This is a genomic window from Paenibacillus sp. FSL R5-0470, from assembly GCF_037975205.1.
Lineage (GTDB): Bacteria > Bacillota > Bacilli > Paenibacillales > Paenibacillaceae > Paenibacillus_AQ.
Genome location: NZ_CP150238.1, coordinates 2306853 through 2364523, shown reverse-complemented (window position 1 = coordinate 2364523; position 57671 = coordinate 2306853). Strand labels below are relative to the sequence as shown.

The window sequence follows — 57671 nt, the reverse complement described above, 5'->3', positions numbered from 1 at the left end:
TGCTACAGCAGAAGCAAATGACTCACAAAGCATGCTACACGCAGATCCTCAGCCGGATGCGCCAAAAGTAAAAGGCATCTATGTTACCGCATACAGTGCCGGTGGAGAACGAATGGAAAAGCTTCTTTCTTTACTTGATCAGACGGAACTAAATTCTATGGTCATCGACATTAAGGATGATGCAGGTTACATCACGTACAAAACCGATAATCCTGAACTTCAGAAACTCGGTAATCCGCAGCCATTTATTGGCGACATTAACAAACTGATGGAAAGATTGAATAAACATGATGTATATCCTATCGCTCGAATTGTTGTCTTTAAGGACTCTATACTTGCCAAAAAGAACCCGCAATTATCCTTTGTTAATGCAGACGGCACAGTATGGAAGAATAAAGGCGGCGATAGCTTTGTTAATCCTTATAATGAAGATGTCTGGAAGTACAATGTCGATATCGCCAAAGAAGCTGTCAAACTCGGCTTTAAAGAAATTCAATTCGACTATGTGCGCTTTCCTGAAGGATTCGAAAAACGTGCAGACACACTTAAATACACCAAAACTAGCGATTCTCGCGTAGATATCATTTCTAATTTTGTAAAATACGCAAAAGCAGAGCTTGCTCCACTTGGTGTTCGTGTATCCGTAGATATTTTTGGATATGCCGCATCTGCTCCTGCTGAGGGCATAGGACAAGACTTTGTTAAAATATCCAAGAATGTGGATGTCATCAGCCCGATGATTTATCCGAGTCATTATTCAACAGGATGGTTTGGAGTGAAAGAGCCTGACTTAGATCCGTATGCTACCATTAAAGGCTCCATGGTTGATACCCATAAGAAGCTTGATCCTCTAGGCAGCTACAAACCTGTTATTCGTCCTTGGATTCAAGATTTTACAGCAAGCTGGCTCGGTAAAGGTCATTATATTAAATACGGTAAAAAACAGGTGGAGGATCAAATCCGCGCTTTAAAAGATGAAAATGTAGAGGAGTTTCTGCTCTGGAACGCCAATAACCGATATACCTCCGATGTCGATTATGAGAAATGATGTAATAGCCCTTATTATGTATAATTGAAATCAGGTATGATATATAAAGATAAAGACCCGGCATTTGCCGGGTCTTTTAATGGAGAAAAAGGGAACTTTTACTGTAATCAATAAAAACCAACAAAGAATGAGGCAAAGAACGATGATACAAACCACCTCTTTAAAACAAAAAGCAATACAATTCTTTCATATTTTATTTCCAATTCTGGTTACACAGATTGCTTTGTCAGCGATAACCTTCTTTGATACAAACATGTCAGGTAAGTTTAGTACAGCCGATCTGGCAGGTGTGGCGATAGGAACCAGTCTCTGGATTCCAATTCAAACGGGCTTAAGTGGAATCCTTATGGGGATTACCCCCATCGTCTCTCAGCTCATCGGAAGCAAAAAAGAAAAGGAAGTAGCCTATCAAGTCACACAGGGAATCTGGTTATCACTGATCGTCTCTGTAATTGTCTTACTAATCGGGAGCTTCGCCTTGTTACCTATCCTTAATTTTATGAATCTGGAGCCGACTGTAAGAGATGTTGCATTTCGTTTCCTAAGTGCGATCTCCTTCGGAATTATCCCGCTGTTTGGATATACAGTTCTCCGTAGTTGTATAGACGCTCTGGGACAAACACGAGTGTCCATGTTGATCACACTCATAGCCCTACCCGTGAATGTTGGTTTGAACTACTTACTAATCTTCGGAAAATTCGGGTTTCCTCGACTTGGTGGTGTTGGAGCTGGAGTGGCATCAGCTATCACCTACTGGGTAATTTTTTCGGTTGCCCTGCTGTTCATTTATCGAGTAGAACCCTTTGCAAGCCTTAGAATCTTCCGAAAGTTCTACTTTATATCGCTAAAAAGCTTCAAAGATCTACTGAAGATCGGTGTACCTATTGGCTTCTCGATTTTTTTTGAAACTGCAGTCTTCTCCGCTGTAACCTTGTTGATGAGTCGGTTCGATACTGTAACGATTGCAGCTCATCAAGCAGCCATTAATTTTGCAACTACGTTATATATGATTCCGCTCAGTATCTGTATGAGCCTTACCATTCTCGTCGGCTTCGAGACTGGATCCGGCAGGCAAAAGGATGCCCGTCAATATGCCATTATGGGAATTGGACTTGCGGCTATCCTCTCCCTGGCAACTGCACTCCTGCTCTTATTTGCCGGCCATCATGTAGCTGGTTTATACACTGATGAACCTGATGTCATTTCATTAATTCAGCATTTCTTAATCTATGCGATCTTTTTCCAGATTTCCGATGCGATTGCAACACCTACACAAGGAGCACTTCGTGGCTATAAGGATGTTAATCCAGCCTTCATTATTTGCTTTATAGCTTATTGGGTTATAGGGCTTCCTACAGGCTATGTACTTGCTACTTATACGGATCTAGGAGCTTATGGTTATTGGATCGGCTTGATCACCGGCCTTGCGATTGGGGCTACATTGCTCTTGACTCGGCTTGTTAAAGTTCAACGCCGTTATGCCATACAATATACAGACGCTCAAGCACATCACTAATAATCAAAAGAATACAAAAAAGGAACAGTGCGAAATTCGCAGCTGTTCCTTTTTTGTGTGTTAATTATTGTGAAAGACGGGATGCAAGCTCGTACAACTCCACGTCAAAGTCTTTCTTCGTATTCACTACAAGATCGATATCTGTAAGGGTTAGTTCTCCCTTGATGATACCGCAACCTTTATCAGACTCACCTTCAATTAGTTTACGAACGGCAAAGTCACCAAGACGGCTAGCAAGGTTCCGGTCTCCAGGTGTTGGTGTTCCTCCCCGCTGAATATGTCCAAGTACAGTAACCCGTGCATCCAGAGAAGCATGACGATCTTTCAACGCTTGGGCCACATCTTCGCCTTTACCCACACCTTCTGCAACGATGACGATACTGTGACGTTTACCTCTGACAAAGTTGTCGCGCATACGATCCGCAACTTCATTCAAGTCATATGGCATTTCTGGCACGAGAATTGTTTCTGCTCCAGAAGCCAGACCTGCATGTAGTGCGATATCTCCACAATGACGTCCCATAACTTCTACAATGGAAGAACGCTCATGGGAGGACATCGTGTCACGCAGCTTGTTAATAGCATCTACAACGACACCAACTGCTGTATCAAACCCGATGGTGTAATCCGTGTAGGAAATATCATTATCAATAGTTCCCGGTAATGCCATCGTCTTGATACCGAGTTTACTTAGTTTATTAGCACCTTTATAAGAACCATCTCCACCTATAACTACTAGGCCATCGATGCCCATTTCATTAAGAATATCTGCACCCTTTTGCTGACCTTCTGGTTTTGTGAACTCCAGACATCTTGCAGATTGCAGAATGGTTCCCCCACGTTGAATAATGTCACCAACACTGCGAAGATCCATAGGAAAGATATCGCGATTCAGAAGACCTTGATATCCACGTTGAACTCCAAAAACTTCAATGCCATAATAAAGTGCGCTTCTTACAACCGCACGAACAGCGGCGTTCATACCTTGTGAATCTCCACCACTAGTCAGTACTGCAATTTTTTTGATTTTTGACATTCTGTTGTTCCTCCTTAAAGTTGTACAATGCCCCATCCGTTGTATAGATGAAGCTTCGCAGCCTTGTTACAAAAAACGATTGCGTATCCAGCGGCTATTAGCGAAGAAGAACAGCCTTGTAAGCGGACTTCCTCTCATCAGGCTTTTAGACACAGTGCGAACTTCCCGCTGTTCGCTAACTTTCGGATCAGATAAATAAAGTGCCAGCAATCCCTCGATCACCATACGATGCATAGATGATTCCGGAAGTTCACGTACATCCTTACGGGCCCACTCAACCATGGAAGCGATCCGACTTAACATGGTATCCGTGTCGTCATAATAATTGCAGAAATTAAGATCGCCGCCTGCTCGGTCCTCTTCCTGATCAATCAAATAATCCAGCATAATGTGCAATCCACAAACATGTGGAAAATATGCAGCTCGAATCGATTCCGAAGAAGACTTACTTAGCTTCGGATCACATGCAGATAGAAAAAGCATGAATACGCCTAAAGTAGAGCCCGTTGCAGCTGCAAACTCGTTCCAATGCAGATGCGGAGCACGGCTACCCTGCTGCTCCCACCATTCCTTCAGGGCTGTTTCCCTGAGTTCCGGGCGGATATGCTTATATACCTGCAAATCTGTATACAGCACAGCCAAATCACGAATCTCCGCTGCAGCAGCGGAATAACCTGGCAGCAAAGAGATCATCTCCTGGCATTTTCGAACTAGCCTATACAAGTACCCGCCGTCATTCTGTTCATCGCGAAGCGCATAATAATTGACAGGTTCAGCGTTTGGATCAATGGCATCCAGCATAGATTGATGCAGCAGCCTGAAATCTGCAGGATCAAGCGAAGTACTGCGATCACATAAGTTATCTAGATAATCACTGATAGTTTGATAAGCAACAATAAGCGGAATAAGTATATGTCTCATCGATAAATTGCCGGCGGCATAAATACCTCCACCTATGCAGTGAAACTCCTTTGTTTCAATGCTGGCAAGTGCTTGCTTCCGGAGCTCGGGATCGGGAATCCCATTCGCATCTTGGCGCCAGAAGTCCAGACTTTCTCTCACTTCTGGCAGCACGTACTTATAGACCCTGTTCATAAGCCCAATAGGGCCACGCGGGCTAAGGTAACGGCCTTGCTCTAATTCACTCAATGATAGTGCCTCCACATTGTTGTCTCCTTATCCAAATCACCACTTATTATAATATGATCAGACGTATTTGTACAAACAACAAAATCACTTTCGTAAAATTATGAAAGATTCAGAAATAACGCAATTCAAGAATAAAACACATAACCCTTCATTGCTTTATGCTATACTAGCCATATTTCAATCTCAGAGGAGTGCACTTTCATGTTTTCAAAACGGACCGGAAGCCCTTACAGCGATCAGAATTGGCTTCGTTCCTTTCTTTTTACGATTTATGGCACTAGCGTTCTTGTAGTATCCTACTTTCCTTTATTCTACACACATTTAGGGTTTAGCAGTTCTCAGGTGGGCTACTTGTATTCTCTCGGTCCCCTCATCTCCATCCTATCCAATCTCTTCTGGAGTATGATGAGCGATAAGCTAGGTACCATTCGAAAAATCATGTTTATTTTACTCGCGGGGCAATTAGTAACCGGACTTCTATTAGCCAGAGCGACCGAATTTTCTTCCGTTATGCTTATTTTGTCCTTTTTCTACTTCTTCTATTACCCAGTTTTTCCGCTTGCTGATACAATGGCCATCAAAATTGCGGAGCGACACGGACGAAACTTCATTACAATTCGTGTATTTGGCTCATTAGGCTATTCTTTCTTTGCTTTAACCGTCGGGTATGCGCTTAGAGCTTTAGGTGCTACTTGGAGTCTTACCTTATGTATTATTATCATTATAATCGCACTTCTAATTACAATTGGCCTAAAGGATGTCAAAAAAACTGTTCCAGAGCTCCCCAATCAGAAGGCTGTTACTACCAAACCAGGCAAGAAAGAGCATGGGCTTAAAGATATCCTTTTGCGAAAAGAAGTGCTGTGGTTCTTCGGATGTGTCTTTGTACTCGCACTGGGCCATAGAATGAACGAAGCTTTTCTCACCATCAGTTTAAAGAACCTGGGCGCTGGTGAGGAAGTGATCGGCTGGGCATTACTTGCCTCAGCACTAAGTGAAATCCCTGTATTATTTATACTCGGCAAATACGGCGACAAATTTAAAGAACTGCCCTTATTAATTTTAGCCAGTCTCATGTATGCCCTTCGCTTTCTACTAATGGCGCTCGCCGATCACCCAGGCTCTATAATCGCGATTCAAGCCTTGCATAGCCTGACATTTGGCGTCTTTTTTGTAACATGTGTCCGTTATATCACTCGGATTATTCCTGATCGTCTCCGAGCAACCGGTCTTGCAATCTACACAGTTGTTTGGTCAAGTGCAGCTGGACTTCTAAGTGGTACATTTGGTGGAATGATCTATCAGGAAGCTGGACGCTTCACCTTCTATATGGTAGCTGTTGGCTTCAGCCTTCTTGCTTTTGTAGGCTTTTTAGGACAGCATTTATTGGATACCCATCGAGATTCAATGCGCTATTTCAAGAATAAGAACAAAAAAGCTTCCCTATAATAGAACACTTCTGATACTCAAAAATATTAAAAGGTTTTTGCTATCCCTTCGCTTGGGAATGCAAAGACCTTTCATCTAAATTGATGTCTATTAGACGTAAAAAAACACAGTTCCCGAAAGAACTGTGTTCTATAGTTGGTAACCACTCTTGCAAGGGCTTGCCAAGTAAATTATATATTTATAGCAGACAGCTTAACTGTCTTTGCCGTTTCTTATAATTTTACTACGTTTTCAGCTTGCGGTCCACGATTACCATCAGTGATATCGAATTCTACTTCTTGACCTTCGTCCAAAGTTTTGAATCCTTCACCTTGAATTGCTGAGAAGTGTACGAATACATCTTCGCCGCCTTCTACTTGAAGAAAACCATAACCTTTTTCTGCGTTAAACCATTTTACTGTACCTTTCAATTGAACAACCTCCTAAAAATAACCGCCATATATGGCGTATAACTATATTATACTGCAATCTTTTACTCAAATCAATCTATCTGGATCTTTAAATATGTGATTTAATTTGCTTTTCCCTTCTCCAGTGCGTTATCATTGAGCCAAAAGCCAAAAATCGCCAGGGTGGTAATGATAATGATCAAAAAACATGAAATATACAAAACAGACAAATGGAATATGATGACGGTAGAAGTTCAAGGACGTTATATCGTACTTCGTGAAATCTCCGATCAATGGGGAGAAGAAACACATACTTTCCTTAGTCGTCCAGCTATGATGCAGTGGGTGAACAACCGATTCAACAAAGAATCTTATAAAGATAATGAAGAAGAATACAAGAATATCATCGCAGCTTTCAAACAGGTATAACAGAATATGAACACAGAAAATATCGCGATTTATGTTGTCCTAGTCTTATGTCTAGGCGCAGTTCTAATTATGACCAAGGATCGTGTCCCGCCGCAGTTTAAGCGGGGCATGGCCTTAACTGCAGTCATTATGATTCTGTTCGCCTTCATCTTTGTTATTTATAGCTTATTGGCATAACTTATACTTTCATATATTTAAAGAAGACTAAATATTAATAATCAGGACTTAATAGGGCATAATAAGCCGACTCTACTTTCAAGAGGAGGATGTTATGCCTATTTCACCCAAGTCCATCCCTCTTCTACTTGTGCTCAGCTTGCTACCGGGTGATTTATCATCTACAGTATTGCCGAGGGAGATTATGCCTACTACATCTCATCATTCTAGGAGGGTTTCTATGGAAAAATTATTGAAAAGAAGCGAAGTACCTGCTGAGAATCGTTGGAAGCTTGAAGATGTGTTTGCTTCTCAGAAGGATTGGGATGCAGAATTTGCTGAAGCTAAATCCTTAATCAAAAAAGCTGCGGATTTTCAGGGTACACTAGATTCCGCGGATGCTCTAAAAAAATGTTTTGAAATGGATGACAAGCTGTCCATCCTAACTGAACGACTCTTCGTGTATGCACATATGCGTCAAGATGAAGACACAGCTAATCCTGACTCTCAGGCTTTGTCCTCCAAAGCGAAAAAGCTTGGTATTGAAGCAGGTGAAGCCTTATCTTTTGTAACCCCAGAAATTCTGGCGTTGCCAGTTGAGAAGCTCGACCAATTCATCGCTGATCCGAACCTATCCGCTTATAAATTCACCTTAACTGAAATGAAACGTGAAAAAGCCCATGTGCTTTCTAAGGCTGAAGAAGCACTGCTAGCTCAGGTCGGAAATTTAGCTCAAGCACCTCAGAATATTTTCAGTATGCTGAACAATGCGGATCTGAAATTCCCTAAGATCAAAGATGAGGATGGCAAAGAAGTTGAGCTGACTCATGGCAACTATATCAAGTTTCTCGAAAGTAACGACCGTGAGGTTCGCCGAAATGCTTTTAAGGCAGTCTACGATACCTACCGGAAGCAGAAGAACACTATCGCAGCAACGCTTAGCGCCAATGTGAATAAAAATGTGTTCTACTCACGAATTCGCAAATATCCTTCTGTAATGGAAATGTCACTCTATGGTGATAACATTCCTAAAGAGGTTTACACCAACTTGATTGATACGATTCACGAAAGCCTTCCATTGATGCACCGTTATATGAAGCTGCGTCAGAAGCTGCTGGGTGTCGATGAGTTACATATGTATGATCTGTTTGCACCGCTTGTTGATGAATATAAATTAGATATCACCTATGAAGAAGCCAAGAAAATCACTAAAGAAGGTCTCAAACCGCTCGGTGAAGATTATCTGAATGTGCTGCAAAAAGGCTACGACAACGGATGGATCGATGTGTATGAGAACGAGAATAAACGGTCCGGGGCTTACAGCTGGGGACCATACGGTACGCATCCTTTCGTACTGCTGAACCATAATGATAATTTAAACAGTATGTTTACACTGGCACATGAGATGGGCCATGCGTTACACTCGTATTTTTCGGATAACGCTCTGAATTATCGGGATGCGCAATATACGATTTTCCTAGCAGAGGTTGCTTCTACTACTAACGAGGCGCTGCTAATGGATTATTTACTCAAAAAGTCTACAGATCCTAAAGAAAAAATGTATTTGCTCACCTACTATGCTGATCAGTTCCGGACAACGATTTTCCGGCAGACGATGTTCGCTGAGTTCGAGAAAATCATTCATCAGCGTGTTGAAGAAGGTGAATCGCTTACTCCACAAGATCTTTCGAGCATCTACTATGACCTGAATGTTAAGTACTATGGTAAAGAAATGGTTGTAGATCAGGATATCGAGATGGAATGGGCGCGGATTCCGCATTTCTATAACAGCTTCTATGTTTATAAATACGCAACCGGCTTCTCAGCAGCGACTAGCTTTGCCAAACAAATTCTTGAAGAAGGCAAACCTGCGGTGGATCGTTACCTCGGCTTCCTGAAGAGTGGCGGCAGTGACTACTCCATTAATATTCTGTCTAAAGCTGGTGTTGATATGTCTTCTCCTGAGCCGATTCGCGAAGCGATGAGTGTCTTCGAAGATGTTATCGCTCAAATGGAACAGTTGACCAAATAAGGCAGAGAGCTTAGTATTGCATTAATCCCTTGCCCTATTTGGGCAAGGGATTTTATTCTGTTATATCCCCTGAGGAGGAAGAATTCAATGAGAATTCAATGGTCTTTAATTGCAGGTCTAATCTTTGCGCTGCTAACAGCCATATTTGCAGTCATCAACGTGGATCCCGTTCAAGTCAATTTCGGTTTTGATGTAGTTAATATACCGCTGATCCTAGTTATTCTGGGCTGCGCGTTAATTGGTGGAATCATCGTGGGTTCTTACGGTATTTTTCGCCAGTACAAACTACAAAAACAAATTAAAAGCTTAAATGCTGAGCTAACCAAACTTCGTGATGCCGACACTTCTTTAGATTCTTTTAACACAGATAATGATGGCCTAACAGGAGGACTTAACTAATGATTACTATTCAACCAAACGAAGATTACATACTCTCAATCCTAAAAAAATTGCTTGATACACCGAGCCCCAGCGGCTTCACAGCACAAGTAATGAACCTTGTTGCCGAAGAAGCGGCAGCATTAAATGTACCGCTAAGCTGGAATGAAAAAGGCGGCGTAATTCTAACCGTCCCAGGCCTAGATCCTTCCCGTACTATCGGCATCAGCGCTCACGTGGATACACTTGGAGGCATGGTTCGCTCTATTAAATCTGATGGTACACTGCGACTGACCTCTGTTGGTGGCTTCACTATGCACAGCATCGAGAATGAATACTGTGTAATCCATACCCGCAGCGGCAGAACCTATACTGGAACCATCTTAACCAGCCATCCATCTGTTCACGTATATCCAGATGCTCGTGATTTCAAACGTTCAGAGGAGAACATGGAAGTACGGATTGATGAGCTAGTATCTAACAAAGATGATGTACTTAAGCTAGGCATCTCCGTTGGTGATTTCATTTCCTTCGATGCACGTGCGGTGATTACACCTAGCGGGTATATTAAATCCCGACATCTGGATGACAAAGCGAGCGTTGCTGCCCTTCTTGGCCTACTGGAAAGCATGAAGCGCGAAGGCTGGAAACCGCTCCACAACCTTTCTTTCCTCATCTCCAACTATGAGGAAGTGGGACATGGCACAGCTTGGATTCCTGGCGAGATTAATGAAATGATCGCAGTCGATATGGGCGCCATGGGCGACGATCTTAGCTGTAAAGAAACCGATGTGTCCATCTGTGCAAAAGATTCTTCCGGCCCTTATGATTATGTTATGACTGGCCGTTTGATTGAGCTGGCAGAAGCACTTGCTATTCCTTATGCCGTTGATATCTATCCAATGTACGGCTCCGATGCTTCCGCTGCCCTTCGAGGCGGCAATAATATTCGTGCCGCACTGATCGGCCCAGGCGTACACGCCTCCCACTCTATGGAACGTACACATAAGCAAGCTGTAGTAAACACTGCTAAGCTTCTCGCTGCTTATGTGGGCACTAACTGAGGCAAGTACTGGCAAGTTAAAGCAGCTCTGGAGACGTAGACAATGGCTGATAGTCTCACTTCTACTGCTCATGATAGCAGTATCAGCAATCTCGATGTTCCTGTTTTCCAGAAGCCACAAGGAAAATCCCTTTGATGGTCTTCAACACGCTTACACTTATTTAGAGACCGTGAGTCCAGAAAATGTTCAACTCTATATGATGTCACTTTCACCCGAAGATATTAAACTCAGAGCCGCTGGTGCACCCCTTCAGCAGGTGATTGCTTATGGGATTAATGGAGGCTTCTTCTATGGAGATGCACTTCTATCCATTGCTATCATGAATGATATCCCCACTAACGGTGTTAAAAAGGCGTATGGATCCGGCTGGTTTAACGCTAAATATGCGCGCGGAACCCTGGTCTGGGATGGTGCCAGTCGTAGCTTTTCCGTACAGGTCGTCTCATCGGGAGAAGAATTGAACGTTACGGATCGCCAGCATTATTTTGCGCAAGGCGGTATTAGTATGAATCTGCAGGATGAGGATCTCTGGGAAGATGTGATAGCGAAAGAACATCTTCCTTATTCGGATGAGAAACGAATGCGCTCAGGCATGCTGTATGACGATAATGGCAAGCTGTGGCTGATTGTTACGCCAACACTCTCGACGGCGGCAGAGTTCCGTTCAGCCATCCTACAGAGCGTGCCTGCTGAAGGTCTCGAAGGTATTTTTCTAGATGGTGATGGCTCCTCACAGATGAATGCTGATGAAATCATCTTACCTGGCGACTCTCGTGCCGTGGTGCAAATGATCGCGGTGGACGGAACGAAATAAAGCAAAAAGAAGCGATCTCTAATAGCAGAGATCGCTTCTTTTTGTGATTTTATTCAATCCCAGACTTGCTCCAGCTTATCTGAGTAATATGAAATGGCCTTACTATAACTTCTTATTCCTTCATCCGCTGAGGTTTCAGCCAGCAATTTAAGTAACATCCCCATAGCCAGAATATGATCTCCGAGATTGTGCAAGGTCATTGCAAGGAACACCGGAAATTCCTTATTCTCTGGGTACTCTTGAATGGCCTGCTCCAATATTGCTTTGGAATTCTCATATTCTCCGAGTGTTCGGTAGGTGCTGCCCAGTCCCAATAGAGCGCCGACTCTCTGCTCCGTAGATAAGCCTAGTGTTAAGCTTTTCTCATAATAGGGTACTGCCTCGCGTTCCAGACCGAGCACATCATGCGTCCACGCTAATTGATACAGAAGTTCTGCATCATTACTATTCTGCTCATATAGCTCTAACAGCATCACTCTGGCTTCTTCAGCTTTACCTTCGTTTCGCAGGGCTACAGCTTCCACAAGTTGATTCTCCAAACTGAGCCCTCCCTTATTGTCACACATGGACAATCCGTTTTATGCTTTACCAGCGATTTTCTCTGCAAGCTCATTCAGATAGGTCCAGCGCTCCATTAGACGCTCCAGCTCGGCTTCGGCAAGCCGCTGCTCTTCCACTAGCTCCTGCAGTCTCCCAGAGTCAGCAAACGCTGCTTCCATCTCCGCACTAATATCAGTCAAGCGCTGTTCTGCAAGCTCGATCTGCTCGTCAATTCCTTCATATTCACGCTGTTCCTTAAAACTGAATTTGAGTTTGGTCTTGGAAGCTGATGATGCCGCTGTGTTACTGACTGTTTCTGTAGTCTCTTTACCCTTTGCATTACCGTCATCTTTGTTCGATTCTGCATTGCGTGAAGGAACATTTTTGGCCAGCCATTCTTCATATTCCGTATAATCGCCAACATGAAGCCGAATTTCTCCATTTTCAAAGGCAATCAGCTTGTCTATAGTCCGATCCAGGAAATAACGGTCATGGGATACGGTAAAGACGACGCCCGGGAATTCATCCAGATAGTCTTCTAACACAGCCAACGTGCCAATATCCAAGTCGTTCGTAGGCTCATCCAACAGCAATACGTTTGGTGCTCCCATCAATACACGAAGCAGATATAGGCGTCTTTTTTCGCCACCTGACAGTTTGGAGATCGGTGTCCACTGCATGGCAGGAGGGAACAAGAACCGTTCGAGCATTTGGCCTGCCGTAATGACACTACCATCAGCCGTACGTATGACTTCCGCTTCTTCCTTCACATATTCAATAGCTCGCATGCTGTCATCCATATCCTGATGTTCTTGCGTAAAATAACCCAACTTAACCGTCGCGCCAAGCTGAACCTCTCCCTTATCCGGCTGCAGCTTACCTGCAATCAGATTCAGAAGTGTTGATTTACCGCTACCATTTGGACCTACAATACCTACGCGATCTTGTGGTACAGCAATATAGGTCAGATCTTTAATCAACTGACGACCATCCAGCGATTTCGACAGTTCATTGATTTCAATGATTTTGCGACCCAAACGTGTGGATGCCACCGAAATATCCAGCGAACCGTTCGAACTGCTTCCTGTACTTTCTTTCAGCTTCTCAAAACGGTCGATTCTTGCCTTTTGTTTCGTTGATCGAGCTTTAGCTCCACGACGAATCCAAGCAAGCTCCGTACGAAGCAGGTTCTTACGCTTTTGCTCCGCAGAGGCTTCACGCTCTTCACGGTCGGCTTTTAGCTCTAGAAAACGGGAATAGTTGGCCTCATAACGGTATAACTGTCCTCCGTCCAGCTCTAGCATGACACTTGCGACACGCTCCAGGAAGTAACGATCATGCGTTACCATTAAGAGAGCGCCGCGCCGTTTCTGTAAATATTGCTCTAGCCAAGCCACGGAGTCCGTATCAATATGGTTCGTAGGCTCATCCAGAATAAGAAGCTCAGATGGCGTAATCAGGGCAGCCGCAAGTGCTACACGTTTCCGTTGACCACCAGACAGCGTATCCATCAGCGCATCGAATTTCACTATACCCAGCTTAGTAAGTACGCTCTTAGCTTCACTCTCCAAATGCCAAGTACCTGCTGCATCGATAGCCTGCCCAATCCGCACCAGTTTGCCTTCCAGTTCTGCATTACCTGGCTCTTTTTCAAGGCGAGACATGATCTCCATATACTCACGCATGGTAGCAAGATCTGGATCATCTCCGGCGAAGACCTGTTGCAGTACCGTATTTGTCGGCTCATAAGGAGGGTTCTGTGCTAAGTACTGCACTCGAACATTATTTCCGATCGCAATTTGCCCACCATCCGGGGTATCCAGACCGGCAATAATACGTAAAAACGTTGATTTACCCGTTCCATTCACACCGATCAAACCAATTTTATCCCGATCGTCCATTCCAAATGAAGCATCACTAAAAAGTACTTTCTCTCCATAACTTTTGGAAAGATGTTCCACGGTCATAATATTCATGCTATTTCCTCGCTTGCCTTATATTTTCATAAAACCGGTCGCAGCATGAAGCTGCTATTCCACCGGTCTATCATCCTGACCTAAATTCAAGTAATCCATAGCCCCTTTAATAAAAAGACCCGCAGCGAAACCAGCGCGTTTATACGCATCTTCTTCCTTAAAAGATGGATCGAACAAAATATCCATCTTCAGTCGATCCAACATCCCTATGTAGGACTGCGCCATAAGCTCAGGCTCAGACACTCCGCCCTCCAGCAATACCTTCACCACTGCCTGCATATATTCTTCCATAAAAAGCGTCATATACGCCACAAGCTCTGGGTTATTGTTCGGTGCGCGGAAAAAGAGCTTCGTGTGTCGCTTACGCTCATAATAATAGTAAAGATGATGTTTGGCGATAATTGACAGTTTACCTGCCAAAGTATCACTAGCCTTCAGCTTTTCCTGTAATTGCTGAAGGAATCCCTCACAATCCCGGCGCGTTACCGCCATGAACAATTCTTCTTTACTCTTGAAGTATAAATAAACGGTGCCCTTAGCAATTCCGGCCTGAACCGCAATGTCCGACATCTTCGTTTCGTAAAACCCACCTGAACCGAAGAGCTCGTATGCGGCATCCAGAATGGCAGTATGTTTATGATTGGACGTGCTGCTCATCGGTTCCTCCTTTAAAACATCATCCCACACAATAAGGCAATAGCCCCTCCGACGATAGAGCTAATAGCATTGACTGCATCATTAGTCATCCACTTCCAGCCACGTGCGTATTCAACCTTTTTACCGCAGTGATGTGTACTTTCCACTTCGCGTCCGCAAACGGTGCAACGATTCATCAGCTGAACGGTTGCCCCTAGAATAGAATCCGTGAACGCACCCGCAAGTCCGCCTGTGAGTCCTGCCAATGTAAGCAACAAGAAGGATTGATCTGGCATGCCAGATATCATCCGTAGCAGCCATGAAGATGCACCGATAAGTGCACCTCCTGCGGCGGCGGCCAGCGTACCCAGGCTGGATACGCCACCCGAGGCACCGGCCGGAAGTATTTTACCTGTCAGGACAGACCGAGGCGGCTTCTTGCTGAGTGTACCAATCTCCGTAGCCCATGTATCAGAGGTTACCGTTGCCATAACGCCGATAAATAAAAATTCCCAATGTTCCATCGGAACAATCGCATTCAATAGAACGAAAACCATCCCAAGCCCACCATTAGCAAAGACCTGCCCAGCATCTCGGCGACCTGTCTTGGCATAAGTCAGCTCAAGCTCTGCCTTATTATCATGATGAAGCTTAGACAACAGGCTTGAAGAGATGAAAAAAACCAACAATATTCCAAACCAAAAGGCATTTCCAGCACCAAAATAAATGGTCCCCATGGCTACCGCGGCAAGCATGCCGGAAAGGCTTAAGGATTGTTTCCTATAAGCCGCCCCCGCAACTAACAAAGCGCCAAGGGCGCCGATAATCCATAACATAGATTCATCTCCAACAGATGTTTTTAGCCGATCAGGCAAGTCCCCATCAGCTTGTCACCCCAGTACAATTCAAACGAATCTCCTGATACGGTAGAGCCTACACCTTCTGGTGTTCCTGTGAATATCACATCATCTTTACCCAGCCCGTAACGCGCAGCGATAAAATCGACAATTTTTTGGAGCGAAAAAATCATATTTTTAACATTACCTCGCTGAACTTCAACACCATTTTTTAAAACCGTGAAATCCGTTCCTTCCAGCTCTTCCTTGTCAGGAAACGCAATGTAAGGTGTGAGTGGAGCAGCGTTCTTAAAGCCTTTAGCCGGAGTCCAAGGCAGACCTTTCTTCTGCAGATCATTATGCACATCACGCAGTGTGAAATCCAGTCCCAAAGCCATAACATCCACCAAATCCTCCACGCTCATACCCGGTACATAATCACGCGCGATCCGTAGCACAAGTTCTCCTTCATAATGAACCTGACCTGAATCCTTTGGAAGCTGAATGACTGCTTTATCGAGGGAAACCGCCGCATGTGAGGGCTTCAAAAAAATGAGTGGCTCTACGGGGACATTATTTCCTAATTCCTCCGCATGTAGCTTGTAGTTCCGTCCAACACAATACAAATTATTAACAGCAGCGCACACAGACAATCAGCTCTCTTTCCCATCGAATTGGATTATTTATACTTTTAGAAATGTATCGCCCCAGATATCCGGACGGTTTGTACAAATCATTATATCAGAATGCATATCTGCTAAGCGACGCATCTCTTTTCCTTTGTTCACTGTCCAAGCCATAATCTTCACACCTTGCTCCGTCAAAACCTTAGCCAATCTAGGATTTAAACGCGAAAAGCTAATCGACAAAAGAGAACACTCCAGTTCATGCAGCCTTCGAGCAGGATTACCAAACCTTGAATCAAAAATTAAGCCTGTACGAAAGCGGGGGTCTATTTCCTTGATTTTTTTCAACACATCTGTGTCAAAAGAGGTCAAAATCACGTCGTCCCGCATGCCTTTAGAGGAAATAAGATCCGTCACCTTCTGTTCGATGCCAGGATACATATTGCCCACTGTTTTCAGTTCAATATTGAGACGAAGTCTACCGGAGGCTAATGAGAGCACCTCTTCCAAGGAAGGCACCCGCTCTCCCCGAAAAGAACGCCCTTTCCAGCTACCCGCATCGAGACGCCGGATATGTTCCCAATCCATATTCTTCACCTTACCATGACCATTGGTTGTACGGTCCAGTGTAAAGTCATGAATGACAACAGGAACACCGTCCTTCGAGAGCTGGACATCCAATTCCATCCAGTGTACAAAAGGCATGGCAATGGCCATCCGGATCGCTGCTAATGTATTCTCCGGAGCTTTACCGGAAAATCCCCGATGGGCAACACATAAATTGTTCATCATAAGGACCTCCCAGGAACCCTATTTTGTAACTTGAGTCACTTTGCCGTCACTGTTGATCTTAACTCGACCAGCAGATAAAGACTCTATTTTTTTCAGCAAAAGCTGTCCGTTCACCTGATTCATGGGCACGGGCTGAGCTAGCTCAGCAGTCATAGGCTTCAGCTGTAATGAACATTGACCTTTTTTACTACATTCCGCCTGAAATACAGCAGTTTCCCAAGTGGCAGGTACCGTTGATCTCGTAAAAATAAAATTACCAGTGCTGTAGGCGATCCACTTTCCTTTGTACGGCTCCACACCTTGCAATACATGCGGGTGACCACCAATGACAAGATCAGCTCCCGCATCGACAAAGCTACGTCCAAGGGTCTGCTGTGTATTATCGAACTGCTCTACCCGTTCTTTACCCCAATGGACAACTACGACAACCAAATCAGCTTTTTGTTTAGCTGCAGCAATCGCTTTAAGTCCTTCTCTACTATCATATACTGAAGCAAGCCCGGGTTTATTTTTTCCCGCCATCCAATCAGATGCAGGAATCACCCGTGTGAACCCCAGCAAGGCGATCTTAATCCCTTTACGCTCAAAATATTGCGCTGAGAATGCTTCTTTACTATTGAGTCCAGCACCAACATAAGGAATGCCTCTTTCCGAGAGATGACTCAGCGTGTCTCGCAGGCCTTCCTCCCCTTGATCAAGCGTGTGATTGTTCGCCATATTTACTGCATCCACTCCGGCTGCTTTAAGAGCATCTAGTGCTTTGGGCGAGCCTTTGAATACGTATTGCTTATTAGCGGCGCCAACCCCACCCGTGGTCACAGGAGTCTCCAGATTCACAATCGTAAGATCATCCTTCTTGAACATTCCATCGAGCGCGGCATACGAATAGTCGTAACCTTTCTTTTCGAGCAATTCCCCGGCTTTCCCCGAAAAAATAACATCTCCACCAAAATTCAAGGTCACTGTATTGCCAGAAGCCTGGTCATCTGATGGAAGTCCAGACACAGAACCACCATCTGCGACTTGGGAGCTACCTTCCTCTGGCGAAGGGGTCTCAGTTGGTACAGGCGCCTGTGTTTCAACATTTTCTTCTCTCTTTGGCTCTGGTGTAGGTGTAGCTTCCGGGGTTACCGTTGGAGAAGGGATGGGAGACTCCGTGGCTTCAGGCGTTGCAGTCACTATAGGTGCTGTCTCCTGAGCAGTACTATCCGGAGTAGGCGAAGCCGTCATTTGCGCCACTGGAGGTGGCTCAGAACTTCCCTTGAATCTGTCATCCATAAAACTATAGCTGAGCGCCACAATAATCAACAGAAGTAGACCTGCATTTACCCACATCCAGGCCGTTCTGCGCTTACGTTTGCTCTTATGTTTGTTCTTCTGTCTAGAACGCGATCGCGGCGGATACATTGTTTCTATGATCTCCTCTACTCTCAAATTGGTTCTATTATAGCATACCTAGCACCTGTCCCTCCAAATACGAGAGTCCATTAAAATAGTATAATCTAATTTTCAAACAAAAACGGTGAAGCAAAAAAATCTTCGCTTCACCGTTCATTATATAATTCTAACTCTCCCGTAAATGAACAATTAATTCGATATACGCTTTGCAGCGCTTTGTGCTGTAAGCTTAGCCTGCTTAACACAATCGGGCATTGCCACTCCATCATATCCAGCTCCAAAGACATATATCCCAGGAAGTGTGGTCTCAAGTTCCCTATGGAATTTAGAAAGATTGTCAAGATGTCCAACAGGATACTGTGGCATCGAATGTTCCGAACGAGTAATTTCCGTGAATATAGGTTTCGCTGTAATGCCCATGATCTCTCGTAAATCCTTACTCACTAGCTCCGTAAGAGCCTCATCTGGAAGTTGAACATTCTGCTCATCTCCGGAACGGCCTACATGACAGCGCATAAGTACTTTATCATCTGGACTCGTATGCGGCCACTTCGTTGACGTCCATGTACAGGCAGTAATATTGCGCCCTTCCTTACGTGGCACAAGAAAACCTGCTCCAGCATCATCAATTTCGATATCCTTCTTGTCGAAGGCCATGACTAAGTTCGCAACCGATACATAATTTACCGCATCGAGTGCTGAAACATCCACATGTGGACGCAAAAGTTCGGCAGCAAAAGAATTTGGTGTGGTGATATATATTTCATCCGCAAGCAGCCGTTCGCCACTTTCCAGTTCTAGCTCATAACGAGAAGCATTAGTTCCTGTAGCATGTATAGAGACCACCGCAGCTTCAGTTCGCTGTTCTACATCATGCAGTTCATGAATCAAGCCATGCACGAGACTTTGTAGTCCTTTTCGAAATGTCAGAAAAGTGCTGTTCTTTGTGCTCGTATTTGTCTTGGAGGAATTCTGTTCTTTAATGATTCCACGAATAAGACCACCATACTGCCGCTCTACTTCTCCAAATTGCGGAAAGGTAGCCTGTAGGCTGACTTTGCGTAAATCCCCAGCATAAATACCGGCTAATAGCGGTTCGGTCAAATTCTCCATCACTTCAGTACCTAAACGTCGCTCAATCAGCTGTCCGAGGGATTCATCGTCATTACTCCGCTTAGGAGGAAGGATCAAGTCCATCAGCGCGCGTATTTTGCCACCGAATGAAACCAGAGCACTTGATAGAAATGGCTTTAATTCAGTAGGAATTCCAAGCACAAGATCGGAAGGCATAGGATGAAGCTTGTCACGCTGTAGTATATAGGTCTTCTCTACCTTTGGATTTGTGTTCACCAGCTCGTGATCTAGCTCTAATTCCTTAGCCAGTTCAATCATCTCTGTTTTGCTAGCTAAAAAAGAATCCGGACCTTTCTCAATCACAAATCCATCCCGGTGCAATGTTTCGATCTTCCCACCAAGAGTCTTGTCTTTCTCTAGCAGTACAATATCAGGTTTCACACCAGCTTCTTTGTAAAACTTACGAATGTAAAAGGCGGCGCTGAGTCCACTCAGCCCACCGCCTATGATAACAATTCGCCTAGAGGGACCAGTCATGACTGACCGGCCGACATTTGATTCAGTCTTGTACGAACAACATCGCTCAATACGGACATGTACGCAGGATCGCTGTTTAATGATTCAATCCGCATAAGACGCATATCCAGCTCTGAAGCTACGGCTGTTGCCTCGATATCAAGGTCATACAGCACTTCTAAATGATCGGATACGAACCCGATCGGTGCCACTAGAACATACTCTACCTGTTCCTTGCTAAGCTGCTGAAGTGTATCCAGAATATCTGGTCCAAGCCATGGTTCAGCAGTCCGTCCTGCACTTTGCCACGTAAACTGCCAATTGGTTATCCCAGCTTGATCTGCAATAGCCTTTGAGGTCTCCAATAGTTGATCTTTATAAGGATCCCCCATAGCTAGAATACGCTCTGGAAGACTATGCGCGCTAAATAATACCCTTATCTCATCGCGAGTAGCGCCTGCTTCGATATATTGATCTATTTTCGCAGTTACTCTCCGGCTTAGAACATCGATCAATACTGGGTGCATATGGTAGCTATCCACAAAACCCATGTTGATTTTACATGCATCAGCCTTTTCCTGAGCACGTTTAATGTAGCCACCCACGCTCATGCTTGAATAGTGAGGGGCAAGCACAACACCAACCGCTTGGGTAATGCCGTCCTTCGCCATAGCCTCGACGCCGTCCTCAATAAACGGATAGGCATGCTTCAAACCCTGATAGCAGACAAATTCAACATCCGCTCCAGCTTTATCCGCGTTTAGTGCTGACTGTAATGCAGCTACTTGACGGTCTGTGTTCTCCCGCAGCGGGAATACACCCCCGACGATCGCTTCATAGCGATCTGTTAATTCTTTAAGCTGCTCCGCTGTCGGCGGATTACCTCGCCGAATATGAGTGTAATATGCTTCAACGTCTTCTAAGCTTTTAGGAGTGCCATACGACATGACGAGAACACCTATTTTTGCTGTCACGGATTCCATCCCCTTATAGATTTAATAGGCTATTTTTAAGAACGCAGTTTGGCTGATTCTTTCAATACTTCCTGTGAATATTCGTGAATATATTCCGTTAATTCTCTAAGCTTCTCTAAAGAAGCCTCCGGGAATAAACCATGACCCAGATTGAAGATATATCCTGGCTCTTGTACCCCTTCATCAATTAACGCTTTCGCGTGCTCCTTCAAGACGTCCATCGGCGCTGTAAGTAAATACGGGTCCAGGTTTCCTTGAATTGCAAACTTCCCACCTGTTCTCCGTCGACCTTCGGACAAGCTCACACGCCAGTCCACCCCGATTACATCCGCTTGAAGCTTCGTAAGACTCGGTAGCAATTCGCCAGAGCTTACGCCAGGAAAGTATATTTTCGGTACATCAAGATCGGATAATTCGGAAAAAATACGAGAAACCGTCGGTAACACATACTTTTCAAAATCGCGTGGCGCAAGGGCACCGACCCAGCTGTCGAACAATTGAAACGCTTTTCCACCACTACGCACGTGACTGCGGAGGTAAGCGATAATCATATCGCCGAGCTTGTCCATCAGCATTTCCCAGACACGGGGTTCACTGTACATTAGCTCTTTAGTCCGAATATATCCTTTGGAAGGTCTGCCTTCGATCAGATAGCTGGCAATTGTAAACGGTGCGCCTGCGAAAGTAATCAAGGGCACGTCCAGCTCCTTATCCAGAATAGCAATCGTCTCCAAAATATGTCCGAGATCGCCTTCAACATCAATGGGCTTCAGTCTCTCGACATCTGCTGCAGAGCGAATCGGATTCTCGATCACAGGGCCAATATCTTTGACGATATCAAATTTCACACCGATAGAAGCGACCGGATTCATAATGTCTGAATACAAAATGGCCGCGTCCACACCTAGCTTACGCACAGGCATCAAGGTTACTTCAGCCGCCAACTCAGGCTGTTTGCAGATTTCAAGCAATGAGTACTTTTCCTTGATTTTACGGTACTCGGGATCATAACGGCCGGCCTGCCGCATGTACCATACGGGAACGTGCTCCGTATCCTGCTTTCTGCAGGCGCGGATAAAAGTGTCGTTGTAGGTCATGATAAGATCTCCATTTATATTTTATAAGATTTTTTAAAATAAACGCTTACCGTCCTAATAAGGACGCCGATGGCGTTTATGCTTGATCGGCATACTTACTATTATGCCCTTTTTAAAAGGTTGTAACAAGCAAAACGAAGATCGCGGAATGACAATCCTATGACATTACTATGACATGTATTGCACTTTTGAAGCTAAAAAAATGATATACTGATAAAATGTCTATTTTTCTGTGAATCATGTATTTTCTGAAATTCTTTGAAAGGAAGTGAAAGCACTTTGAAGAAATGGGAGACATGGAAGGTCAACCTCTTAGTGCTTTGGTTCGGACAATTCTTGGTAAATGCCGGAATGACGATGATTACACCGTTCCTGACCTTGTATCTTGCTAAGGATCTTGGAGTTCAGGGTGAGCATGAAATTGGAATTTGGGCGGGCCTTATTTTTGCCGCAAACTTTTTAACTTCTTTCATTTTCCAGCCACTATGGGGAAAACTTGCTGACAAATATGGACGTAAAATCATGCTCCTGCGCTCCAGCTTTGGCATGGCTATCGTTATGGTGTTGATGGGCTTCGCACAATCCCCTATGCAGCTGCTTTTACTGCGACTGCTAAACGGTACAATCTCCGGCTTCAATCCCGCTTCCATCGCACTCGTTTCGGGTACTACTCCGAAAGCACGTATGGGATTTTCGATGGGGCTGATGCAGTCGGGTTCTGTTGCAGGTACCATTCTTGGACCACTTATTGGTGGTTTTCTTGCTGATTTAATCGGATTTCGTCCGATCTTTTATGTCGTTGGCGCCTTGCTCTTCATCGCCTCTCTGCTGGCACTGTTTCTCGTTAAAGAGAAATTCGATCGTGCAGAAGCGGCACAAGAGCCACAGGTGTCAGTCATGGAGGGCTTGAAGGAATTGATCAAGATCCCTCAGCTCCCAGCGCTGTTTGGTGTAACCTTTTTGCTGCAATTTGCAATGATCAGCCCCATGGCCTTGCTGCCACTTTATGTTGAAAAGTTAAATGGGCCTGCTGAGAATATAGCCTTTTTAGCCGGAATGGTCAGCGCAGTTACAGGGATCTCCAACATGCTAGCTTCCCCCTTGCTCGGCAAGCTGAGTGATAAAGTCGGCGCACACCGCATTCTGACCTACGCGTTAATCGGGGCTTCGCTATTCCTGATTCCGCAAGCATTCGTTACTAGCGTGTGGCAGCTAATTATTGTCCGTTTTCTCATGGGAATTTTTATGGGCGGCCTATTGCCCAGCGTTAATGCGCTTATCCGGTCATATACCCCTGACGGGAAAGAAAGCCGCGCATTCGGCTTCAACGGCAGCACATTGTCACTGGGCAATATGCTGGGAGCTATCATAGGCGGCTTTCTATCTGGTTATATTGGTATTGAGGGACTGTTTATCATCTCCGGAAGCTTGTTGCTGTTAAACACCGTATGGGTCCGGGTTAAGCTATACAAAGCTACTCCGCCACGGCTATTTCGCTAATCTTCTGCTATTTCACCATTGCCAACGCCAGTCCATCATAGGCTGGCAGACAAGTGCTGATCAGACGGTCATCGGTGGCGATCATTTCATTGAAATGCCGTACAGCCAGAATGGCAGGTCCATTTCGATCTGTATTTAGCGTCCGTCCGCGGAGAAAGATATTATCACCAGCAATAATCGCGCCTGGATTAGCCATCTTGATGGCATATTCCAAGTAATTGGTATAGTTAATCTTGTCTGCGTCGATAAAGAAGAAATCGAACTTAGCACCCTCTGCTTCAAGTGCCTTCAGGCTGTCCATTGCAGGACCGATTCTATATTCCGTAGAATCGCCGAATCCGGCCAGTTCTAAATTACGGCGAGCAAGCTCGGCATAATCGGCCCTCAGCTCTAGCGAAGTCAGCGTGCCACCTTCAGTGAAGCCGCGAGATAAGCAAATCCCGCTGTAGCCGCCAAGTGCGCCAATCTCCAAAATACGCGTGGAGCGAGACAGTCTAACAAGCATAGTGAGCAGTCTTCCGTACCCCGGCTCGACAGACACCTCCGGCATACCCGCTTGGACGATAGCTTCTTTTACCTGAAGTAGGATTTCGTCCTCGGTATAAAGTTGTTCACTGTATTCTTCTTGGGTAAGCATAAAGATTCTCCTTTGATGATCCCCCGTTTTCTCGAATGAAGGGATGACGGGGAAGATTTTATGGTTTATGGAATGTCGGGCATTGTGAAGTGTCCCGCATTCCCCTATACTTGTATGGATGCTTTTCTTATTGTACTGGCTTTTTGTATTTATCTACAAGTTAAACGGAGTTGAGAGTATTTGAGCAAATTACAATTAATCGCTACTGCCCCTATGGGATTAGAAGCTGTAGTAGCGCGCGAATTAAACGAACTGGGTTATGAGACCACGGTCGAGAACGGTCGTGTATTGTTCAGTGGTGATTATATCGACATCTGTCGCTGTAATTTATGGCTGCGTACATCCGACCGCGTATTAGTAAAAATGGGTCAATTCCCCGCTAAAACCTTCGATGAGTTATTTGAGGGTGTTAAAGCGCTGCCTTGGGAAGACTGGATTCCCGAGAATGGAGAATTTCCTGTTGAAGGACGATCCCATAAATCACAACTAACGAGTGTACCCGCTTCCCAAGGGATTGTCAAAAAAGCTATCGTCGAGAAGCTGAAGCTCTCCTATCATACGGACTGGTTCCCAGAGAACGGACCTCGATATGTGATCGAAGTGATTCTGTTAAACGATATCGCGCTTATTACGCTAGACACCACCGGACCTGCTCTTCACAAACGCGGATACCGCAGACAGGCTACAGAAGCGCCACTGAAGGAAACGATGGCAGCCGCTTTAATCCAGCTTAGCCGCTGGAATGGCCACCGTCCGCTATATGATCCATGTTGTGGTTCGGGAACATTGTTGATAGAAGCCGCGATGATCGCTTGGAATATCGCACCGGGACTACGGCGTTCCTTCCCTTCAGAACATTGGCCAGTCATTCCTAAGCATCTGTGGGAAGAAGCTCGCGAAGAAGCTTTCGATGCCGTACGAGACGATTATCCATTGCAGCTAACCGGCACGGATATAGATCCTGCTGCTATAGAAATTGCTGAAGCCGCTGCTAAAAGCGCCGGCCTGTCCGGAGAAATAACCTTCACCGTGATGGCTGCCGCCAAAGCAAGACCCCAAGGCGAATACGGCTGTATCATTACCAACCCGCCATATGGTGAACGGATCAGTAATGATAAAGAGGTGGAGAAGCTGACTCGCCAGTTTGGTGAAATGATGCTGTATCTACCGACTTGGTCATTCTTTGCAATTAGTCCTTATAAGGAATTCGAACAATATTACGGACGTAAAGCGGACAAACGTCGCAAGTTGTATAACGGACGTATTGAGTGTCAATATTATCAATACTTGGGTCCACTTCCACCTAGAAATCCGAAATAATTCGGAAGACAATTACGCCAAGCATGAACGGCTTCGGCGTCCTTAAAAGGACGGTAAGCGTTTATGCGGGAAATATAAGAACGGACATCTACCTCGATTGAGGACGGTGTCCGTTTCTTCTTACATACTCAACTTCTGCGCTAGGAGGCTTTAACGTGTCACGAGATCCATTTAGTAGGAGCAGCTCATCCATAACGGATAGAATGATCACTATTGTCCGCTCCCGTTATATTGGTTACATCCTTTTTCTTGTCCTTATGCTCGCTAAGCTAATGTTTCTTCACAGCGGCCTGCATGCCCCTAATATTGATATGAACCGTCTCGACAAGCTCATTGCTCTCGGTTCAGTTATGCTCTTATCCTTTTGGGTGTTATGGCTCCCCCGACGTGGACAAACCATAGCCCTGATAATCATAAACGTGCTCCTGACATTACTTATTTATTCTGATATCGTCTACTATCGCTACTTTCAGGATTTCATCACCGTTCCCGTTCTTTTTCAAGCCGGACAGATGGATGCACTTGGCGGAAGTATCTTTGCACTACTCCGTCCCTCTGATCTCTACTTGTTCGCGGATTGGCTGATATTTCTGGTTTACACCATTTGGGTAGTGTTATTCCGTCGGAACACGCCTGCCTATAATAATGGACAGCCTTCCTATTATGCTCGCACAAGTCATTTTCGTCCCTCTTCACGCTTAATGAGAGGACTAAGACGGAGCGTTAACGGGGTCGTTGCATTGGTATTAGGCTGTATTCTGACCTTTGGCCCTATCCACTCTTACGCCACTACGTGGGCCAAGGGTTTATTCACTGGTAACTGGTGGAGCTTGGCGATGTATAACGTTACTGGACTCATTGGATTTCACGGTTATGATATTTACTTGTATGCCAAAGATCATTTAGGCCCGCAGCCTGAGCTTTCACAAAAGGAAGCCAGCTCCATGAAGCTCTGGTTCAATGAACACAATGCTGAGCAAAGTGTTCTTAACGACAGCTTTGGAAAATACAGCGGAAGCAACATCGTTGTTATTCAGGCCGAAGCTTTTATGAATTTTGTAGTGGGACGATCGATCAATGGACAAGAGGTCACACCTAATTTGAACGCTCTAATCAAAGAGAATACCTACTTCAGTAATTACTATCATCAGACCTCACAAGGACGAACCTCCGATGCGGATTTCGCCTCGAATGGTTCACTGTATCCGCTGGTCTCCGGCTCAGTATTTGTCCGTTACCCGGATCATCAATTTGACACGTTACCTGCCATTTTGAAGTCCAAGGGCTATAGCACCAATGCCTTCCATGCGTATGAAGGAAGCTTCTGGAATCGGCAGATTATGTATAAGGCGATGGGGTATGACCATTTTTATAGCAAAAAAGACTTTAAGATCGACGAGCCCCTAGGCTGGTCATTGGGAGATAAATCTTTCCTGCGGCAGTCCCTAAATATTATGGATTCTGTAGAATCGATCCAGAAGCCCTTTTACTCTTTTTTGACTACACTATCTAGTCATCACCCATATTCTCTCCCTACGGCTAAGCAAGGGCTTGATACCGGGGAGTTTAAAGGTACCATCTTCGGAGATTATTTGCAGGCTGTTCATTATACAGATGAAGCTCTAGGTGAATTGGTGAGTGATATGAAGCAGCGTGGGTTGTGGGATAACACGATCCTTGCCTTTTATGGAGATCATGATAACTCGATCCAAGAAACCTCTTATTACGAACAATTTCTTGGTAAAAGCTTAAATAAGCTCGACATGCATCAAATCATGCATCAAGTTCCATTACTCATTCATCTGCCGGGTAATAACACCTCGGTGATTGATTCTAATCCGGCTGGTCAATTGGATCTCACACCTTCCTTACTCCATCTGCTTGGGATCTCACAAGATCCTTATTATCTCATGGGTAATAATCTGTTCAGTGGCAAAGAGCGACTTGTGACACTGCGAACCGGTGCCTTTGCCGATGCGAAGCGCTCCTATCTTCCAAGTGAAAATGGACAATTCAACAGTGGCACCTGTTATAGCCTCGACAGCCGCGAAGCCATTGACGTTGCGGGGTGCAGCACCGGGTTCGAGACAAGTAAGCAACGACTGCAAATCTCAGACGATATCATGAAATACGATGGCATCAAGATGCTCCGAAAGGAAGAATCTGCACCATAAAAATTTCATTTTATAAAAAAAAAGCCCTAAACTCCGTCATCAACACGGGTTTAGGGCTTTTAAACTTGATGGATAAGACCTCTGCATTATTTCTGAACGGCCGGTTGCTTGATAAAAGCTTCTACCTTCTTCAACACTTCTTCCTCTGTTGGAGCACTCACATAACGACCATTAACATATACAAAGGCCCGTTTGCCACATGGACCACAGTACGACTTACAGCCGACCTTGATCTCTGCATCAGGCGCCATCTTTTGCAGTTTGGGTATGATACTCTTCAATTTCATAAAATTACATTCATCGCACACTTGTATATCGTTAGCCATGGAGCAACCCTTCTTTATGTCCCAAATTTAAGGCGAAACGTTTAGTGATCGCCGTGATTACCTTTAGACGGATTAGTAATAACAAAACCTTCTTCAGGAAGATATAAATAATCAACGACCACACCATCAAGGAGCGGTTGATTCGGATCAAGAATAACATCGATTTCTTTATCTGTCGAGACTACAACATCATTCTCATTAGGCGTGTCCAAATCCAGTCCGTAGTGAGCATGATCACCGTGAGCATGCGTAATCGCTACGCGAAGCTTCAACTCGCTGTTTCCTTCAAGTTCCATTTGTTTCTTTATCACTTTAGCCGCATTGCGGGTAATTTTGACCTTCATCTATCATCCATCTCCTAGTACTTAAATTAAATACTCAATTACCTATTTTAAAGGTAAATGATATCTAAAAGCAACTATATTAACAAATTAGATACACAATCCGAGGTAGATCCTCACTTCACTGCCTCATTTTCCGGCCTGAAGTGCCGGGTATTTCCGTCCCATCCGTGACACGAACCAGCCCATAAGAAGCATCGTCACACCAATATCATCGATCGGTAAAAAAGGCATAAAATCCGGCAACACCCAATAGAGCAGTACTGGGATTGTGAATAAAAGCTTGTCCCCTATTGCGACTTTAGGGGAGATCACATATCGCCAGGAACTACTGAAGATAGTAGACCATTGTTTCAGTGACAGCAGTTTTTTCAGTTTCATAGTGACCCTCCTCCCAAGTAAAAAGGATACAGCCGCGGATAACGTGTAGTGACGACAGCGGCCATACCCTATGGTTTATGTTACGCAAGTTTACTGTAATTGTTTCATAATTATTTCACATTGGATAGTATCGTTCCCAAAATTAGACCCGTTTCTAGCGCCATATCCTCAAAATCTGCCAATGGCAACGGATTTTTACCAATCCCCAGCTCTACTGTAAATCCTGGTTTACGAAAGGTCTGGATGAACCAATCCTTATACCCGGCATCGCTGCCAGTTAATTCGACTGCACGATAGCTGCTCGCAGCGGCCAACCGTGTTGCTAATTCGCGGCTTTCGGGAGGTTCATATCCCCGGTAATTCCAGTAGATCTCTCCCCCTTGGCTATGCAAAGACACTGCAGCTTCTCCGGGCGCGTTCTCAGCAAGTACCGCTAGAGCGGCTGCCTCAGGTTCACTTAGCGCCTCAGGACCACTGTAATCACGCGGAGAGGGCAGGATTACACCACGGCGTTCCCGTTCCTCTTCCCAATGAGCAGGGAACTGATCCCCGAGATCCACACCGCGTATATTGGCCTTCCAATGGCGAAAACTCCGCCGTCCCCCGTTCCATTTCATAAGGTCCTCATAATAAGGGTGGCCTGGTAAAACGCCCTCCTGCACTAACTCCACGCCGTCAGGGTTAGCCATGGGTACAGCCCATAGGGTCCAATTATTGTACCATTCCTCTGGACGATGACCATTCCATGCCAAACCTTTAGCATAAGCTGCTGCATACTCTTCTATGAACGACATCAGGCAAGGCGAGGTCAGCCATTCATTAGCATGTAGAGCCGCATTAACATGCAAATGGCGGGTTCCATTGCCTATTTTAAGCACAGGAATTGGCTTGCCGAGCACACTGTTGCCAATTGAATGTGCTTGTATAAAAGGATATTGTGCAATCAGGCTGCTGATGTCGTTCTCAACATCAACCGGACCGTACTCTCCACGTAAGAATACCACTCGCTCTGGAATCGGAGGCGGAATGACGAGGACTTTTCCCGGTGTACAGAAGCGCCCTGAGGACACACCTGGATTAAGCTTCTCCAAATCATCTAAACTCACATTGAATAATGAGGTTATGCGTTCAAGATCGTCCCCTTCCTGCACCGCATACCTTTTACGCGGCGAAGACGGTAGGAATAAAACCTGACCCGGATATAAATAAGACTGTCTCCCAACCCATGGATTGCCTTGAATGACATGCTCAGGGGTTAATCCATGCAGGGCGGCAATTCGGCTTACGGTATCTCCCCTGCTTGCAATATATTGTCGCATTAGGTCTCATCCTCTCGGCCTTAAATTGCTGATACGGTGGATACAAAAATAGCAGCAAACAGCACTTAATTCTATTGTATGCAAGAGCCACTACCCTGCATGAAGGAGAAATGAATCACAAGAAAATAGGCTGGGAATTATGCTTCCCAGCCTATTTTATCTTACACTCCGTAGAGTTTGTCCCTATTCAATTCAACATTGCTCTGCTTATAACGTGGATACTTGCCATACTACTGGGGTACGTTTAATTTGTTCTCCAAGCCAGTCTCGGGCAATTCGCTGAAACATTTCAGCATCACCACTGCAGAAGAACTGATGAATTGGACTTTCATCCCCGATGGACAGCTTGCCTTTATCGTATAAAATCGTGCTGATCTCACGAGCTGTCTCATCTGCGGAACTGATCAGTTTGACTCCCGGTCCCATGGTCTCTCCAATAGGCTCAACAAGAAATGGATAATGAGTGCATCCTAAAATTAAAGTATCGATGTTATTATCTTTAATGCCTTCCAATGCCTGCTCTACAATTTCATAACTTATCTCAGAGCGGAACATGCCTTGCTCAACGAGTGGGACAAGTGCTGGGCAGGCTTGACTTACAACCTCAACAAAAGGAGACAGCTGCTTTAGTGCGTTAGTATAAGCCCCGCTGCCGATGGTTCCTATTGTACCGATCACGCCGACATGTCCGCTTTTGGTCGCGCTAATTGCAGCACGGGCTCCGGGATGAATCACCCCAATAACAGGGATAGAGACCTTGGCTGAGATATAATCGAGTGCCGCTGCTGTTGCGGTATTACAAGCGATAACAATCATTTTAGGATTAAACTGGATCAAATAATCTACAATTTGTTCTGTAAACAGTGTTACTTCCTCGGTCGAACGGGGTCCGTACGGAGCTCGGGCCGTATCTCCGAAATAAATGATTTTCTCCCGCGGGAGCTGCCTCATCACTTCTTTGACAACTGTTAGCCCTCCCACACCTGAGTCTAATATTGCAATAGCTTGCTGCACGAACACACCGCTTCCTTCTACTTGTTTTGTGTAGCTTATGTAAGCCGAAAACAAAATGTACCTGACTTTCAGCCCCAATTGCAGATATTACTCCTTTTGGACTCTTAGTTCAAGCCAAGACTTTTGCCATCATTTAACAGGTCTATAAGAATGAAATAAAAAAGCCACCTTCCGCCCAATGCGAAAAAGCGGCTCTATTAAAAGAGAATAAGTACTTTTTGACCGTAAAACCAAACACTCCATCCACTGTTTCATTATGCGATTTCGTTATTATCCTTGTCATCTGGCTGAGCTTCTTCAAGACTGGCTTCTTCACTGCTTACTTCTTCATTTACAGGCGATACCTCTAACTCCGTTACCTCTTCCAAAGTGGCCGCTGCCTCTTGAATCGTTTCTTCCGTAACAGTTCCACTTACTGCTACAGTAGCAGTATCTTCTTCTACAGCATTCGAACATGATTTGCTCCATTCGCGAACCTCATGGACTACATGACCTATAGAATCCTTAGCTTTGTCATACAGCTCAACGCTCTTGTCTCCAGCCTGCACGGCAATTCCCTGTACCTTTTCAATGCCAGCAGCTGTTCCTTCCGCAATATCCTTGCGCAGCTCTTTACCTGGCTTAGGCGCGAACAGAAGTGCTGTCACTGATCCAACCACACTTCCGACTAAAGCTCCCCATAACAAACCTTTTGTGTCCTTTTTCATCGTTTCATCTCTCCTTTAAATTCATTGCTCCCCGCTCTACCGGGCTAATGCCTATATCTGCTATATCATAAGCAGCAGGAGTTTGTCTTGTGACTAATTATTACGACTTTTCAGAAGTTTTGTCTGTTACATTTTTGGGTGCAATTGCGTATCGGCAGCATTGTCCGCCTTCTGCCATACATTCACTTCGTGTAACCTTAGCATCCAGCAATTCCTCAAATAGGCTATGCTCGCATTGACAAGCTTTACGATACTGAGTAGCCACCTGGCGAATCGGGCAGTTGTATTCTTTTATGACATACGAACCATCCTCTTCTCGGTTCCACTCCGCCATATATCCACCAGCGTTTTGGATCGACGATAACTCAGCTACTCGCTCTTCCAAATTCCGGCGTTCCATCATCGGTGCATACTGGGTGAGCATCCGGCGACGGCGTCCCTCAAACAATGTATTAACAGCTTCCAATCCACTGCCATAATCCAATTCACGCAAAAGCTCCAAAGCCAGGTTATGATAGCTTTTTGGAAAATACTCTTCGGACTTCTCCGTTAAAGAATACATATGTAAAGGCCGCCCCATCGCTTGCCGAACCACTTTTGTCTTAGCAAGTCCCTCCTGCTCCAGCTGAAGCACATGACGGCGGACACCCATCTCTGTAATTCCCAATTCTTCTGCCAGCGCGCCGATGGTCAGTGGTCCTTTCGTCTTCAGGAGCGTCATAATCAAGTGCCTTGTCGATCCATTTTCCTGCCCCATCTTCATCATAAAGGAACCCCCTCTCTTTCACGGCTACCGCCTATTTTATATGATTCTATCTTATGCTATTATAGCGTTACACCGGACCCAAGTTCCTGATCCAAATAATTCCCTACTTCAACAGCAAACTTCTCTAGCACCTCTGAAAGGATTGGTGTGAGCGGGTGTAGTGCTTCTCTTTCCCAGGCAAAATAATCCTGCACGAGCGGCTTACGAAGTGCGACAAGCTCTATCAATCGCTCGTAGATCTCACTTTTACCTAGTACTTTTTCTTCATGTATAATTGAAATGATATCCTCATAACTTCCGGCATCACGCATAATAAAACCGTCAATCAGACAACTACCAACGTCCGTAACCACCTCTATCGCCAGATGAAGGCAGCGTTCTTGTATTAGTCCGGTTAAAGTATTGCCATCCCATGCAGCTGTTACAGTCCGAAGACCTGTAGTTATATCTGGGATTTGAGCAAGAATGGTTTCGATTTGTTTGCGGTTGACATAATACACAGCAATACCCCCATGTCAAAAATAGTTAGAGAAATCTGCATTATCCCTACTTACCGCGTTTGCCGCGGCGTTTCAGCCAAAAGAACATAATGAAACATGCCGCAAGAAAAACGACCAAATAAGTTAACGCTTCCATCGGATACTCGAGCTCACGCATTCCTGTCACCGCTTCCGGTATAAAATGATGATGCTTGTTAATCAGTAGATCGCTTAAATTACGTAATCCACAGCAATTGAAAGTTCTTTAACTTCATTAATATGAGCTATAACTTCCTTATGCGCCGGATGAACCTGATAAGCCTGTAAATCATCTAGAGAAGCTACCACCGTAACTAAAGCAATATCAAAGGATCGATCAGAATGAATGATATCAGCACCCACTTCAATCGAAAGGAGCTGCGGGATTTTACCTTCCATATTTCGCAGTACGGCTACCGTTGCCGCAACGCTTTCTTCGGACCGGTCCTTCAATTTAAAAAACACAATATGCTTGATCATTCTATCTCGCTCCCTGTTGTAATATTGTAATTAGATATTAAAAATATATCATAAGCGTACGCGTTCTGGAAGAAACTTAAAAAGTGATGTCAGAAATAGCAGCATTAACCATTGCCGATGTATATGAAAGTGTTGTAGTATATTTTTAAAAAATCGGAGGAATTATGCCTAGTAACCAACAAGAAACTCATAATATCCAGGCGTGGTCTCTGATCAACCGCAAATATCTTGGACAAGGCGTTCGTGTAAAAAGATTCCGCCGTCCAAAGCGCAGCCAGATTAGAAACCGTGTGTTACTTGCTGTATTGATGGCTAAGGATATCAAACTTTCACGACTCGCAGAAGATCTTGGTATATCCTCTCGCAGCGTAAGCGCCTGGGTATACGAAGGTCGTATCCCTTCCAACAATAACATTGACAAGACCTGCCGCCTACTCGGGTACCCGCCCCACATTTTGTTCAATGAAGCACTGATTCGTCAGAGTCCAATTGTATGTCAACCAACTCCTTCACGATTTATGAAAAGAAGTATTACCAGTTCGCCCCGCAGCAATGTGATTCTAACCGGCCTCTGTATGGTTTACGATTTTTCCGTAACCGATGTAAGTATTTGGATAGGTGTTCATCCCGGGACGTTTCGAAAATGGTTGCACAGCAGCCATCTGCCTACCCCTGCTCTGCAGGAAAAAGCCGAAACCTTCTTCCGAATTCCACGACATATTCTATTTGCAGACTGCGGAACGCTCTAATGTGATCCTATCGCTTAATAAGTTCAAGGCCAGCCCTTCTTCCTTAATTAGGAGAAGGGTTTTTTGCCATATTTTTTTCTTAAAAAAGGGTCATACTACTGTTTAGGTACATTGTTCAGTACTAAAGAACGGAACAGGAGGCGTAAGATGAGACTTGACGGAATACTATCTGAAGGCTACACCGATACTTGGGACGTGGCCCCCGGTGTCATCGGACTACGAACCATGTTCGTAAATTGCGCATTCATCGGCCAGCCCAATTCGGACTGGATCATTGTAGATACGGGACTTAGCTCTTACACAAACAGAATTATAGATTATGCTAAGGAGAAGTATGAGAAGCCACCGGTGGCAATTATCCTGACTCATGGGCATTTTGACCATATCGGAGGTGTGAAAAAGCTTATTGAGGAATGGAATGTACCCGTGTATGCTCACCCACTAGAGCTTCCTTATCTAACAGGTAAAGCGGATTATCCTCCAGCCGATCCGGCCGTAGGCGGCGGGCTGATGAGTATGGTGTCCTCATTATTTTCACATCATGGTATCGACCTTGGATCAGCTATACATCCATTACCCGAAGACAGAACCGTCCCCGGAGCAAAGGGCTGGAAATGGATCCATACACCTGGACATAGTCCCGGACATATTTCACTATTCAGACCAGAAGATAAGGTACTGATTGCTGGTGACACCTTTCTTACAGTCAAACAAGAGTCCGTATTCGCAGTAGCTACCCAGCATCAGGTGGTGCACGGCCCACCCTCTTATTTCACGACGGACTGGGAAGACGCGGAAAAGTCGGTCCGCACACTTGCGTTGCTAGATCCTCATATCGTTCTCTCTGGACATGGGGTGCCTATGGAGGGTGAAAAATTATCTACTCAGCTTGCTCATTTATGCAAGAATTTCAAGGAAATGGCGTTGCCGGGTCAAGGGAAGTTCGTTTGATCGTTTGATTTCCTTGCTAATATAGACCTTAGGACGTATTGATGGGCAGATCCCTGAGGATCTCTAAGTATCTCCATATGGGTACCAGTCTTTATAATTTCCGTGTGCTCAAAATGCTGTTTTAAATCAGCTTCACTAAAAAAATGAGCATACTTTCCTGCTTTATATTCATAGGTCGCAGGTTCCAAACATGCTCCACAGCCGTAATTCGGATCCTCATCTGAAAAAGAAGTAAAATAAAGCAGACCTCCGGGATGGAGCTGTTCCAGACAATTTGTTAGCAACCTACGACGATCCTCAATAAGAAATAGATGTAACAAGTCATAGCAGTAGATAGCATCAACCTTTGTCTCGAGACTGCAGTCTAACACGGAACCGGAAATAAAAAAGCATGCGGAGTCCCACTCGGCCGCAATCGTAAGTGCGGCTCCGCTTAATTCAATACCAGTAGTCTCAAATTCACTGGAGAATACCTTCGTATTCCGTCCATAACCTGCTCCTGGCACCAGTACAGACTTCACATTATGCTTACGAAAGAGCTCCTTTGCCTCCAAAGCCGTAAGGCTTGGATCAGTTCCCCAGACCATTCCTTCCTGAGCGAACCGCCGGTTCCAGTAATCGGACATTCATCATCGCCTCACTTCGCTTTAATTGCCCACCACTCTATACCAATATTGATATATCTCCTTAAATCCGAGCTTGTCATACAAAGCCGAAGCACCAGCATTCGCTTGTACAACCTGCAAAAAAGCGGTTGTTGCTCCCTGCGTCTTTCCCCAGTGTAGCAATGCAAGGAGCAATTGTTCCGCCATACCTTGTCTACGCTGATCGGTAGCAGTGATAATATCAAAGAGACCTATGTATCCGTTCTGAATAATGCCCAGACCACAAGCGGTAGGAACACCGTCATTAAACAAAAGAATATAACCCTGCTGAAAAAGAGAAGCGGATAACATTCTAGTTAAGGTGCTCTGATTCACAACAGACAGCTCAGCAAGCTCAGTGAAGGCATTAAGCCACTCTTCCGTCAAGTTCTCCTGAATCTGTACGTGAAATCGAAGTTCAGGAGCAGCTAATCCCTCCAGGTCTAGTATCCTTACAGATGATGGCTCGACAACTGTGTAACCACGCTCTGCTAGCGCCTCATCCAGGTTCGCAGGCTGGATATACGGCGTTATTTTAAATACTGGCTTTAGTCCAGCATCCTTATAGTACTGCTCAGCAAGCTTAATTTGGTTTGTAAGATCCGCAAGAGAGCTTCCTTCTCCGTATAACGGATTGACCGAATTAGCTCTTTTCGTATATCCAGCTGCTGTGCGCAGAACCCAGCCATTCAGGAGAACACTCTGCTCCGCTGGCCAAGTATTAAGTGTGATTTCTTCAATTGCTTTATACAAGTTATCTCCTCCTTATTAGCCATGTTCCCGCTTATTACGCATCGCTGGCAGCAGCTTCACTGCTTCATCAGCATACGAAATATAATAGTCATATTCGGGAGACTCCTTACCATAAATGGCTATTTTCCCCTCATGGTTGTAGTGTACACCCCAGCCGAATCGCTTCGGAAGTAGAGAGGCTCGCAGGCATGGATGGTTTCTAGAGAATAGCTCCTTCCATATTTCTTCCCTACGGGTCACACGATCTTCTAGCGGAATTTGTTTATGGCGTACATGAACCTCAAACAGAAGCTCTTCATGATTGTATTTGTAAGGCTCATTAATAAGCAGCTCATATTGAATCACATGCGCAGGCGGGAGTGTACGGCAAGACATCGGCGGGATTCCCGTTTCCTCAGGACAATCCTCTGCTACACGTATGAAAGTGTTTGTATAACTCATGGGCATCACCTCTATTTTTAATTGAAATATATTCCTTCTATGATAATTCATAGTCACTATAATTGCACAGCAAAAATCCGGAACCTCAACCTCCTGGATTCCGGATTTCCATCTGAATTTCTATTCCTCAGCCACTGCCGCAAGGAGTTCTTCAACAGGCCACGGAAGTGGATTATTAAACGTTGTCCAATCCTGCTTCAACTCATCTTTCGTCAACAAACATCGATCCAATCTCGCTTCGATTTGTGCTGAGTCCATACTAACACCGATAAACACGATTTCATTCATTCGATCGCCCCACAGCTCGTCCCACTTGGCTTTCATTTCAGGTTCGCTTTCCAATACCTCCTGCTGCTGATCCTCAGGCATTGTAGCTAGCCAGTAGCCGGCAGGTCCGAACTGAATCGAGGGTCCAGCCTGGCTGATACTCGCTGCAAGATCACCCTCTGCGGCAACCCATACAATCCCTTTCGCTCTGACAACTTCCTCCGGCCAATGACTAAAGAAAAAACTTAACCTTTGCGGATGAAAGGGTGTTCTCCTGCGATAGACAAAAGAAGATATTCCGTATTCCTCCGTCTCAGGCGTATGTGTCTCCTTGTTAAGCTCCGTAATCCAACCGGAGGACAAGCTTGTTTTTTCAAAATCAAACAATCCAGTATTAAGAATCTCCTTCGGATCTACCACTCCGTTAACCGTACGGATCAGCTTGGCTGTCGGCTGAAGTTTGCGAAGCACAGCTTCAAGCTTGTTAAGCTCTTCTTCTTCTAGCAGATCACACTTATTAAGCAATAACACATCACAAGTCTCGATCTGATCAATGAGCAAATCCACAATATCGCGATAATCGTCTTCACCAGCCGTTTGATTACGATCGATCAGACTATCACCAGAAGAGAAGTCATGCCAGAATCGGCCAGCATCCACAACGGTCACCATCGTGTCCAATTGTGCGAGTGAAGTCAAATCAATATCCAGTTCTGGGTTCGCATAAGTAAAAGTCTGTGCCACCGGAACAGGCTCGCTAATGCCAGATGATTCGATCAGGATGTAATCAAACCGCCCTTCTACAGCCAGCTTTTGCACTTCAACAATCAAATCATCACGGAGTGTACAGCAGATACAACCATTGGACATTTCAACTAATTTCTCTTCCGTTCTGGAAAGTACATTACCAGACTTCACCAGATTGGCGTCTACATTCACTTCACTCATGTCATTTACAATAACGGCTACTTTGAGCCCGTCACGATTGTGCAAAACATGATTCAACAGCGTTGTTTTTCCGGATCCTAAGTATCCACTTAGTACGGTAACGGGAATCTTTTTCATAAACCACACTCCTAAATTTGTTAAAGCTCAAAATTTTAATACTACGGTTCTTACCGTGTTTCGCGATGTAATGTAACTTTTTTAAGACGTGGACAATATTTCTTCATTTCCATACGACCCGGATGATTTCGTTTATTCTTGGTAGTGGTATAGTTGCGATCCCCAGTCTCCGTACATGCCAAAGTAATGATCACTCTCATCGTTTCATCTCCTTTTTTAAATCGTAATAATTACGATTAACATATCGTACACGTTTTATTCACAATCTGTCAACTATGATCTTGTAAAAATTCCAACTCTCTTAATTTTGTGGTCTTTCTTGCGGACAAATCACGTATAGATGGAAATATAAAAATATGATTCTTGTAATTCCAAGAGAATCAGGCAGGAGTGGAGATCATGAAGATACCAGTAATTATTTTGAGCGGGTTTCTGGGGAGCGGGAAGACAACTCTGCTGTTGTCCCTGCTGAAGGAGAGCAAGGTAAGAGGTCTGAATCCTGGCGTAGTCATGAATGAGTTGGGTAAGAGAGATGTAGACGGGTATATTCTGCAAGAGCATACGGGTACAACCGTTACTAAGCTGCTGGATGGATGCGTATGCTGTAGCCGTAAAGAGGATCTGGCAGATAGCCTGCTTGTACTGCTGAGAGCGCGCCCCGATGCTATTTATATCGAGCTTACTGGCGTCGCGAACCCAGAAGAAATCGCCAAAACACTTCAAGAAACCGCTCTACATGAAAAGGTCGAATTGCATTTTACGATTACCTTATTGGATGCAGAAAACGCCTTGGAATATAACAGCAGACTCTCCTCTGACAAACAACTGGTTCGAACACTTCGCAAGCAGTTGTCCACCGCCGATCTCATTGTCGTTAATAAGAGCGATCTTGTGGAACCCGAAACCTTATGGCGAATTGAAAAGGGAGTCCGAAAGCAAAATTCAGAGGCTGAAATCGTATATACCCATTACAGCGAGATCAACCTTTCTCCGATATTATCAGGAATCATCCCACGTAAAATCATCGCTTCTGCGCCACAACGAGCACCTCAAACCTTTAAAGGCGCAACACTTAAGCAAATGAATTCAGAACAGGGAGCTACAGCTGTAAAAGAACGGCAAGAGGAGCCTCATGCTTCTTTTTCCCAAGTGACCGCCATCACGTTAACCATCCCGCAAGCAGGGACTGTAATGCCTTCCAAAGAGCGGATAGAGGCTTTCTTTCAAGAATGGGGTGACAACCTGCTCCGTGCCAAAGGGCATATCCTTTTGTCCGAACAGGAACCGGTTCAACTTGTCCAATATGCGGGAATGCGTACAAGCTGGGAGGCATCACGTTACCCCGGAATGCCTTATGTGGTATTCATCGGGATAAATTTAGATGAGGAACTGCTGGCAGATCGGTGGTCCACCTTATTCGAACCTTGACTACCCTTTCCCCTTTAAAACTACTGCCGCTGCTTCTACCGATCTCATTCCTGATTATCATTGGTTTTATATGGGTGCCAAATCACCTGGAGCTACTAGACAACGCGTACATCGACACGTTCAAAACCGGCTTTATCGGGATTTTGCTAGAAGCCTTGCCGTTTGTGTTAGCAGGAGCTTTATTATCCTCGCTGCTTCGCGTCTTTATCCCAGATGAAATGATCTCCCGCTGGATTCCACGGCAGGCGCTTCCGGCCATTTTATTCGCTTGCCTGCTCGGAATTATTTTTCCAGTATGCGAATGTGGAATGATTCCTCTCGTCCGCCGACTAATCCATAAGGGGATGCCTGTCTACGTGGCGATCGTGTTTATTTTATCCGGACCCATCCTAAATCCAGTCGTCTATGGAGCAACACTGACGGCATTTCGCAACCACTCAGAACTGGCCTATGCCCGGATGGGTCTAGCTTTTGTAGTCGCCTGTATTATAGGCTTGATTATCTATGCAACGGTGAAAAAGTCCCCGATACGCCTTAGCGTTCAGCGCGAAACCGATAACACACATCATAATAATTCTCGTGGAGGAAAGTTAGCCGCCGTCTTCGTGCATACCTCGGATGAGTTTTTCGAGATGGGAAAATACTTAATCATTGGCTGCCTATTGACCGCTGGCATTCAGACGTTTATGGTTCAAGACAGTTTGGCTGCGATCGGAGATAAGCCGCTCGGGTCTTATTTTTTCATGATGGGACTGGCATTTGTGCTTTCGCTCTGTTCCACCTCAGATGCCTTTGTAGCTTCCACCTTTGTACATTCTTTTCCAGCAGGAGCACTGCTCGCTTTTATGGTATTTGGGCCGATGTTAGATTTCAAAAATTCATTGATGTTACTCTCGCTGTTTAAGACCAAATTCGCTCTTTATTTGTTCTTTCTTATCTTTTCGAGCGTATTTATCGGAGCCGTACTCATGTCCTTATGGCTGTAATCATAGAGGTGGCAAGCAGATGCTTACCCCATTGTTAGGAGGAAGCGCATGAATGACTCTCGAAGCATCCGATTTCACTATTTGTTAAGGGCGGTCATTCTGCTCGCCTTTGCTCTCTATATTGGGCATTTAGTGCAGCAGGACGCTTTGCATTATTATGTAGCGCCTAAGCTAGCACGCTGGGTTCAGTTATGTCCGATTCCTCTGACACTAATGGCGCTCAGCTTGGCCATTCAAGCCTTATTTGGTAAGGGAAGCGTACTATGTGACTGCGAGCATCGTCTTCCACATTCCATATTTAAAAGCACAGCGCTCTATGGATTATTCCTCTTTCCACTACTGCTTGGATTTGCTCTTCCTGATCGTGCCTTGGGAAGTATGGCCGCTAGTAAAAAGGGGATTTCGTTCTCCTCTTTACCATCAGAGACTACCAACGCTGTTAGATTCGAATCGATTGATCCTTATCATGAGGAGCTAACCGAGCTAGCTAAGATCTTATATGGGCAGCCTACTATCCCTGTGTATTCTGATATTTTTTCTGAAACACTAGGCGCTATTGACATGTATAAACAACAATTTGAAGGCAAAGAAATTTCCGTTTCCGGTTTTCTATACCGCGATGACAGTGAAACGCCAGAGAATGTTTTTGCCATTGGCAGATTTCTGGTTCAGTGCTGTACCGCCGATGCTACTCCGTTTGGGATGTTGGTTGATTCCGGCAAATTAAAAAGCTTGCCCACTGATACCTGGATAGAGGTTCGGGGCAAGCTTCAAATTGTGCAATACAAAGGCCAAGAAATGATGCAAATACGCGCAGAAGCAATTACACCTATCGCGCAACCAACAACACCCTACATTTACACGAGTGCTGACTCCATAACCGCATGGAAAGCTTTGACGAATACGGCCAACCCTACTAAATAATTGCGTCCAGCTCATCCTCATCATTCACAGATCGGTTAGGGTTAAATACTTCAACCATAATACGGGCGGGTATACAGATGATTTGCTGCTTTGGCTTAGAAATAAACCCCATTTCCAAAGCGATTCGCAAAGGAGCGTCAGAATATGTCATTTGGATCCCGTAATCAAATACCTTTAAGGTATTGTGACCAAACTTCGATTGAATATCTATAATTTGCTCTTCTTTAGTCAAAGAAACGGTCTTGTATTCCTTACCATCAACCGTAATTATAGCTTTCAAATCGCCTTGTTGATACTGTTCATTATGGGTGTCCCACCACTTGATTCCGTAAATCAAACCTGCTGCGAATAGAGCTAAAAAAATGATTACAAAATCACCACGCTTCATCTTTAACAAGGTATGGATCCTTTCATTGACAATATATTCGTAATAATTACGATTACAAATATATTAATCTTACGCCCTTTTGTCAATGACACTCCTCATCCTTAACGAATCCGAGTAGACCAATCTTTTAATACCCTGTCAAGCTCCTTTATGGAGATAGGCTTGGAGATGAAATCCTGCATTCCTGCACTCAGGCACATGTCTTTATCTTCATTTCTGGCAAAAGCTGTGGCCGCAATAATAATGGGAGACAGCCCGAGCTTCTCACGTATGATTCCTGTTGCTTCTATCCCATCCATAATAGGCATCTGAATATCCATAAAGACGAGATCATAATCCTTGGACAGCACAGCTCGAACTGCTTCCTCGCCATTTGATGCAATGTCAGGGAAGTATCCCCTCTTCTTCATATAAGCCAGCATCAGTTGCTGATTCACAGGATGATCTTCAGCGATGAGAATAGACATCGGTCCATATTCTCCCGTATCAGATGCTCTGGCGTTAGGTTTATTGCTTTTGTCTGTATCCACTGAAGGGTGGAGCGTAACCTTCTGATTCCATTCCTCTTTTGGCAAAGAGACCTCCACGGTGAAAAAGAACTCTGAGCCATGTTCCTCACAGCTCCTCACACCAATCGCTCCTCCGAGCAGCTCCACCAGCTTTTTGCTAATCGCCAGTCCAAGTCCTGTTCCGCCATATTTTCGATTAATGGAAGGATGCAATTGCGAGAACGATTGAAACAATAACCCTTGACTGGCAACCGGGATCCCCAAGCCCGTATCTTTAACCATGAATTTAACGATAATATTTCCTGACTTTTGAGAAGCTACCAGGCTGGCAGAAATACTAATTTCACCTGTCTCCGTAAATTTCACCGCATTTCCCACTAAGTTCACGAGAATTTGGCGCAATCTTGCCTCATCCGTCACAATGACAAATGGAAGATCAGGTGCAATATTGATAGTTAATAACAACCCTTTTTCTTTGACCTTCGGATAGAATAGCTCACTAACGTTCTGTATCACTTCACGCAAGTCCACCATTTGCAGTTCAAGTGTCATCATGCCTGCTTCAATTTTGCTGAAATCCAGCACTTCATTCAAAATATGAAGCAATGCTTCTCCGCTACTTGTAATGATTTGTGTGTAGTAGCTCTGCTCTTCATTTAACTCTGTCCCTGAGAGCAAGTCTGCCATTCCTATAATACCGTTCATAGGCGTACGCAGCTCATGGCTCATGATCGCTAGAAACTCCGATTTCGCCCGATCCGCTTCCTCTGCAGACTCCTTCGCTCGCACAATCTCCTTCTCTTCTGTGATATCTCGGAAAACCACTACAGCCCCGATCCGCTCTTCTCCATCAAAAAGAGGAGTCATGTGATATCTGACCAAAAAGCTGGAACCATCTTGCCTCCAAAACACACCCTCTTTCTCATCAAAAGAGCGATTATTGAAGTGCGAGGGAATCAGCGTCTTCTGAATGCCCAAGAATGGCTCATTATCCAGCCAAGTCTGATGAATCGTATGGAATTTGCTGTTCAACCATTCCGTTGGATCGTATCCTAGCATAGTAATCGCCGCTGGATTGATGAACATCGTATCCCCTTCAAGATTCATACCAAATATGCCTTCAGATACCGAATTCAATATTAGAGCATGCTCGTTACTTAACTTCTCTATTTCTTCAAAATGCCGCGCCCGTTCCGCAATGTCCCGGGTTACACACACAAGCTCCCGTCCTCCAAAGGTCTCCGAGTAAATATAGCGAAGTGTTGTTTCCGTCCAAATGTACGTTCCATCTTTGCATAGAAACCGAAAGGTCACAGGGTCGAGCTTCTTCCCTTCCATACAGTTGCTAAGATAGGACACCACTTTCTCCTTGTCTTCAGGATGTATGTAATCAATACCTCTCGTTTCGTACATTTCTTCCGGTGTATAGCCGAACATCGTCTGGCAAATGGGTGATGCATATAGATAGATGAGGTCTCCGTCCGCTGTATTACGTGAAATGAAATCCATTGAATTTTCCGACAGGAGTCGGTAATTCTGCTCACTATCACGCATCTGTTCCTCCATTTGATGTCGTTCAGTCACATCCTGGGCAATCCCGCTGATCTGTAGCACTCTTCCTTCCTCATCTTTAGTCACTTCCCAGTGTGCATCCAGAAACTTCAATTTTCCATCCGCACTTTTAATTCTAACCATAACTTCGCCATTCGTCCCATTCGCTAAAGACTGGTGAACCAGCTTTTGAAGTCTAGTAAAATCATCTGGATCAATACAGGAAAGCACTCGTTTGTAATCAAAATAGGAATGATTGCTGTCGTCCAACGAAAAGCCAAAAATGTTACGCATCTCTCTAGAAACCGTCAACCGCGTTTTCGTCGCATCCCATTCCCACGATCCCATTTTCGCAAGATATTGGGCTTGCGCCAGCATATCCTCATATTTCTTACGCTGGGTAATATCGCGGCCGATCGTTAATATCTGCTTGATTTCCCCCTGATCATCGCGTACCACCTGTGAGCTGCTCTCAATCCACAAATAATGTCCGTCTTTATGCCGGGCCCTGCGTGTATACACATCCGTATCAGAATAGAGCTTTCCGTGTTTTGTCATTTCAAGGGCATCTTCTGCGTGATAATACTCAGGTCTTTTCGTACCGATCATTTCATCTGGAGGATATCCTAGCAACAACTCCACTGAAGGAGAAACGTAGTGCAGTGTACCGTCTGGTCCGCCAAAAGAAATCATATCCGGCGTATTTTGTGTGATCAAATTATATAAATGCTGATCTTCCTGAATCTTATCTTCCGCAAGCCTTCGGTCTGTGATATCCGTAAGTTCTGAGATCAAGACAAGGGGTTCACTAGAGTTCTCCTGAAGAATCAGAAATATATGTTGAGCTACCCAGATTATCTCGCCACCCTTACATAAGAACCGTCTTTCTAACTCTATTGCGGTCCCAGGATCTGCTAAGAGATTGTTCAGGATAACGTAATGATCATCATCAGCTACATCGTCTGGATAAATAAGATCTAGATAGCCCATATTTAAAAGCTCTTCTTCAGAGTAACCAAGCATATGGCAAAGTGCTGGATTGGATTGAATCAAGGTCCCTTCCTTGGGAGAGACTACAGCAACCCCTATAGAAGACCGTAAGTATAGTTGCTTAAAAAGAAATTCAGACACCTGTGCAGCCTCCTCTTTTGGTATGGGGACAAACTTTATTACAATTTCGTAATCTATTCCAGTATACCTTTTTTTCGGTAATTAAGCTTGATAGTTGAGTCCTAAATGATAGGCCGGTGAAAAGCAATGAGATTGCGCGTTATCGTCATAGACAAAAAAATAAACAACAAGTCCCGAGTAATCAGGAAAACTGCTGTTTATACATATCACAAGAATAAGGACTATTCTCTTATTAAATTCTCTTGCTGAAGCTTTTTAATTTTCTTACGGATAGGTGCGCCAGCTCTAAAAAAAACAAGTCCTAAAAGAATTAAAAGCCCGCCTAGAATAACATTTACCAAACTAATGCTGTTGGATGAAGTGAAATAATTCGTTAGCCCAATGAGAATGTTGGCTAAACCAACAATGAACTCTAACCACATGACAGAATTCCATAGTGTGTTGATTCGCTTAAAGTGTTTTATTTTGGATTCCAGATCTGTGTAAATATCAAACGCACCTTCGGATGACTTCTTTCTAAGATAAATCCAGCGAACATAGCTGCTAACACACTCTACTCCATTTTCTTCTAAAAACTTGAGGTATGCCATGCTTTCCGGATGAGTAGGCACATTATCTAAAAGCTCAATTCTATACGTATACTCATTCTTAGGCGAGTCAGTAAACACATATTTACACCAGGAGTAGCTTGAAAGGGCTAACCCTTTGGTAGACATTTCATTAAGCCACTGTTCTTCCTTCTCAAAATCCCAAAACAGCTTGCGAATCACATGTTTCATTTGGACTCACCTCCAGCTATTCTCTTCCCATTGGCAATCAGTTCTTCCAACCGGATAAGCTCCCCCTGAATCACTGTCTTCCCTAATTCAGTAATTTCGTATTCCTTTCTTCGGGAGCCTTCTTCCCCTTCTATAGCTCTTATCCATTTTTTCTCAAGCAAGGTGTTGATAGCTCCATATAAAGTGCCCGCTCCAAGATCAACTCGACCATGACTTAAATCCTTCACATTCTGCATAATCGCGTAACCGTGCATTGCGGTGTATAAAGACAATAAAATGTAAAATACAGCTTCCGTTAAGGCTCCTCTTTCTGAGCTTTCAGGCATGATTCCATCTCCATTCTATTACTGTTAGCGATATATCGGTTAACGTAATAATATTATTACGGAAGCCGATATAATTGTCAATACAAAAATACCTATTTTTAGTAAACGCAACCGATCATAACCACGAAAAAAAGCCTATAGCACATGGATATAGACGGTTCATGATCGCAATTTCCTCAACTTGGATCTACCCCATCTAATTAAATCTATTCCTTCCACTACGCATGGGGTGTATCGGACTTAGAAGCCACTAGAATTGGACCACCATTACTTTCTTCAGACATAAAAAATAGGCTTATACAACTGCCCAAGAGCAATTGTATAAGCCTATTTGATGATGCGGTCGAGAGGACTCGAACCTCCACGATATTGCTACCACACGGACCTGAACCGTGCGCGTCTGCCAATTCCGCCACGACCGCACATTATGTACACCAATGAAATAATCACTGTACATAAGAATATACTCTTTTTTCGGATAAATAGCAACATATTTTTAAATCGATGTACAGATAAATCTAACAACAGCGATAAAAGCGATATCATATTCAAATACCCATAGGCATAACCAATCACAGTTATTCAGTTTATATATTTCACTTATAAGAGGCTGGTATGATACAACATAATTAAAAGAATGTGCTACGTCGGAAATATAAGTGTAATTCCAAACCAGAAAGGACGAATACGTATGAACCAGCAGTGGAACACCGGAACCTATGATACTGATATGGCCTTTGTGTCTCAGTTTGGAGAGTCATTGATTGAGCTTCTTCGCCCCCAGCCTGGCGAACAGATTGTTGATTGGGGCTGCGGAACTGGTGATTTGGCAGCAGCCATCGCTGCTAGTGGTGCCACTGTAACAGGTATTGATGCTTCAGCCGAAATGATTCAGTCTGCCCGTGACAAGCATCCCCAGCTAAACTTCATCTTAGCAGATGGGCAAAACTATGTCGCGGAACAGCCAGTCGATGCCGTGTTCAGCAACGCTGCTCTACACTGGTTGACCGACGCGAACGGAGCAGCTGCTTCTATCACAGCTAGCCTACGAACAGGCGGGCGTTTTGTAGCCGAGTTCGGTGGGCTGGGCAATATCGCTTCTATCGTCACTGAGCTTCCAAATGCTTTTACCGCTATAGGGTGTAGTGATAAGCTTCAATTACCTTGGTATTTCCCTAGCATCGGACAATATACAACACTACTAGAACAACATGGACTGACTGTTGACCTCGCCCTTTGTTTCGACCGTCCAACCCCACTAGAGGCTGGAGAGCAAGGGTTCCAGTCCTGGCTGAACACTTTTGCTAATGGAATCTTAAGTGTCCTAACACCATCTGAACGAGAAGAAATCCTCTCTTATATGGAACAGAAACTTAGACCGACATTATTTCAGGATGGCCGCTGGGTGATGGATTATCGAAGAATTCGGGTCGTCGCTTACAAACGCATCTAACAATGAAGGGCGTGGCTTCTTCCTATGAAACAAAAAAAAGAGTGTACTGGCGCGTGTCCGCACCAATACACTCTTTTTATGACCATCTATCTTCTATCTCCCACATATCGATCGCTACCAGCACCAAGTCCGACAACCAGCAGCAATACGCTTGCACCCAGCAATAAAACAAGCGGCATCGTCCAGCTATTCGTTACATCATGAAGCCATCCGAATAATGCCGGGCCCATTGCTGCAAGCACGTAACCTACGGATTGGGCCATTCCCGACAGTTCCGCTGCTTCTTGAGTGCTTCTGGTCCGTAGACTGAAGAACATCATCACAAGTCCGAAGGCAAATCCTCCGGCAATCCCAAAACAGATCGCCCAGACAGCCATTAAAGCACTGCTTCCCAACCAAATGCCACCGATTCCGATGAAATACAAAATAGCCGTGATGATTACTAGAATACGTTGGTTCTTCATCCGACCTGCCCACAACGGCACGAAGAAAGTAAACGGCAGCTGGGCCATTTGCATTAGTGATAGTAACCAACCTGCATGGCTTGATGACATCCCTCGCTCACCAAGGAGAACAGAGAACCAAGCTATGAAGACATAATAGAGCAACGACTGTAAGCCCATAAAAATCGTTACCTTCCAAGCAAGTGAAGAACGCCACATATTTCCACTAGAGATCGACCCCTTGGCCCCAGTCCCTTGATCGAGCTTGCGCATTTGCGGAATCCAGAACAGGGTTGCTAGCGCAGCGATCATAAACCAAATCGCCAAAGTCCCTCTCCAGCCAAATCCAGCATGACTAGCTAGCGGTACACTAATACCTGAAGCGACGGCTGCACATAAATTCATTGAGACGGTGTAGACACCTGTCATTAACCCAATTTTGTGAGGAAACTTCCCTTTAATCAGACCCGGAAGCAATACATTACATACTGCAATAGAAAGCCCGAGTATCGCCGTACCTGTAAACAACAGTCCCGTTCCAGATCCCGACCGGATTAGAATCCCCATAGCAAGCATAACCATAGCAATTAATAACACATTAGCCAAGCCGAAACGGCGAGCTAGCTTTGGAGCAAACGGGGACAAAATGGCAAAAGCCAACAATGGTAGAGTAGTAATAGCTCCTGCTAAAGTGTTCGATAAGCCTAGATCATCCTGAATCATTTGTACCAGTGGACCGACGGATGTGAAAGGCGCTCTAAGTGCCGCTGCGATAAACACAATCCCCAACACTAGCAGCCAGCGATCATATTTGGTATCCGTTAAACCTCTATTCTGAATGTTTCCTTCTCGTTGCGATGCTTTCATCATGTATCCTCCTAAATTGCAACAAGCATAAACGCCTTTGACATTCCTGTAAGGACGGTGAGCGATTACGCCAGAAATATAAAAATGTTTATTACATGGCATTAAGACCTATCATCCACTATTATTATAAAAGTTACAAGCCTTAAGTAATTTTAAAACCCTATTATTGACAAAATCGAATGACATCTTTAGTATCCATATAATCAAGACAATTGAGAATCAATTTCATTCGATCTCCTACATATTCTTATAGAAAAGAGTGAACAGAATGCTTCGAAGGTTTTTTTCCTACTATCGTCCGTATAAAAAACTATTTATATTGGACTTCTCCTGCGCTGTTTTTGCAGGTCTGCTAGAACTAGCTTTTCCGGTAGCTGTCAATAAATTTATTGATGATTTGCTCCCGGGTCAAGATTGGCCGCTAATTCTTATTGCGTGTGTCGCGCTCCTAGCTATTTACGCCTTGAATACAGTTATGCAGTATATCGTTACATACTGGGGGCATATGCTTGGCATCAATATCGAGACCGATATGCGTAAAAAAATGTTCGATCACATCCAGAAACTGTCCTTCCGATTCTTCGATAATAATAAAACAGGTCACCTCATCGGGCGAATCACCAACGATTTAAATGATATCGGCGAGGTGGCGCATCACGGTCCTGAGGATATATTTATCGCCATCATGACACTTGTCGGTGCTTTCCTCCTTATGGCTGATATTAATCTGAAGCTGGCCATTATTACTTTTATTATCGTTCCAATTATGGCTTGGGTGATCATCTACTTCGGACGCAACATGACTTCCACCTATCGCCAGCTCTTTGGAAATGTAGGTAGTTTCAATGCCCGTATCGAAGATAATGTCGGTGGTATCCGGGTTGTTCAATCTTTTGCCAATGAGCAGCATGAACAAGAGCTATTCGCAGTAGATAATCAAATGTTCCGTAAAACTAAGCTTCTCGCTTATAAAATCATGGCCAAAAGCTTATCTGTCAGCTATATGATGACCCGCCTCATTACGATCCTTGTGATGATCAGCGGCGCTTGGTTCTTCATCAATGGCGAACTTCAAATCGGTGAATTTGTGGCATTTATTCTGTTGTCCAATATCTTTTTCCGTCCGATCGAGAAGATCAATGCCGTTATCGAGAGTTATCCAAAAGGAATTGCCGGCTTTAAACGTTATCTAGAAATTATTGATACGGAGCCAGATATCAGCGATAAGCCGGATGCCGTAGAGGTAAGTACTTTACACGGTGATATTACCTTCCAGAATGTCTTTTTCGGATACGACGAGGACCGTCCGGTTCTACAAAATATCAGCCTAAAAGTTAAGGCTGGCGAAACGATTGCCTTTGTTGGACCTTCTGGCGCAGGCAAAACAACTATTTGCAGTCTGCTCCCTCGTTTCTATGATGTCACAGGCGGGGCTATCACCATAGATGGCATCGATATCCGTGACATGAAGCTGGAGTCGTTACGTAAGCAGATCGGGATCGTACAGCAGGATGTGTTCCTATTCTCCGGTACGATTCGTGAGAATATCGCCTACGGAAAGCTGGATGCGAAGCTGCCTGAAATCTGGGAAGCTGCTCGGCGTGCCCATCTGGAAGATCTCATTCAGAATCTGCCTGATGGCATGGATACGGTGATCGGAGAGCGCGGTGTGAAGCTGTCCGGTGGACAGAAGCAGCGCCTAGCGATCGCCCGCATGTTCCTGAAGAATCCGCCGATCCTGATTCTGGATGAAGCTACTTCCGCACTGGATACAGAAACGGAAGCAGCGATTCAGCAATCGCTGGCGGATCTGTCCGTGGGTAGAACCACACTCGTCATCGCCCACCGATTGACGACGATAAAGAATGCCGACCGGATCATGGTCGTGAACGAAGAAGGCATCGCCGAGCAAGGCCGCCATGAAGAGTTAGTCCAAGCAGGTGGCATATACAGCCGGCTGCATCAGGCACAATATAACGCTTAGGGACGTTATCTGGAGCTTCTGTAAAATAATTGATTCAGCTACTGAGATTTTCAAGAATAACAAGCCTAGTCTCCACGTTATTGGCGACTAGGCTTGTTTTTTCGTGCTTCTCATCTATTTCCAGCATGAGAGGCTGCACACGACATGAGTCGGGTCCTGTGACCTAGGTACCTACTATCATTTTTAACATCGCTGCTTCTACATTGACGTTCTTTCATGACCACGACCAAAATGTACATGCTCTAATGAGTGAAGTATCTGTGTCCCAATAATTATTATACACTCTATAAAAAAGTTCACCCGGATGTAGAATGAGCTTTTTTTAGTTTCAGGAGAGCTGAATATACGAATCTTCAAAACCCAACAAGACTTCATTACGCTGCCCCCAGCTAGCCTCTTCCCTTCCCAACTCCGAGACGTAACCGTACAGGCAATCGTCTCTTTGTACTAGACAGATACGGCCACTAGGCTTGCTGTAAACACAGGCTCCTGTGAGTTTTTCTTCAAAAAACTTGCCTCTACTTGTGATACGGTTCACCGTAACAGGGCTAACGGCGAAAAATGCGAAAGGAGCTGCCGTGGCAGCTCCTTTCTTGGTCGTAGAGAAACGTCTATTGAACTTATGAGTTTGGATGATTAAACAACACAACACAAGAGTCGCATTCGAACATGGAGAGAAAAAGTTGCAACAACAGTACTCAGTCGAACTTTTGCAACGATTCGAATAAACGATTTAAATTATTTAATAATGCGTTTTTTTCATCCCAAGTCCAATCAGCTAAAGCTTCATGCATATTGCGCTCACGGGCGAGGTTAATCATTGTATTGATTTCCTCCCCGTATTTTGTCAATTCAGACACACGAATTCGAGAGTCTGAACTTGATGGATAAGTATAAACCAACCCGGCGGTCTCTACCTTATCGATTTGCCGACTAACATTCGAATAGTTTTTCCCCATCATAGCAGCCAAATCACCAACACTAGTCAGTTGGAGATGCTCGATACCAACAAAGACGCGAAAGGCTGCTGCCTCCAAATTTACACCAGCATCAGCAATCATTTTCTTATCACGGTCTGGCCGATTGATAATGGAAACTAAATCAATTAGCGCTTTAAAAATTTCATTCTCCATTTCTTTTTATCGCACCTTTACTACTGGACGTGGTGTAAGCGGAGCATTCCAAGCCTCTTCGATATTTTCTAGAGCAAACTCTGTTGTGTCAATCTTTATCTTCCCCTCGGCGGCCATCTCAAAAACACCTTGAACAGCGGATAACATATCAGCATTAGAAACACTCTTATCTCCACTACCTACCAGTTCAATTGTTGATGAGCGTAAAATAGATGAAGGTAAATTTATGTTTTCTTGTCCAGATGAAGTTCCAATGCTTACAAAGCGGGTTACACGATCCGTATTATTCTTAGAAAGAGCTGCCATGATGGCAAATGCGCTATCACCCCAAAGGTAATCCAATATAACATCAACACCTTCAGCAATAACTGGCATTAGGCCGTTTTCAAACATTTTTTGTCCGTAGTCAGCTGTCATATTAAATGCAATGGCCTCATCGGCTCCAAGTGAATGTAGCTTCGATTCATTGCGTCCCGTTACAATGATTTTCTTGGCCCCAAGGCCCTTAGCAATCTGAACTGCTAAGCTACCGGATGCCCCAGTGGCGCCGTTAATCAAAACCGTTTGGCCGGATTTGAAGCCAGCCCGAAATACCAATGCAGCCCATGACGACATAGCTGGGTTGGCAATAGCGGCAGCAGTGAGATCATCAATACCATCTGGTAAACGGACAACTAGCTTCTCGTTGACAACGGTTTGCTCAGCCAAACTACCATACGGTGCCGTTGGCAGTGCAAAGTAAACTCGAGACCCATCTTCCAAAGTTCCAACACCGTCAATACCAGCTTCAATTGGAAAATTAACTTCTGATGAGTAGTGCTTACCCATTGAACGGAACTTGCTAACTCGACTCAAGGCTGTTGCCGAAACGTTAATTATAACTTGCCCACCTGTCGCAACAGGGGAATCAAAATGACCCATTACGGGAATGGTCCCCTTCTTCTTCACTATTGCTGCCTTCATAGTTATTACACCCAGCTCTCATTCGAAATTATGTGCATCGCACAAATTATGTGCACAATGCACATTTTATTTCGAACCATTCCTTGATGAATATACTGAGGTCAAAGGGTTAGCTAAATTCGTGCTTCACCGTCGCCAATTGGACACGGTCTTTCAGCTGGACTATCCATATGCAAGGCAGGTCGGTCTTTCTGCATCCAGACTAATTAAGCAATAACTTGCCGTTACTTATGATACTGTTCACCGCGCTGTCTGTAACGGCAAATTTTAAGGCCATTCTTATGGTATGACCTTAAAAGGCGTTTACGATAAGCTCAACCATTAGCTCATCGCCGTAACGCTGCTGGCCTTCTTCGCATCTCTTTCCTCGTGTCCAAGACCGCGCTTGAAAATCGGCAAAGATCTGAAGCTGCACACCGCGGCCGTCCAGTCGTTCCCTGTTGAACTGATTATGGAGGCAAAATCATGGAAGACAATCTCGTACACAACAGGTTGACCGTCAATGGCTGGAGCAGGTGCTGCGGCAGCAGAGCAAGTCTGTCTCCGATGTGTTCTATGCCGTGAGAGGTACGCAAAATTAGTTATATTTTGACTACTATCAGGACCACATGACAAACCTATTAATTAGCTACGACCTCGACATGACCCTCATGAAGATCAGTTAATCAATGCCTGCCACTAAACCGTTTAATCGCTTCCTCGGTCACCGGCTCGAAGAGGTTTACAAGGTTGCCGTCGGGATCACGGAACAGCATAGAACGGTTTCCCCACGGCATCGTGGTCGGTTCTTTTACCCAATCATAGACAATTGGCTTCAAGCGTGCATATTCGGCTTCGACATCGTCGACGCGGAACTCGATGATGACAGTGTGATTGCTCGCTGCCACTACGGAACCAGCGCCGAATATCTGCGCCGTTTGGGAGTGGCCGATTGCCAGGGTACATGCTGGCATAACGAGTTCGGCAAAAACAGGCGCGGGGTGCACCGCCGAAACACCCAGAACTTTTTCATAGAACTCGACGAGACGATTCACATCGTCGGTAATGATGCGTACAGAAGCAAAATTCACAAAATACCATCCTTTCTATACTCCTTTATGTTTACATACCCGATAATAAAACAACGCTACTGACAGCGTTATGTCAGTAGCGTTCTGAAATTTTTCGGGCTTCCTCACGAATCTTATTCCGGAATGATTCAGGCTCCAATACGATTACACCCGCTCCCCAGCCGAGCACCCATTGCAGTAATTCATCCAGTTGGCGTACGCGTAAAACCACATCTAATCCAGCTTGATGCTCTTTCATTTCTTCAATGTAATGATAGTTGGATTCCTTCACCTTATCTGCGAGAACATGATTACATCGAAGATGAACTCGCAAGTGGCGATCATCCGGAGGGGTATACTCTCTTAAGTCAAAATGCACAGGAAGCTCGAATCGCGATTACGCCTGTTTCTTCATTTGAAACAAACGAGGGATAACGAAGCTGATTGACAAGCGGAAGGGGCTTTTCCTTTGTCAGAGAAAGCCCCGAAATTGAATCACAGGCTTACCTTCGTCATTTGATGTAATAAGCTAACCATATATTTCCGATACAATTTATATCTGAATATGAAAGGTTGGGTTGTTTTATATGGCGAACGGATCAAATGAAATAAAAACACTTGATGTTACACAAGTTCTTGACCTAGCTAGTAATAAACATATTATCGACGCATTTGTAACTGATGAGAACAATGAGCAAGAAGTGGTTGTAGCAATAGTTGCTAGGATACGGATTGCTAATATTAAAAACAAGCAAGGTTGGAATGCAACTGTTGTAGATGCAAAAAGAAGTCGCTTTTATGACAGTGTAGAAATTAATACAGAACCTACAAACCGCGTGGCATCAAACGCTGTAAATCTACACACATCTTCAGGAATTTTCTATGGTTCCTATAAAGGATATAATGTTAGAAAGCAACGAGACTATGTCAAGAAGAATGGTAAAAAATTGTTGGAACGATATCAACAGTTCTACTCTGAACCAGTCACCCCTAAAGATCAATAATTTGTTGTAGACAGTTGCTTAACTATCCTCGTTAAAGAGTCCTATTCAAAAATAGAGCCAGACATTCTCCCAAAGAGAATGGCCCGACTCTATATCTGTTAAGATGTGTTTCTATTACCAAAGGTTCAACTTCACCTCATGCAACCTTGTATTAGGATAGCCGATGAATCGACCATACTATATCCGTACTGAAACCAAGGGTTAGACCGTCAGCTTCGTAATATAATCCAACTTCCTCACCTGCTTGCAGCTCTACATCACCGGATAGCGTCACCGTCGCACTACTTAGTATGGTCCTTATAGTTAAAATTAACGCTATATTGACGTCCAAGATAGGCATATAACCTTTTATTAAATCAGTGCTGCCATTCTTCTTTACGGTAAAAAATGGATCAATGCCACTTCCTAAGCTTATACTAACTGGAACGTTAGTCTTATAGTTAACAGTTGCATGTATAGCATACTTGCCAGTGGCTGGTGCCGTAAATATCCCTGTAGCAGGATTAAATGCAGGGCTTGCGTAATAAGGGGACGCCTCACTCCAATTCGTAAATAGCGTGCTACTAGCGATTGAGTATGTCGTACCCGTAACAGAAAATCCTTCCGAGGTAAAAGAAGTCCCCGCTGGCCCTGGATCTCCTTGTGGTCCCGCCGGTCCTGCTGGGCCTTGTGCTCCCGCTGGCCCTGAATCTCCTTGTGGTCCCGCCGGTCCTGCTGGGCCTTGTGCTCCCGCTGGCCCTGGATCTCCTTGTGGTCCCGCCGGTCCTGCTGGGCCTTGTGCTCCCGCTGGCCCCGGATCTCCTTGTGGTCCCGCCGGTCCTGATGGGCCTTGTGCTCCCGCTGACCCTGGACCTCCTTGTGATCCCGCCGGTCCTGCTGGGCCTTGTGCTCCCGCTGACCCTGGATCTCCTTGTGATCCCGCCGGTCCTGCTGGGCCTTGTGCTCCCGCTGGCCCAGTCGCTCCGGTATCGCCTTTATCACCCTTGACTCCATTGCCTTTAGAATTCTGCGATTCTTGGTCAACCGATGGCTGAGTACTGATGGTGATGGTTTTCATGGTGGAATTCCATACTACTTTTGCACCGAATAATTCGGCAATAAAACGTACCGGTACCATAACCCGGTTCTGAATGATCTTAGCAGGTTGATCGAGCGTGACCTTCTCCTCTACATCACCGACTTTAATGCTGGCGGTCGGGTCGCCTATAATCAGCGTACCCGATGCATCTCCTTTAAAAACCGCTATTGTTTGTGTAGAACTGTTCCAGTTAAGAGACACGCCGAGCGAGTCTTCAAGGACCCTCAAAGGCATAAGCGCGGTTCCTTTATGGACAACGGGTTCGACGTCACTCGGGATTACGCTATCATTAACGATAATAGAAATCTCGGCCACTTGGCCGACCGGAGCCGCCTGAGCAACAGGGACCACAAACAACGTCATTACAAGCACAAGTACAATAGATAATTGCAGTCTTTTTATTTTTATCACTTTGCTTTCCCCCATATTTAGTCAATTCGAAGTAGATACCAGCACCTAAATAATTACGAACAGCATTCAATTGTTCGGCGGTTGCAATCTGATAGGGATCACCTTCAAGTCCCGTTCCTCCAGCAAAGCTCACTGCCGCATATGCCTTACCTTCATCTGTCGCGAACAATCCGGGTATACCACTTAGCACCACTAGCTAGATCTATTATAATGGAACTAATTGTATTTAATAGTGACCGCTGTCATCAGTATTGTCACATGACAAATTAATTTAGTAGTCATTTACCGAAGCCGACAACGGAGATTGTGCGAAGATTCATACTCAAAAGCATAATAATTCGCCCTACTTATGATAAGGTTCTCCACTCAGTCTGTACCGGCAAGCTTTCATACTAAAACAGATTATAGTAGACAACCCTTCAATTCATTTGCAGGAAGCCTTTAGCCTGGTACCGCTGGTACGTCAACTTCAACATCAGGCCCATCGTTTACGATGTACACTACTAAAGAACCATTAAGTTCTATTGTCGGACGTTTCGTTTCCCAATCTTCTAAACGCAGCTTTAATTCTGTTGATGACTCTGAAAAAAGAGTAAGGGGAGATGCCTCAATCTGAGCAAGCAAACGCCCCACGCTATCTGTTTCAATAATGAATTGAAAGGTGATCATGTGTTGGAGAACGTTTTGAAGTCTACGATCCATGCCTCTGCATCCGAGATTACATTCTTTGCTGCGTCGATGGAAGTATGACGTTCAAGAAATGCCGAACATTTTAAACTGATTCGTTTAACCATGTTTCCGTTCCCACCTTTGATGCTATTTTAGAATGTTTTTCTCCAAGTGTAATTGTCGAAGAAACAAAAACAAGGGAAGACCCAGTGAAGGACCTACCAGTAGCGTACCTGCAATCGGCAGCCATAAATATTTCATTTTCTTTCTGGTGCCTTCTAATAGAACAAATCCCATAAGCACGATCGCGGTAACTA

Annotated in this window: 61 protein-coding genes, 1 tRNA gene and 1 pseudogene (2 of these 63 cut by a window edge); 20 read left to right on the top strand and 43 right to left on the bottom strand. The window is 44.7% G+C overall.

Annotation, left to right across the window (positions count from 1 at the left end):
- Positions 1-1048, top strand: partial view of a putative glycoside hydrolase gene (locus MKY99_RS10090; protein WP_339270254.1) — the 3' portion only. It extends 161 nt beyond the left edge of the window; 1048 of the gene's 1209 nt are visible here — the last part of the coding sequence; its start codon lies beyond the left edge, outside the window; it ends in the stop codon at positions 1046-1048.
- 142 nt (positions 1049-1190) lie between these two features.
- On the top strand, positions 1191-2564 hold the full coding sequence (locus MKY99_RS10085; RefSeq protein WP_339270252.1) for an MATE family efflux transporter: 1374 nt from the start codon (positions 1191-1193) through the stop codon (positions 2562-2564).
- A 64-nt stretch (positions 2565-2628) separates the two neighbouring features.
- On the opposite strand, the gene pfkA is transcribed toward MKY99_RS10085, so the two are convergent.
- A complete protein-coding gene (gene pfkA, locus MKY99_RS10080; protein ID WP_042126307.1) occupies positions 2629-3600 on the bottom strand; it encodes a 6-phosphofructokinase in 972 nt (323 codons plus the stop codon).
- A 66-nt stretch (positions 3601-3666) separates the two neighbouring features.
- Positions 3667-4749: a tetraprenyl-beta-curcumene synthase family protein gene (locus MKY99_RS10075; RefSeq protein ID WP_042193615.1), complete on the bottom strand. Its 1083-nt coding sequence runs from the start codon at positions 4747-4749 to the stop codon at positions 3667-3669.
- Positions 4750-4950: 201 nt separating this feature from the next.
- Between MKY99_RS10075 and MKY99_RS10070 the strand changes: the two genes are divergently transcribed.
- Positions 4951-6198: an MFS transporter gene (locus tag MKY99_RS10070; protein ID WP_076283175.1), complete on the top strand. Its 1248-nt coding sequence runs from the start codon at positions 4951-4953 to the stop codon at positions 6196-6198.
- Between the two features lie 212 nt (positions 6199-6410).
- Here the strand turns inward: MKY99_RS10070 and MKY99_RS10065 are convergent, their stop codons facing one another.
- Positions 6411-6608 (bottom strand): cold shock domain-containing protein, encoded by a 198-nt coding sequence (locus MKY99_RS10065; protein ID WP_042126303.1) that lies wholly within the window; start codon positions 6606-6608, stop codon positions 6411-6413.
- A gap of 174 nt (positions 6609-6782) precedes the next feature.
- On the opposite strand from MKY99_RS10065, the gene MKY99_RS10060 reads away from it, so the two are divergent.
- From MKY99_RS10060 to MKY99_RS10035, 6 genes are all read left to right on the top strand, one after another.
- The gene (locus MKY99_RS10060; RefSeq protein ID WP_036689271.1) at positions 6783-7016 is read left to right on the top strand and encodes a hypothetical protein; all 234 of its coding nucleotides are present in this window, start codon (positions 6783-6785) and stop codon (positions 7014-7016) included.
- Positions 7017-7022: 6 nt separating this feature from the next.
- Positions 7023-7193 carry a hypothetical protein gene (locus MKY99_RS10055; protein WP_167348490.1) on the top strand — a complete coding sequence of 57 codons (171 nt, stop codon included), beginning with the start codon at positions 7023-7025 and terminating at the stop codon, positions 7191-7193.
- Between the two features lie 220 nt (positions 7194-7413).
- Positions 7414-9204, top strand: a complete 1791-nt coding sequence (gene pepF, locus MKY99_RS10050) for an oligoendopeptidase F (RefSeq protein ID WP_042186822.1) — start codon at positions 7414-7416, stop codon at positions 9202-9204.
- Between the two features lie 87 nt (positions 9205-9291).
- Positions 9292-9603 carry a lipopolysaccharide assembly protein LapA domain-containing protein gene (locus MKY99_RS10045; protein ID WP_042186819.1) on the top strand — a complete coding sequence of 104 codons (312 nt, stop codon included), beginning with the start codon at positions 9292-9294 and terminating at the stop codon, positions 9601-9603.
- 2 nt (positions 9604-9605) lie between these two features.
- Positions 9606-10646 carry a M42 family metallopeptidase gene (locus MKY99_RS10040; RefSeq protein ID WP_339271584.1) on the top strand — a complete coding sequence of 347 codons (1041 nt, stop codon included), beginning with the start codon at positions 9606-9608 and terminating at the stop codon, positions 10644-10646.
- Positions 10630-11460 (top strand): hypothetical protein, encoded by an 831-nt coding sequence (locus tag MKY99_RS10035; protein WP_339270249.1) that lies wholly within the window; start codon positions 10630-10632, stop codon positions 11458-11460. Before MKY99_RS10040 ends, MKY99_RS10035 begins: the two co-directional genes overlap by 17 nt.
- Positions 11461-11513: 53 nt before the next feature.
- On the opposite strand, the gene MKY99_RS10030 is transcribed toward MKY99_RS10035, so the two are convergent.
- The 10 genes from MKY99_RS10030 to hemE all read right to left on the bottom strand — a co-directional run bounded on the left by MKY99_RS10030 (position 11514) and on the right by hemE (position 21925).
- Positions 11514-11933, bottom strand: a complete 420-nt coding sequence (locus MKY99_RS10030; protein WP_339271583.1) for a tetratricopeptide repeat protein — start codon at positions 11931-11933, stop codon at positions 11514-11516.
- Positions 11934-12038: 105 nt separating this feature from the next.
- Complete coding sequence (locus MKY99_RS10025) at positions 12039-13976, bottom strand: ABC-F family ATP-binding cassette domain-containing protein (protein ID WP_339270247.1); 1938 nt, start codon at positions 13974-13976, stop codon at positions 12039-12041.
- 54 nt (positions 13977-14030) lie between these two features.
- Positions 14031-14633 (bottom strand): TetR/AcrR family transcriptional regulator, encoded by a 603-nt coding sequence (locus MKY99_RS10020; protein ID WP_149643945.1) that lies wholly within the window; start codon positions 14631-14633, stop codon positions 14031-14033.
- Positions 14634-14644: 11 nt separating this feature from the next.
- Positions 14645-15448, bottom strand: a complete 804-nt coding sequence (locus MKY99_RS10015) for a DUF92 domain-containing protein (RefSeq protein ID WP_339270245.1) — start codon at positions 15446-15448, stop codon at positions 14645-14647.
- Between the two features lie 23 nt (positions 15449-15471).
- Positions 15472-16095, bottom strand: a complete 624-nt coding sequence (locus MKY99_RS10010; protein WP_042186808.1) for a fumarylacetoacetate hydrolase family protein — start codon at positions 16093-16095, stop codon at positions 15472-15474.
- A gap of 36 nt (positions 16096-16131) precedes the next feature.
- Positions 16132-16866 (bottom strand): glycerophosphodiester phosphodiesterase family protein, encoded by a 735-nt coding sequence (locus MKY99_RS10005; protein WP_339270242.1) that lies wholly within the window; start codon positions 16864-16866, stop codon positions 16132-16134.
- Positions 16867-16884: 18 nt separating this feature from the next.
- Positions 16885-18273 carry a CapA family protein gene (locus MKY99_RS10000; RefSeq protein WP_339270240.1) on the bottom strand — a complete coding sequence of 463 codons (1389 nt, stop codon included), beginning with the start codon at positions 18271-18273 and terminating at the stop codon, positions 16885-16887.
- 180 nt (positions 18274-18453) lie between these two features.
- On the bottom strand, positions 18454-19875 hold the full coding sequence (gene hemG / locus MKY99_RS09995; RefSeq protein ID WP_339270238.1) for a protoporphyrinogen oxidase: 1422 nt from the start codon (positions 19873-19875) through the stop codon (positions 18454-18456).
- Complete coding sequence (hemH, locus tag MKY99_RS09990) at positions 19872-20828, bottom strand: ferrochelatase (RefSeq protein ID WP_339270236.1); 957 nt, start codon at positions 20826-20828, stop codon at positions 19872-19874. Before hemH ends, hemG begins: the two co-directional genes overlap by 4 nt.
- Positions 20829-20863: 35 nt before the next feature.
- Complete coding sequence (gene hemE / locus MKY99_RS09985) at positions 20864-21925, bottom strand: uroporphyrinogen decarboxylase (protein ID WP_042186799.1); 1062 nt, start codon at positions 21923-21925, stop codon at positions 20864-20866.
- A 279-nt stretch (positions 21926-22204) separates the two neighbouring features.
- Between hemE and MKY99_RS09980 the strand changes: the two genes are divergently transcribed.
- Complete coding sequence (locus MKY99_RS09980) at positions 22205-23425, top strand: MFS transporter (protein WP_042126273.1); 1221 nt, start codon at positions 22205-22207, stop codon at positions 23423-23425.
- A gap of 7 nt (positions 23426-23432) precedes the next feature.
- Here the strand turns inward: MKY99_RS09980 and MKY99_RS09975 are convergent, their stop codons facing one another.
- Entirely contained in the window at positions 23433-24062 is a 630-nt protein-coding gene (locus tag MKY99_RS09975; RefSeq protein WP_076283186.1) for an O-methyltransferase, read from the bottom strand.
- A gap of 180 nt (positions 24063-24242) precedes the next feature.
- Here MKY99_RS09975 and MKY99_RS09970 point away from each other — a divergent pair, with 180 nt between their 5' ends.
- On the top strand, positions 24243-25382 hold the full coding sequence (locus MKY99_RS09970; RefSeq protein ID WP_042186795.1) for a class I SAM-dependent RNA methyltransferase: 1140 nt from the start codon (positions 24243-24245) through the stop codon (positions 25380-25382).
- A gap of 203 nt (positions 25383-25585) precedes the next feature.
- Positions 25586-27556, top strand: coding sequence for an LTA synthase family protein (locus MKY99_RS09965; protein ID WP_339271581.1), 1971 nt, complete (start codon positions 25586-25588; stop codon positions 27554-27556).
- An 86-nt stretch (positions 27557-27642) separates the two neighbouring features.
- On the opposite strand, the gene MKY99_RS09960 is transcribed toward MKY99_RS09965, so the two are convergent.
- The 9 genes from MKY99_RS09960 to MKY99_RS09920 all read right to left on the bottom strand — a co-directional run bounded on the left by MKY99_RS09960 (position 27643) and on the right by MKY99_RS09920 (position 33408).
- Entirely contained in the window at positions 27643-27882 is a 240-nt protein-coding gene (locus MKY99_RS09960) for a DUF1450 domain-containing protein (RefSeq protein ID WP_042126265.1), read from the bottom strand.
- A 41-nt stretch (positions 27883-27923) separates the two neighbouring features.
- The gene (locus MKY99_RS09955) at positions 27924-28226 is read right to left on the bottom strand and encodes a heme biosynthesis protein HemY (RefSeq protein WP_042126263.1); all 303 of its coding nucleotides are present in this window, start codon (positions 28224-28226) and stop codon (positions 27924-27926) included.
- A 126-nt stretch (positions 28227-28352) separates the two neighbouring features.
- Complete coding sequence (locus MKY99_RS09950; RefSeq protein WP_076283188.1) at positions 28353-28604, bottom strand: hypothetical protein; 252 nt, start codon at positions 28602-28604, stop codon at positions 28353-28355.
- Positions 28605-28714: 110 nt separating this feature from the next.
- Entirely contained in the window at positions 28715-29923 is a 1209-nt protein-coding gene (locus tag MKY99_RS09945; protein WP_339270232.1) for a M14 family metallopeptidase, read from the bottom strand.
- A 207-nt stretch (positions 29924-30130) separates the two neighbouring features.
- A complete protein-coding gene (gene racE, locus MKY99_RS09940) occupies positions 30131-30937 on the bottom strand; it encodes a glutamate racemase (RefSeq protein ID WP_076283405.1) in 807 nt (268 codons plus the stop codon).
- Positions 30938-31191: 254 nt separating this feature from the next.
- Complete coding sequence (locus MKY99_RS09935) at positions 31192-31644, bottom strand: YtxH domain-containing protein (protein ID WP_339270230.1); 453 nt, start codon at positions 31642-31644, stop codon at positions 31192-31194.
- Between the two features lie 100 nt (positions 31645-31744).
- Positions 31745-32410 carry a metalloregulator ArsR/SmtB family transcription factor gene (locus MKY99_RS09930; RefSeq protein ID WP_042186789.1) on the bottom strand — a complete coding sequence of 222 codons (666 nt, stop codon included), beginning with the start codon at positions 32408-32410 and terminating at the stop codon, positions 31745-31747.
- A gap of 59 nt (positions 32411-32469) precedes the next feature.
- Entirely contained in the window at positions 32470-32910 is a 441-nt protein-coding gene (locus MKY99_RS09925) for a HepT-like ribonuclease domain-containing protein (protein ID WP_339270228.1), read from the bottom strand.
- Between the two features lie 210 nt (positions 32911-33120).
- Complete coding sequence (locus tag MKY99_RS09920) at positions 33121-33408, bottom strand: Dabb family protein (RefSeq protein ID WP_042126253.1); 288 nt, start codon at positions 33406-33408, stop codon at positions 33121-33123.
- A 164-nt stretch (positions 33409-33572) separates the two neighbouring features.
- Here MKY99_RS09920 and MKY99_RS09915 point away from each other — a divergent pair, with 164 nt between their 5' ends.
- Both MKY99_RS09915 and MKY99_RS09910 read left to right on the top strand, forming a co-directional pair.
- Positions 33573-34157 carry a helix-turn-helix transcriptional regulator gene (locus tag MKY99_RS09915; protein WP_076283191.1) on the top strand — a complete coding sequence of 195 codons (585 nt, stop codon included), beginning with the start codon at positions 33573-33575 and terminating at the stop codon, positions 34155-34157.
- Between the two features lie 147 nt (positions 34158-34304).
- Positions 34305-35108, top strand: a complete 804-nt coding sequence (locus MKY99_RS09910) for an MBL fold metallo-hydrolase (RefSeq protein ID WP_042186783.1) — start codon at positions 34305-34307, stop codon at positions 35106-35108.
- On the opposite strand, the gene MKY99_RS09905 is transcribed toward MKY99_RS09910, so the two are convergent.
- The 5 genes from MKY99_RS09905 to rpmG form a co-directional block, all read right to left on the bottom strand.
- On the bottom strand, positions 35090-35734 hold the full coding sequence (locus tag MKY99_RS09905) for a class I SAM-dependent methyltransferase (protein WP_339270224.1): 645 nt from the start codon (positions 35732-35734) through the stop codon (positions 35090-35092). The genes MKY99_RS09910 and MKY99_RS09905 overlap by 19 nt on opposite strands.
- 21 nt (positions 35735-35755) lie before the next feature.
- Positions 35756-36505 carry a GNAT family N-acetyltransferase gene (locus MKY99_RS09900; protein ID WP_339270222.1) on the bottom strand — a complete coding sequence of 250 codons (750 nt, stop codon included), beginning with the start codon at positions 36503-36505 and terminating at the stop codon, positions 35756-35758.
- A gap of 15 nt (positions 36506-36520) precedes the next feature.
- Positions 36521-36946 (bottom strand): DUF6157 family protein, encoded by a 426-nt coding sequence (locus MKY99_RS09895; RefSeq protein ID WP_081382746.1) that lies wholly within the window; start codon positions 36944-36946, stop codon positions 36521-36523.
- A 120-nt stretch (positions 36947-37066) separates the two neighbouring features.
- On the bottom strand, positions 37067-38278 hold the full coding sequence (locus MKY99_RS09890) for a GTP-binding protein (protein ID WP_339270220.1): 1212 nt from the start codon (positions 38276-38278) through the stop codon (positions 37067-37069).
- Between the two features lie 50 nt (positions 38279-38328).
- Positions 38329-38478 carry a 50S ribosomal protein L33 gene (gene rpmG, locus MKY99_RS09885; protein ID WP_060624410.1) on the bottom strand — a complete coding sequence of 50 codons (150 nt, stop codon included), beginning with the start codon at positions 38476-38478 and terminating at the stop codon, positions 38329-38331.
- A gap of 199 nt (positions 38479-38677) precedes the next feature.
- Here rpmG and MKY99_RS09880 point away from each other — a divergent pair, with 199 nt between their 5' ends.
- Genes MKY99_RS09880 through MKY99_RS09870 form a run of 3 tightly spaced genes read left to right on the top strand, consistent with a single transcriptional unit; the run spans position 38678 to position 41616 of the window.
- Complete coding sequence (locus tag MKY99_RS09880; protein ID WP_339270217.1) at positions 38678-39706, top strand: GTP-binding protein; 1029 nt, start codon at positions 38678-38680, stop codon at positions 39704-39706.
- On the top strand, positions 39703-40692 hold the full coding sequence (locus MKY99_RS09875; RefSeq protein WP_339270215.1) for a permease: 990 nt from the start codon (positions 39703-39705) through the stop codon (positions 40690-40692). The genes MKY99_RS09880 and MKY99_RS09875 overlap by 4 nt, the downstream gene beginning before the upstream one ends.
- Positions 40693-40740: 48 nt before the next feature.
- On the top strand, positions 40741-41616 hold the full coding sequence (locus MKY99_RS09870; RefSeq protein ID WP_339270213.1) for a TIGR03943 family protein: 876 nt from the start codon (positions 40741-40743) through the stop codon (positions 41614-41616).
- On the opposite strand, the gene MKY99_RS09865 is transcribed toward MKY99_RS09870, so the two are convergent.
- The 5 genes from MKY99_RS09865 to MKY99_RS09845 form a co-directional block, all read right to left on the bottom strand.
- The gene (locus MKY99_RS09865; RefSeq protein WP_339270211.1) at positions 41609-42004 is read right to left on the bottom strand and encodes a NusG domain II-containing protein; all 396 of its coding nucleotides are present in this window, start codon (positions 42002-42004) and stop codon (positions 41609-41611) included. The genes MKY99_RS09870 and MKY99_RS09865 overlap by 8 nt on opposite strands.
- Positions 42005-42105: 101 nt before the next feature.
- Positions 42106-45195: a PAS domain S-box protein gene (locus MKY99_RS09860; RefSeq protein ID WP_339270209.1), complete on the bottom strand. Its 3090-nt coding sequence runs from the start codon at positions 45193-45195 to the stop codon at positions 42106-42108.
- Between the two features lie 221 nt (positions 45196-45416).
- Positions 45417-45974 carry a DUF2812 domain-containing protein gene (locus MKY99_RS09855; protein ID WP_339270207.1) on the bottom strand — a complete coding sequence of 186 codons (558 nt, stop codon included), beginning with the start codon at positions 45972-45974 and terminating at the stop codon, positions 45417-45419.
- Positions 45971-46300, bottom strand: coding sequence for a PadR family transcriptional regulator (locus MKY99_RS09850; protein WP_339270205.1), 330 nt, complete (start codon positions 46298-46300; stop codon positions 45971-45973). Before MKY99_RS09850 ends, MKY99_RS09855 begins: the two co-directional genes overlap by 4 nt.
- Before the next feature lie 338 nt (positions 46301-46638).
- A tRNA-Leu gene (locus MKY99_RS09845) sits at positions 46639-46722 on the bottom strand.
- A gap of 269 nt (positions 46723-46991) precedes the next feature.
- Here MKY99_RS09845 and MKY99_RS09840 point away from each other — a divergent pair.
- Positions 46992-47753 (top strand): methyltransferase domain-containing protein, encoded by a 762-nt coding sequence (locus tag MKY99_RS09840; RefSeq protein ID WP_339270203.1) that lies wholly within the window; start codon positions 46992-46994, stop codon positions 47751-47753.
- An 86-nt stretch (positions 47754-47839) separates the two neighbouring features.
- On the opposite strand, the gene MKY99_RS09835 is transcribed toward MKY99_RS09840, so the two are convergent.
- On the bottom strand, positions 47840-49063 hold the full coding sequence (locus MKY99_RS09835) for an MFS transporter (protein WP_076283203.1): 1224 nt from the start codon (positions 49061-49063) through the stop codon (positions 47840-47842).
- Positions 49064-49331: 268 nt separating this feature from the next.
- Here MKY99_RS09835 and MKY99_RS09830 point away from each other — a divergent pair, with 268 nt between their 5' ends.
- Positions 49332-51047: an ABC transporter ATP-binding protein gene (locus tag MKY99_RS09830; RefSeq protein WP_339270201.1), complete on the top strand. Its 1716-nt coding sequence runs from the start codon at positions 49332-49334 to the stop codon at positions 51045-51047.
- Positions 51048-51745: 698 nt separating this feature from the next.
- Here MKY99_RS09830 and MKY99_RS09825 read toward each other — a convergent pair.
- From MKY99_RS09825 to MKY99_RS09805, 5 genes and pseudogenes are all read right to left on the bottom strand, one after another.
- The gene (locus MKY99_RS09825; protein WP_339270199.1) at positions 51746-52180 is read right to left on the bottom strand and encodes a MarR family transcriptional regulator; all 435 of its coding nucleotides are present in this window, start codon (positions 52178-52180) and stop codon (positions 51746-51748) included.
- 6 nt (positions 52181-52186) lie between these two features.
- Entirely contained in the window at positions 52187-53143 is a 957-nt protein-coding gene (locus MKY99_RS09820; RefSeq protein WP_339270197.1) for a zinc-binding alcohol dehydrogenase family protein, read from the bottom strand.
- A 321-nt stretch (positions 53144-53464) separates the two neighbouring features.
- Positions 53465-53758: a hypothetical protein gene (locus MKY99_RS09815; RefSeq protein ID WP_339270195.1), complete on the bottom strand. Its 294-nt coding sequence runs from the start codon at positions 53756-53758 to the stop codon at positions 53465-53467.
- A gap of 50 nt (positions 53759-53808) precedes the next feature.
- Positions 53809-54213, bottom strand: a complete 405-nt coding sequence (locus MKY99_RS09810; protein WP_339270194.1) for a VOC family protein — start codon at positions 54211-54213, stop codon at positions 53809-53811.
- Between the two features lie 73 nt (positions 54214-54286).
- Positions 54287-54574, bottom strand: a pseudogene (locus tag MKY99_RS09805) (WYL domain-containing protein); the annotation flags it as partial.
- 205 nt (positions 54575-54779) lie between these two features.
- Between MKY99_RS09805 and MKY99_RS09800 the strand changes: the two are divergent.
- Positions 54780-55196: a hypothetical protein gene (locus MKY99_RS09800; RefSeq protein WP_339270192.1), complete on the top strand. Its 417-nt coding sequence runs from the start codon at positions 54780-54782 to the stop codon at positions 55194-55196.
- 151 nt (positions 55197-55347) lie between these two features.
- Here MKY99_RS09800 and MKY99_RS09795 read toward each other — a convergent pair whose 3' ends face one another.
- The 4 genes from MKY99_RS09795 to MKY99_RS09780 all read right to left on the bottom strand — a co-directional run.
- A complete protein-coding gene (locus tag MKY99_RS09795) occupies positions 55348-56685 on the bottom strand; it encodes a stalk domain-containing protein (protein ID WP_339270190.1) in 1338 nt (445 codons plus the stop codon).
- A 441-nt stretch (positions 56686-57126) separates the two neighbouring features.
- On the bottom strand, positions 57127-57387 hold the full coding sequence (locus tag MKY99_RS09790; protein WP_076283210.1) for a hypothetical protein: 261 nt from the start codon (positions 57385-57387) through the stop codon (positions 57127-57129).
- On the bottom strand, positions 57351-57479 hold the full coding sequence (locus tag MKY99_RS09785) for a hypothetical protein (RefSeq protein WP_339270188.1): 129 nt from the start codon (positions 57477-57479) through the stop codon (positions 57351-57353). Before MKY99_RS09785 ends, MKY99_RS09790 begins: the two co-directional genes overlap by 37 nt.
- A 22-nt stretch (positions 57480-57501) precedes the next feature.
- Positions 57502-57671, bottom strand: the 3' portion of a protein-coding gene (locus MKY99_RS09780; RefSeq protein ID WP_339271579.1) for a DUF2834 domain-containing protein. It continues 94 nt past the right edge of the window; the window shows 170 of its 264 coding nt (coding positions 95-264); its start codon lies beyond the right edge, outside the window — the gene reads right to left on this strand; its stop codon occupies positions 57502-57504.

What these genes read in the sequence shown, in the direction of transcription:
- MKY99_RS10005 (WP_339270242.1), bottom strand. Translation starts at nt 16,866, where the DNA reads ATGATGAACAATTTATGTGTTGCCCATCGGGGATTTTCCGGTAAAGCT.
- MKY99_RS10070 (WP_076283175.1), top strand. Translation starts at nt 4,951, where the DNA reads ATGTTTTCAAAACGGACCGGAAGCCCTTACAGCGATCAGAATTGGCTT.
- MKY99_RS09850 (WP_339270205.1), bottom strand. Translation starts at nt 46,300, where the DNA reads ATGCCTGAAAGCTCAGAAAGAGGAGCCTTAACGGAAGCTGTATTTTAC.
- MKY99_RS10045 (WP_042186819.1), top strand. Translation starts at nt 9,292, where the DNA reads ATGAGAATTCAATGGTCTTTAATTGCAGGTCTAATCTTTGCGCTGCTA.
- MKY99_RS09785 (WP_339270188.1), bottom strand. Translation starts at nt 57,479, where the DNA reads ATGGTTAAACGAATCAGTTTAAAATGTTCGGCATTTCTTGAACGTCAT.
- MKY99_RS10000 (WP_339270240.1), bottom strand. Translation starts at nt 18,273, where the DNA reads ATGTATCCGCCGCGATCGCGTTCTAGACAGAAGAACAAACATAAGAGC.
- MKY99_RS09975 (WP_076283186.1), bottom strand. Translation starts at nt 24,062, where the DNA reads ATGCTTACCCAAGAAGAATACAGTGAACAACTTTATACCGAGGACGAA.
- MKY99_RS09835 (WP_076283203.1), bottom strand. Translation starts at nt 49,063, where the DNA reads ATGAAAGCATCGCAACGAGAAGGAAACATTCAGAATAGAGGTTTAACG.
- MKY99_RS10020 (WP_149643945.1), bottom strand. Translation starts at nt 14,633, where the DNA reads ATGAGCAGCACGTCCAATCATAAACATACTGCCATTCTGGATGCCGCA.
- MKY99_RS09930 (WP_042186789.1), bottom strand. Translation starts at nt 32,410, where the DNA reads ATGATGAAGATGGGGCAGGAAAATGGATCGACAAGGCACTTGATTATG.
- MKY99_RS09830 (WP_339270201.1), top strand. Translation starts at nt 49,332, where the DNA reads ATGCTTCGAAGGTTTTTTTCCTACTATCGTCCGTATAAAAAACTATTT.
- MKY99_RS09955 (WP_042126263.1), bottom strand. Translation starts at nt 28,226, where the DNA reads ATGAAGGTCAAAATTACCCGCAATGCGGCTAAAGTGATAAAGAAACAA.
- MKY99_RS10085 (WP_339270252.1), top strand. Translation starts at nt 1,191, where the DNA reads ATGATACAAACCACCTCTTTAAAACAAAAAGCAATACAATTCTTTCAT.
- MKY99_RS09825 (WP_339270199.1), bottom strand. Translation starts at nt 52,180, where the DNA reads ATGGAGAATGAAATTTTTAAAGCGCTAATTGATTTAGTTTCCATTATC.
- pfkA (WP_042126307.1), bottom strand. Translation starts at nt 3,600, where the DNA reads ATGTCAAAAATCAAAAAAATTGCAGTACTGACTAGTGGTGGAGATTCA.
- MKY99_RS09935 (WP_339270230.1), bottom strand. Translation starts at nt 31,644, where the DNA reads ATGAAAAAGGACACAAAAGGTTTGTTATGGGGAGCTTTAGTCGGAAGT.
- MKY99_RS10025 (WP_339270247.1), bottom strand. Translation starts at nt 13,976, where the DNA reads ATGAATATTATGACCGTGGAACATCTTTCCAAAAGTTATGGAGAGAAA.
- MKY99_RS09790 (WP_076283210.1), bottom strand. Translation starts at nt 57,387, where the DNA reads ATGGATCGTAGACTTCAAAACGTTCTCCAACACATGATCACCTTTCAA.
- MKY99_RS09905 (WP_339270224.1), bottom strand. Translation starts at nt 35,734, where the DNA reads ATGTCCGATTACTGGAACCGGCGGTTCGCTCAGGAAGGAATGGTCTGG.
- MKY99_RS09895 (WP_081382746.1), bottom strand. Translation starts at nt 36,946, where the DNA reads ATGAGTTATACAAACACTTTCATACGTGTAGCAGAGGATTGTCCTGAG.
- MKY99_RS10060 (WP_036689271.1), top strand. Translation starts at nt 6,783, where the DNA reads ATGATCAAAAAACATGAAATATACAAAACAGACAAATGGAATATGATG.
- MKY99_RS09800 (WP_339270192.1), top strand. Translation starts at nt 54,780, where the DNA reads ATGGCGAACGGATCAAATGAAATAAAAACACTTGATGTTACACAAGTT.
- hemG (WP_339270238.1), bottom strand. Translation starts at nt 19,875, where the DNA reads ATGACTGGTCCCTCTAGGCGAATTGTTATCATAGGCGGTGGGCTGAGT.
- MKY99_RS09820 (WP_339270197.1), bottom strand. Translation starts at nt 53,143, where the DNA reads ATGAAGGCAGCAATAGTGAAGAAGAAGGGGACCATTCCCGTAATGGGT.
- MKY99_RS09945 (WP_339270232.1), bottom strand. Translation starts at nt 29,923, where the DNA reads ATGCGACAATATATTGCAAGCAGGGGAGATACCGTAAGCCGAATTGCC.
- MKY99_RS09960 (WP_042126265.1), bottom strand. Translation starts at nt 27,882, where the DNA reads ATGGCTAACGATATACAAGTGTGCGATGAATGTAATTTTATGAAATTG.
- MKY99_RS09910 (WP_042186783.1), top strand. Translation starts at nt 34,305, where the DNA reads ATGAGACTTGACGGAATACTATCTGAAGGCTACACCGATACTTGGGAC.
- MKY99_RS09880 (WP_339270217.1), top strand. Translation starts at nt 38,678, where the DNA reads ATGAAGATACCAGTAATTATTTTGAGCGGGTTTCTGGGGAGCGGGAAG.
- hemE (WP_042186799.1), bottom strand. Translation starts at nt 21,925, where the DNA reads ATGACCTACAACGACACTTTTATCCGCGCCTGCAGAAAGCAGGATACG.
- pepF (WP_042186822.1), top strand. Translation starts at nt 7,414, where the DNA reads ATGGAAAAATTATTGAAAAGAAGCGAAGTACCTGCTGAGAATCGTTGG.
- MKY99_RS09855 (WP_339270207.1), bottom strand. Translation starts at nt 45,974, where the DNA reads ATGAAACATGTGATTCGCAAGCTGTTTTGGGATTTTGAGAAGGAAGAA.
- rpmG (WP_060624410.1), bottom strand. Translation starts at nt 38,478, where the DNA reads ATGAGAGTGATCATTACTTTGGCATGTACGGAGACTGGGGATCGCAAC.
- MKY99_RS10015 (WP_339270245.1), bottom strand. Translation starts at nt 15,448, where the DNA reads ATGTTATGGATTATCGGCGCCCTTGGCGCTTTGTTAGTTGCGGGGGCG.
- MKY99_RS09870 (WP_339270213.1), top strand. Translation starts at nt 40,741, where the DNA reads ATGAATGACTCTCGAAGCATCCGATTTCACTATTTGTTAAGGGCGGTC.
- MKY99_RS09890 (WP_339270220.1), bottom strand. Translation starts at nt 38,278, where the DNA reads ATGAAAAAGATTCCCGTTACCGTACTAAGTGGATACTTAGGATCCGGA.
- MKY99_RS09965 (WP_339271581.1), top strand. Translation starts at nt 25,586, where the DNA reads ATGATCACTATTGTCCGCTCCCGTTATATTGGTTACATCCTTTTTCTT.
- MKY99_RS09950 (WP_076283188.1), bottom strand. Translation starts at nt 28,604, where the DNA reads ATGAAACTGAAAAAACTGCTGTCACTGAAACAATGGTCTACTATCTTC.
- MKY99_RS10055 (WP_167348490.1), top strand. Translation starts at nt 7,023, where the DNA reads ATGAACACAGAAAATATCGCGATTTATGTTGTCCTAGTCTTATGTCTA.
- MKY99_RS10030 (WP_339271583.1), bottom strand. Translation starts at nt 11,933, where the DNA reads ATGCTGTTAGAGCTATATGAGCAGAATAGTAATGATGCAGAACTTCTG.
- MKY99_RS09920 (WP_042126253.1), bottom strand. Translation starts at nt 33,408, where the DNA reads ATGATCAAGCATATTGTGTTTTTTAAATTGAAGGACCGGTCCGAAGAA.
- MKY99_RS10035 (WP_339270249.1), top strand. Translation starts at nt 10,630, where the DNA reads ATGTGGGCACTAACTGAGGCAAGTACTGGCAAGTTAAAGCAGCTCTGG.
- MKY99_RS09865 (WP_339270211.1), bottom strand. Translation starts at nt 42,004, where the DNA reads ATGAAGCGTGGTGATTTTGTAATCATTTTTTTAGCTCTATTCGCAGCA.
- MKY99_RS09915 (WP_076283191.1), top strand. Translation starts at nt 33,573, where the DNA reads ATGCCTAGTAACCAACAAGAAACTCATAATATCCAGGCGTGGTCTCTG.
- MKY99_RS09840 (WP_339270203.1), top strand. Translation starts at nt 46,992, where the DNA reads ATGAACCAGCAGTGGAACACCGGAACCTATGATACTGATATGGCCTTT.